Annotated in this window: 47 protein-coding genes (2 of these 47 only partly in view); 30 read left to right on the top strand and 17 right to left on the bottom strand. The window is 67.7% G+C overall.

What is annotated here, in order from left to right; genetic code table 11:
- From WFL22_RS07470 to WFL22_RS07455, 4 genes are all read left to right on the top strand, one after another.
- Positions 1-789, top strand: partial view of a metal ABC transporter ATP-binding protein gene (locus tag WFL22_RS07470; protein WP_336652524.1) — the 3' portion only. The gene continues 9 nt to the left of window position 1, outside the view; the window shows 789 of its 798 coding nt (coding positions 10-798); the start codon falls outside the window, past its left edge; it ends in the stop codon at positions 787-789.
- Complete coding sequence (locus WFL22_RS07465) at positions 789-1,724, top strand: metal ABC transporter permease (RefSeq protein WP_336652525.1); 936 nt, start codon at positions 789-791, stop codon at positions 1,722-1,724. The genes WFL22_RS07470 and WFL22_RS07465 overlap by 1 nt, the downstream gene beginning before the upstream one ends.
- Positions 1,721-2,551, top strand: a complete 831-nt coding sequence (locus tag WFL22_RS07460) for a metal ABC transporter permease (protein WP_336992109.1) — start codon at positions 1,721-1,723, stop codon at positions 2,549-2,551. Before WFL22_RS07465 ends, WFL22_RS07460 begins: the two co-directional genes overlap by 4 nt.
- A gap of 76 nt (positions 2,552-2,627) precedes the next feature.
- Positions 2,628-3,074, top strand: a complete 447-nt coding sequence (locus WFL22_RS07455; RefSeq protein ID WP_336652527.1) for a Fur family transcriptional regulator — start codon at positions 2,628-2,630, stop codon at positions 3,072-3,074.
- On the opposite strand, the gene WFL22_RS07450 is transcribed toward WFL22_RS07455, so the two are convergent.
- Positions 3,046-6,603 (bottom strand): efflux RND transporter permease subunit, encoded by a 3,558-nt coding sequence (locus WFL22_RS07450; RefSeq protein ID WP_336992108.1) that lies wholly within the window; start codon positions 6,601-6,603, stop codon positions 3,046-3,048. The genes WFL22_RS07455 and WFL22_RS07450 overlap by 29 nt on opposite strands.
- A gap of 329 nt (positions 6,604-6,932) precedes the next feature.
- Positions 6,933-7,712 (bottom strand): SGNH/GDSL hydrolase family protein, encoded by a 780-nt coding sequence (locus WFL22_RS07445; protein WP_336992107.1) that lies wholly within the window; start codon positions 7,710-7,712, stop codon positions 6,933-6,935.
- Positions 7,713-7,871: 159 nt separating this feature from the next.
- On the opposite strand from WFL22_RS07445, the gene WFL22_RS07440 reads away from it, so the two are divergent.
- The 6 genes from WFL22_RS07440 to WFL22_RS07415 all read left to right on the top strand — a co-directional run bounded on the left by WFL22_RS07440 (position 7,872) and on the right by WFL22_RS07415 (position 12,879).
- Positions 7,872-9,152, top strand: coding sequence for a dicarboxylate/amino acid:cation symporter (locus WFL22_RS07440; protein WP_336992105.1), 1,281 nt, complete (start codon positions 7,872-7,874; stop codon positions 9,150-9,152).
- A 217-nt stretch (positions 9,153-9,369) separates the two neighbouring features.
- Positions 9,370-9,606, top strand: a complete 237-nt coding sequence (gene rpmB, locus WFL22_RS07435) for a 50S ribosomal protein L28 (RefSeq protein WP_042544302.1) — start codon at positions 9,370-9,372, stop codon at positions 9,604-9,606.
- Positions 9,606-9,773 carry a 50S ribosomal protein L33 gene (gene rpmG / locus WFL22_RS07430; RefSeq protein WP_017884003.1) on the top strand — a complete coding sequence of 56 codons (168 nt, stop codon included), beginning with the start codon at positions 9,606-9,608 and terminating at the stop codon, positions 9,771-9,773. The genes rpmB and rpmG overlap by 1 nt, the downstream gene beginning before the upstream one ends.
- A gap of 2 nt (positions 9,774-9,775) precedes the next feature.
- Complete coding sequence (rpsN, locus tag WFL22_RS07425) at positions 9,776-10,081, top strand: 30S ribosomal protein S14 (RefSeq protein WP_336652533.1); 306 nt, start codon at positions 9,776-9,778, stop codon at positions 10,079-10,081.
- Positions 10,082-10,364: 283 nt separating this feature from the next.
- Positions 10,365-10,643 (top strand): HU family DNA-binding protein, encoded by a 279-nt coding sequence (locus WFL22_RS07420; protein ID WP_017884001.1) that lies wholly within the window; start codon positions 10,365-10,367, stop codon positions 10,641-10,643.
- Positions 10,644-10,794: 151 nt separating this feature from the next.
- Entirely contained in the window at positions 10,795-12,879 is a 2,085-nt protein-coding gene (locus WFL22_RS07415) for a cytochrome c oxidase assembly protein (RefSeq protein ID WP_336992103.1), read from the top strand.
- A 79-nt stretch (positions 12,880-12,958) separates the two neighbouring features.
- Here WFL22_RS07415 and dcd read toward each other — a convergent pair whose 3' ends face one another.
- Together dcd and WFL22_RS07405 are read right to left on the bottom strand one after the other, a co-directional pair.
- Entirely contained in the window at positions 12,959-13,564 is a 606-nt protein-coding gene (dcd, locus tag WFL22_RS07410) for a dCTP deaminase (RefSeq protein WP_336652535.1), read from the bottom strand.
- A gap of 36 nt (positions 13,565-13,600) precedes the next feature.
- Entirely contained in the window at positions 13,601-14,290 is a 690-nt protein-coding gene (locus WFL22_RS07405; RefSeq protein WP_336652536.1) for a TetR/AcrR family transcriptional regulator, read from the bottom strand.
- A 137-nt stretch (positions 14,291-14,427) separates the two neighbouring features.
- Between WFL22_RS07405 and WFL22_RS07400 the strand changes: the two genes are divergently transcribed.
- From WFL22_RS07400 to WFL22_RS07390, 3 genes are all read left to right on the top strand, one after another.
- On the top strand, positions 14,428-17,199 hold the full coding sequence (locus WFL22_RS07400; RefSeq protein ID WP_336992102.1) for an MMPL family transporter: 2,772 nt from the start codon (positions 14,428-14,430) through the stop codon (positions 17,197-17,199).
- On the top strand, positions 17,196-19,265 hold the full coding sequence (locus WFL22_RS07395) for a YhgE/Pip family protein (RefSeq protein ID WP_336992101.1): 2,070 nt from the start codon (positions 17,196-17,198) through the stop codon (positions 19,263-19,265). The genes WFL22_RS07400 and WFL22_RS07395 overlap by 4 nt, the downstream gene beginning before the upstream one ends.
- A gap of 122 nt (positions 19,266-19,387) precedes the next feature.
- Positions 19,388-20,350 carry a quinone oxidoreductase family protein gene (locus tag WFL22_RS07390; RefSeq protein WP_442918971.1) on the top strand — a complete coding sequence of 321 codons (963 nt, stop codon included), beginning with the start codon at positions 19,388-19,390 and terminating at the stop codon, positions 20,348-20,350.
- Positions 20,351-20,410: 60 nt separating this feature from the next.
- Here the strand turns inward: WFL22_RS07390 and WFL22_RS07385 are convergent, their stop codons facing one another.
- The 4 genes from WFL22_RS07385 to WFL22_RS07370 all read right to left on the bottom strand — a co-directional run bounded on the left by WFL22_RS07385 (position 20,411) and on the right by WFL22_RS07370 (position 25,477).
- Positions 20,411-21,460 (bottom strand): lipoate--protein ligase family protein, encoded by a 1,050-nt coding sequence (locus WFL22_RS07385; protein WP_336992394.1) that lies wholly within the window; start codon positions 21,458-21,460, stop codon positions 20,411-20,413.
- Positions 21,461-21,501: 41 nt separating this feature from the next.
- Positions 21,502-22,371 carry an alpha/beta fold hydrolase gene (locus WFL22_RS07380; RefSeq protein ID WP_336992099.1) on the bottom strand — a complete coding sequence of 290 codons (870 nt, stop codon included), beginning with the start codon at positions 22,369-22,371 and terminating at the stop codon, positions 21,502-21,504.
- 161 nt (positions 22,372-22,532) lie between these two features.
- Complete coding sequence (locus tag WFL22_RS07375) at positions 22,533-24,173, bottom strand: amidohydrolase (protein WP_336992098.1); 1,641 nt, start codon at positions 24,171-24,173, stop codon at positions 22,533-22,535.
- A gap of 65 nt (positions 24,174-24,238) precedes the next feature.
- Positions 24,239-25,477 (bottom strand): MFS transporter, encoded by a 1,239-nt coding sequence (locus tag WFL22_RS07370; protein WP_336652542.1) that lies wholly within the window; start codon positions 25,475-25,477, stop codon positions 24,239-24,241.
- A 111-nt stretch (positions 25,478-25,588) separates the two neighbouring features.
- Between WFL22_RS07370 and WFL22_RS07365 the strand changes: the two genes are divergently transcribed.
- On the top strand, positions 25,589-26,224 hold the full coding sequence (locus tag WFL22_RS07365; RefSeq protein WP_336652543.1) for a TetR/AcrR family transcriptional regulator: 636 nt from the start codon (positions 25,589-25,591) through the stop codon (positions 26,222-26,224).
- 168 nt (positions 26,225-26,392) lie between these two features.
- Here the strand turns inward: WFL22_RS07365 and WFL22_RS07360 are convergent, their stop codons facing one another.
- Positions 26,393-27,157, bottom strand: a complete 765-nt coding sequence (locus WFL22_RS07360) for a response regulator transcription factor (protein ID WP_336652544.1) — start codon at positions 27,155-27,157, stop codon at positions 26,393-26,395.
- On the bottom strand, positions 27,154-28,572 hold the full coding sequence (locus WFL22_RS07355; RefSeq protein WP_336992097.1) for a sensor histidine kinase: 1,419 nt from the start codon (positions 28,570-28,572) through the stop codon (positions 27,154-27,156). The genes WFL22_RS07360 and WFL22_RS07355 overlap by 4 nt, the downstream gene beginning before the upstream one ends.
- Before the next feature lie 131 nt (positions 28,573-28,703).
- On the opposite strand from WFL22_RS07355, the gene WFL22_RS07350 reads away from it, so the two are divergent.
- Both WFL22_RS07350 and WFL22_RS07345 read left to right on the top strand, forming a co-directional pair.
- Positions 28,704-29,609, top strand: a complete 906-nt coding sequence (locus tag WFL22_RS07350) for an ABC transporter ATP-binding protein (protein WP_336992096.1) — start codon at positions 28,704-28,706, stop codon at positions 29,607-29,609.
- Positions 29,606-30,733, top strand: a complete 1,128-nt coding sequence (locus WFL22_RS07345) for an ABC transporter permease (RefSeq protein WP_336992095.1) — start codon at positions 29,606-29,608, stop codon at positions 30,731-30,733. Before WFL22_RS07350 ends, WFL22_RS07345 begins: the two co-directional genes overlap by 4 nt.
- A 145-nt stretch (positions 30,734-30,878) precedes the next feature.
- On the opposite strand, the gene WFL22_RS07340 is transcribed toward WFL22_RS07345, so the two are convergent.
- On the bottom strand, positions 30,879-31,730 hold the full coding sequence (locus WFL22_RS07340) for an aldo/keto reductase (protein ID WP_336992094.1): 852 nt from the start codon (positions 31,728-31,730) through the stop codon (positions 30,879-30,881).
- Positions 31,731-31,909: 179 nt separating this feature from the next.
- Between WFL22_RS07340 and WFL22_RS07335 the strand changes: the two genes are divergently transcribed.
- From WFL22_RS07335 to WFL22_RS07325, 3 genes are all read left to right on the top strand, one after another.
- Entirely contained in the window at positions 31,910-33,430 is a 1,521-nt protein-coding gene (locus tag WFL22_RS07335; RefSeq protein WP_336652549.1) for a DHA2 family efflux MFS transporter permease subunit, read from the top strand.
- A 92-nt stretch (positions 33,431-33,522) separates the two neighbouring features.
- Positions 33,523-33,864 carry a thiamine-binding protein gene (locus tag WFL22_RS07330; protein WP_336992093.1) on the top strand — a complete coding sequence of 114 codons (342 nt, stop codon included), beginning with the start codon at positions 33,523-33,525 and terminating at the stop codon, positions 33,862-33,864.
- A gap of 60 nt (positions 33,865-33,924) precedes the next feature.
- The gene (locus WFL22_RS07325; protein WP_336992091.1) at positions 33,925-34,437 is read left to right on the top strand and encodes a hypothetical protein; all 513 of its coding nucleotides are present in this window, start codon (positions 33,925-33,927) and stop codon (positions 34,435-34,437) included.
- A gap of 121 nt (positions 34,438-34,558) precedes the next feature.
- Here WFL22_RS07325 and WFL22_RS07320 read toward each other — a convergent pair whose 3' ends face one another.
- Positions 34,559-41,110, bottom strand: a complete 6,552-nt coding sequence (locus tag WFL22_RS07320; protein ID WP_336992090.1) for a DUF5979 domain-containing protein — start codon at positions 41,108-41,110, stop codon at positions 34,559-34,561.
- A gap of 305 nt (positions 41,111-41,415) precedes the next feature.
- Here WFL22_RS07320 and WFL22_RS07315 point away from each other — a divergent pair, with 305 nt between their 5' ends.
- The 11 genes from WFL22_RS07315 to WFL22_RS07265 all read left to right on the top strand — a co-directional run bounded on the left by WFL22_RS07315 (position 41,416) and on the right by WFL22_RS07265 (position 53,838).
- Complete coding sequence (locus WFL22_RS07315; protein WP_336992089.1) at positions 41,416-43,380, top strand: sigma-70 family RNA polymerase sigma factor; 1,965 nt, start codon at positions 41,416-41,418, stop codon at positions 43,378-43,380.
- Positions 43,381-43,477: 97 nt separating this feature from the next.
- Positions 43,478-45,346, top strand: a complete 1,869-nt coding sequence (locus tag WFL22_RS07310) for an ABC transporter ATP-binding protein (protein ID WP_336992393.1) — start codon at positions 43,478-43,480, stop codon at positions 45,344-45,346.
- A gap of 19 nt (positions 45,347-45,365) precedes the next feature.
- Entirely contained in the window at positions 45,366-46,592 is a 1,227-nt protein-coding gene (locus WFL22_RS07305; RefSeq protein ID WP_336992088.1) for a pyridoxal phosphate-dependent aminotransferase, read from the top strand.
- Positions 46,589-47,047, top strand: coding sequence for a 23S rRNA (pseudouridine(1915)-N(3))-methyltransferase RlmH (gene rlmH, locus WFL22_RS07300; RefSeq protein WP_336992087.1), 459 nt, complete (start codon positions 46,589-46,591; stop codon positions 47,045-47,047). Before WFL22_RS07305 ends, rlmH begins: the two co-directional genes overlap by 4 nt.
- A gap of 118 nt (positions 47,048-47,165) precedes the next feature.
- Positions 47,166-47,543, top strand: a complete 378-nt coding sequence (locus WFL22_RS07295) for a hypothetical protein (RefSeq protein ID WP_336652555.1) — start codon at positions 47,166-47,168, stop codon at positions 47,541-47,543.
- Positions 47,544-47,839: 296 nt separating this feature from the next.
- Positions 47,840-48,073 carry a glutaredoxin-like protein NrdH gene (nrdH, locus tag WFL22_RS07290; protein WP_024356182.1) on the top strand — a complete coding sequence of 78 codons (234 nt, stop codon included), beginning with the start codon at positions 47,840-47,842 and terminating at the stop codon, positions 48,071-48,073.
- 171 nt (positions 48,074-48,244) lie between these two features.
- Positions 48,245-48,667, top strand: coding sequence for a class Ib ribonucleoside-diphosphate reductase assembly flavoprotein NrdI (gene nrdI, locus WFL22_RS07285; protein WP_336652556.1), 423 nt, complete (start codon positions 48,245-48,247; stop codon positions 48,665-48,667).
- Positions 48,667-50,808 (top strand): class 1b ribonucleoside-diphosphate reductase subunit alpha, encoded by a 2,142-nt coding sequence (gene nrdE, locus WFL22_RS07280; RefSeq protein ID WP_336992391.1) that lies wholly within the window; start codon positions 48,667-48,669, stop codon positions 50,806-50,808. The genes nrdI and nrdE overlap by 1 nt, the downstream gene beginning before the upstream one ends.
- Before the next feature lie 127 nt (positions 50,809-50,935).
- On the top strand, positions 50,936-51,904 hold the full coding sequence (gene nrdF / locus WFL22_RS07275) for a class 1b ribonucleoside-diphosphate reductase subunit beta (protein ID WP_336652558.1): 969 nt from the start codon (positions 50,936-50,938) through the stop codon (positions 51,902-51,904).
- Positions 51,905-52,586: 682 nt separating this feature from the next.
- A complete protein-coding gene (locus WFL22_RS07270) occupies positions 52,587-53,579 on the top strand; it encodes a tyrosine-type recombinase/integrase (RefSeq protein ID WP_017883934.1) in 993 nt (330 codons plus the stop codon).
- 52 nt (positions 53,580-53,631) lie between these two features.
- Positions 53,632-53,838, top strand: a complete 207-nt coding sequence (locus WFL22_RS07265; protein WP_051066173.1) for a helix-turn-helix domain-containing protein — start codon at positions 53,632-53,634, stop codon at positions 53,836-53,838.
- An 82-nt stretch (positions 53,839-53,920) separates the two neighbouring features.
- Here the strand turns inward: WFL22_RS07265 and WFL22_RS07260 are convergent, their stop codons facing one another.
- The 5 genes from WFL22_RS07260 to WFL22_RS07240 all read right to left on the bottom strand — a co-directional run.
- Positions 53,921-54,514, bottom strand: a complete 594-nt coding sequence (locus tag WFL22_RS07260) for a hypothetical protein (protein WP_024356177.1) — start codon at positions 54,512-54,514, stop codon at positions 53,921-53,923.
- A gap of 20 nt (positions 54,515-54,534) precedes the next feature.
- Positions 54,535-54,978, bottom strand: a complete 444-nt coding sequence (locus tag WFL22_RS07255) for a single-stranded DNA-binding protein (protein WP_024356176.1) — start codon at positions 54,976-54,978, stop codon at positions 54,535-54,537.
- 39 nt (positions 54,979-55,017) lie between these two features.
- The gene (locus WFL22_RS07250) at positions 55,018-56,850 is read right to left on the bottom strand and encodes a TraM recognition domain-containing protein (RefSeq protein ID WP_017883930.1); all 1,833 of its coding nucleotides are present in this window, start codon (positions 56,848-56,850) and stop codon (positions 55,018-55,020) included.
- Positions 56,847-57,380, bottom strand: a complete 534-nt coding sequence (locus tag WFL22_RS07245; protein WP_017883929.1) for a hypothetical protein — start codon at positions 57,378-57,380, stop codon at positions 56,847-56,849. The genes WFL22_RS07250 and WFL22_RS07245 overlap by 4 nt, the downstream gene beginning before the upstream one ends.
- Positions 57,381-57,499: 119 nt before the next feature.
- Positions 57,500-57,671, bottom strand: the end of a protein-coding gene (locus tag WFL22_RS07240; RefSeq protein ID WP_017883928.1) for a DNA-processing protein DprA. 836 nt of this gene lie beyond the right edge of the window; 172 of the gene's 1,008 nt are visible here — the last part of the coding sequence; its start codon lies beyond the right edge, outside the window; the stop codon is at positions 57,500-57,502.

Here is a 57,671-nt window from a genome sequence, read left to right as displayed (position 1 = left end):
GCACCCTCCGCAGCCGCGCTCGCCCTCGACGGCGCAGCCTTCGGCTACGCCGGTGTGACGCGCGTCGAACGGCTCACCCTCGAAGTGCCGCGAGGTGCCGCCGTCGCACTCATCGGCCCGAACGGCTCCGGCAAATCGACGCTGCTGCGCGGCATCCTGGGGCTGTCGGAGCTCACCGCCGGCAGCGTGAGCGTGCTGGGCGGCACGCCGGATCGGGCGCGGCGCAGCATCGGCACACTGCCGCAGGCAGACACCCGAGATGCCACACTGCCCGTCAGCCTGCGCCAGGTCGTCACCATGGGGCTGTATCGCTCGCGTGGCGCGCTGCAGCCGATCGGCCGCGCAGGTCGCGCCGCCGTCACCGAGGCGCTGGCGCGCGTCGGGCTCGCAGGGCTCGCCGGGCGCCGCTTCGGCGAACTCTCCGGCGGTCAGCAGCAGCGCGGCATCCTGGCGCGGGCGCTCGTGTCCGATCCGGAGCTGCTGCTGCTCGACGAACCCTTCAACGGTCTCGACCGTGAGAACCGCGACACGCTGCTGCGGCTCGTGCGCGAGCTGCGCGACGAAGGGCGCACCGTGATCGTGTCGACGCACGATCTCGAGATCGCGCAGCAGGCGTGCACGCACGTGCTGCTGCTGGCGAGCGGCCACGCCCCCGATGAACCGGGGCATCCGGCCGCCTTCGGCCCGCTCGACGAGGCGCTCACCCTTGACGCCGTGCAGCACGCCTTCCAAGACACCACCGTCGAACTCGACCACCACACCGTCACGACCACGAGAGAGACGGAGTAGTGCTCGTGCGGCTCGCGGGGCTTCTCGCACCTGCCGGATCCGGCCCGCTCACCGAGGCGATCGCCCCACTCATGGCGAGCCCGCTGGCTGCCGTCTCGCCCGTCGAAATCTTCACGCTGCCGTTCATGTGGCGCGCGCTCGTGACCGTCGCGATGCTCGCGGTTGCCGCAGGCGTGGTGGGGCTCTTCATCAGCTTCCGCGAACTCGAGTTCGTGAGCGACGGGCTGGTGCACGCGGTGTTTCCCGGGCTCGTGGTGGGTGCGGCGCTCGGCGGCGTCGCCGGGGTGCTGCCCGGTGCGGTGGTAGCGGCGCTGCTCGCTGCGGTGCTGTTCACTGTGATCGAGCGGCGCGGGATCGGGGCCGACGCGGCGATCGCAGTGGTGCTCACAGGCCTCTTCAGCCTCGGCGTGGTGCTGGTCTCGCGGCAGGAGGGCTACGTCTCGCAGCTGCAAGAACTCCTCTTCGGCCGCCTGCTCACGGTGACGTCTGCGCAGATCTGGCAGATCGCAGTGGTTTCGGCCGCGGCCATCCTCATCGTGCTCCTCACCCGTCGTGCGCAACTCTTCCGCGCCTTCGACCCCGCTGGTTTCGAGGCCGCAGGGTTTCGCACGCTGCGCACCGACCTCGCGCTGGGAGTGGCAGTCGCACTGCTCACCGTGGCCGGGGTGCAGGCGCTCGGCGTGCTCATGGTGGTGGCACTGCTGACAGTGCCAATGGCGGCGGCTCGGCTGGTCTCGCGCGGCTTCGCGCTGCTCATCCCGATCGCGATCCTCGTGCCGCTCGCGGCCGGCTTCGCGGGGCTGTGGCTGTCGTTTGAATGGTCGGTGGGCGCCGGTGCAACGGTGTCGCCGGGAGCGGTGGTGGTGCTGCTGCTCGTGGCCGCCTACCTGCTGGCGGCGCTGCTGCGCACGCTGCGTGATCGGATGCGCGCATGAGCTACTTCGCGCTCGCCGCCATCGAGCTCACCCTGTTGGGCCTCCTCTCCGGTCTCGCCGGCACCCTCATCGTGCTCCGACGCCGCTCCTTCTTCGCGGTCGCACTGAGCCACGCCACCTTCCCTGGCGGCGTCGTCTTCGCGGTGTTGGGGTGGAACCTGCTGCTCGGGCAGGCGCTCTTCGCGCTGCTGCTCGTACTCGTGATGACGCTGCTCTCGCGCATCCCCGGGCAGGGGCGCCAGGTCGCGAGCGGCGTGGTGCTCTCGCTGGGCTTCGCCCTCGGCACACTGCTCGCAAGCCTCAACCCGGGGCTGGGAGTGCCCGTCGAAGCGCTGCTTATCGGGTCGCCGCTCGGCGTGACCATCAGTGACGTCGCCGCAGCGGGGGCGGTGCTGCTGCTCACGGGGGCCGTGCTCGCGATGACACGGCGCCGGATTCTGTTCCACACCTTCGACCCCGTGGGCTTCGCAGCCGCCGGATTCCGGGCCTGGCCCGTGGAGCTCGTGGTGGTCGGCGTGGTCGCCGCGGCAGTGGTGGTGGCGATGCCGGCAGTGGGCGCGATCCTCGGGGTCGCGGTGCTCATCGGACCCGCTGCTGCGGCGCTCGCGCTCACCGACCGCATCCAGTGGGTGCCGCCCATCGCGGCCGGGCTGGGTATTGCTGGCGGCCTGCTCGGGCTCTGGGCATCGCGGCAGTTCGGCATTGCGGCGGGCGGATCCGTGGGCCTCGTGATGACACTCGTATTCCTCGGGGCTGTCGCGATCCGCACCCTGCGTACGCGAACCTTGCCGCAGACCAACCACGCGCCGCGCCCGCGCAAGACCTGAGCGAGCCGCCAGACTCTGAGGAACCGCGCTACGGTGGAGGGCAGACGCGCAAGAAAGCCCCAAGAGAGGAAGCGCCATGCAGCCGAAACGGAACACGTGGCAGCGCGAAGCCGTGCGTGCGGCGCTGGCCGGCGCCCACGGCTTCGTCAGCGCCCAGCAGCTGCATCAGGAGCTGCGCGACAGCGGATCCACCATCGGCCTCGCCACTGTCTACCGCGCCCTCGCAAGCCTCACCGAAACCGGTGAAGCCGACTCGCTGCAGTCACCCGAGGGCGAAAACCTGTTCCGCTCATGCACGATGACCGGACACCACCACCACCTCATCTGCCGCAGCTGCGGCGACACCCGCGAACTCTCCGCCGCCGTGGTCGAAGAATGGACGCGCAAGGTCGGAGCCGAGCACGGCTTCACCGAGATCGAGCACGTCGTCGATCTCTTCGGCCTGTGCGAGCGCTGCCGCGCACGAGCCGAAGAGACCTCCGACGAGGCCGCAGCTACGCCGCCCGCTTCCTCCGCGCAATGATCCGCTGAGCCCGGCGTCGCGCCCGGCGCAGGCTCACCCGCTCCCGCCGCCGCTCAACCAGCGTGTAGAGAATCGGCACGAGCACCAGGGTGAGCAGCGTCGACGACACCAGACCGCCGATCACCACGATGGCGAGCGGGCGTGAAATGAACACGCCGCCACCCGTAAGCCCCAGCGACATCGGCACCAGCGCGAAGATCGTGGCCGCAGCGGTCATCAGAATCGGCCGCAACCGCAGACGAGTGCCGTGCTCGACAGCATCCTCGAGAGACGCACCCGCGGCACGCAAACGGTTCACAAGATCCATCAGCACGATCGCGTTCGTCACCACAATGCCAATCAGCATCAACAGACCGATGAGCGCGGGCAGGCCCAACGGGGTGCCTGTCAGCAGCAGGCCCAGGATCGCGCCCGTCGCCGCGAACGGAATCGAGATCAGCAGCACGAGCGGCCCACGGAAACTGCGGAAAGTGGCCACCATCACCAGCAGCACCAGCATGATGGCGGCGATCATCGCGGCACCCAGTTGCGCGAAGGCCTCATCCTGCTCAGCACTCACGCCACCGAGCTCAAAGCTGACACCGGCGGGCAGCTGCGCAGTGGCGATCGCGCGTTCCACAGCCGCGTTCGCCGCGTCCAACTTGCCACTGCGCGGCGTCACCGTGAGCGTGACCTGGCGCTCGCCGTCGGCGCGCGTGATCGTAGGAGCGGTCAACTCCTCCTCGACGGTCGCAATATCGGCGAGAGCGATCGCGGTGCCGGTGATGCGGGCCGCCGCCTTCTGTTCGGCCTCCGCCTGCTCCTGCTGCGCGAGCTGCTCAGAAGCCTCGGTCTGCGACTGACGCAGCGCCGAGATCTGCTCGTCGATGCCCTCGATGCCGCTCTGAGCGCCGGCGATAGCTCCCTCCAACGCAGCAAGTTGCTCCGCCCGCTGCTGGGCGGCACGCATCGCAGCCTCGTCAGCGGGATCCAGCGGCGGCTCAGGCACCACCGGCAGGCTCTGCAGCTGGGCGAGCTGCGAGTTCAGCTCGCCCAGCTGGGAGACGAGCTGCGCGCGCTGCGCCCCGGCCTCGCGCAGCTGCTTCGCCAGTTCGTCATTGGCGCGGGCGCGCTGCGTCTCAGCCTCGGCCTCGGCCCGCTCCTGCAGCGCGTCGGCGGCGATCTTCTGCGCCTGCGCCGTCTGCTGCGGGGTGACGGGCAGCATCAGCGAGCCGAGCTGCTCCGCCGTGCGCTCTGCACCGGGGGTGCGCAGCACGATGTCGCGTTCACGGCCCTCGAACATCATGCGGCCGACAGTCTTACCCTCAAGCGCGGTGCGCACCGCGTCTGCCACGAGCGCACGATCGAAGCCGAGCAGCGCGGCCCGATCCTCGTTCAGCTTCACCCGCACCACCGGCTGCTCGCCCGTGAGCTCGCTTCGCACAGACTGCACGCTCGCCGACTCGCTGAGCTGATCCTCGAGCAGCTTGCTGGCCTGCCGCAGCGCCGCAGGGTCGTTGCCACGGATCTGCAGCGCAATGCCGCCACCGCCCGCGCCGCTGACAAAGGCGTCCTGGGTGAGCAACTGCACCTCTCCCGCATCAGGCACACGCCCCACGGCACGCTCCACAGCGTCGCCCACGGTCTCCGCGTCGGCGCCGTCTTCAAGCTGCACATCGTAGGAGATCGAAGCGGGCATGCCCGCGGCGCCGCCGCCCACGGGAATCGACGTCATCACGTCGCGCACACCCGGCACCTTCGCGAGCGCACGCTCGACAGGTTCAGCGGCCGCGACAAGCTGCTCGGCGTCGCCCGTCTGCGGCGGGGTCTGCGTGAGCTGCAAGCTCTCATTGCCGGAGGAGCCCAGGAAGTCGCTCTGCAGGAACGGGGTCATCGCGAGCGTTGCGACAAGTACGAGAGTGGAGGCGATGAGCGTGATCGCCGGGTGCCTGCGGGTTGCGGTCAGGGCGGGCATGAGGGATCGCTGCAGCCTGTCGGGTGCGGTGCGGGTCTCGGCAAGCTCGTCATCGTGCTCCGGATCCGCATCCTGCGCCCCTGCCGTGCGCGCACCGCGCCGGTTCATGAACCAGTAAGCGAGCACCGGCACGATCGTGAGGGCGACGAGCAGCGACGCAAGCAGCGCGATCGTCACGGTCACGGCGAAGGGCCGGAAGAGCTGCCCGGCAATGCCCGAGACCAGTGCGATCGGCAGGAAGACCGCGACGGTGGTGAGCGTCGACGCGGTAATGGCGCCCGCGACCTGGCGCACGGAGGCGACCACGCCCGTCACGGTGAGCGGCCCTGAACCACGACGCCTGCTGATGTTCTCGATCACCACGATCGAGTCGTCGACCACGCGACCGATCGCGATGGTGAGCGCGCCGAGGGTGAGAATGTTCAGCGTGTTGCCGCTCCACCACAGCCCGATGAGCGTGATGAGCAGCGACAGTGGGATCGAGACCGCCGCGATCACCGTTGAACGCCACGACCCGAGGAAGGCGAGGATGACGAGCACTGCGAAGAGCAGGCCCAAGCCGCCCTCGACCGAGAGATCGTGAATGGACTGCTCGATGTAGGGAGCCTGATCGAAGATCGTGACGAACTCGGCCTTCAGGCTCGGCGCGACCTTGTCGAGCTCGGCGGTAACGGCGTGCGAAATGTCGACGACATTGGCTCCGTGCGCGGGAAACACCTGCAGGGTGAGCGCCGGCTTCCCGTTGACGCGGGAGATCGATTCGGCCGGCACGGCCTCGGTGGTGACATCGGCGAAATCAGAGAGGTGCACGACGGCGACGGTGTCGTCTGCGCCGGTCGTGGTGAAGGGCAGGGTCGCGATCTCCTCGACAGTGCTGAGGCCGCTGCCCACGGTCACGGAGAGCTCGCCACGATCAGAGGTGGCCTGCCCGGCCGGGAGGGCCGCCCCGCGAGCCTCCAGCGCCGGAGCGATCTGAGCGGCGTCGATCTTCAAACGGTCGACATCGGCGGGGCGCAGCGCGATCAGGATCCGCTGCTCCTGCCGCCCCGCAAGCTCCACCTTCTGCACACCGTTCACGCCCTGCAGGGCGGGCACGACCGAGCGTGCGAGCTCGTCGGCGAACGCGGCGGAATCGCCTGTGGTGCCGGCGCTCAGCACCATCGCGGGCATGTCGTCGGCGCCGCCCGAGAACACCTGCACCTCGCTGCCAGTCGGGAACGTCGACTTCAGCGAGTCTGCTGCGGCACGGATGGTGCGCAGCGTCTCCTCCTCGCCCTCTTCGAAGGGCCATTCGACGGTGATGTCTGCGGTGCCGCTCGCGGTCGTCGAGGTGACGCGGGTCACGCCGGGCACTGCGCGCAGCGCCTGCTCAGTGGGTGCGGTGACCGTGCGTGCCATCTCCTCGGGGGCGAGCCCGGGTGACTGCACCGACACGAACGCGGCAGGCACCTGCATGGAGGGCATCAGCTCTTGTTTGAGTGAGCCCATCGAAATGAGGCCGAGAACCGCAACGGCGACGGTGGCGAGCCCCACGATCAAGCGGTTCTTCAGGCTGGTGCGAGTGAGAAAGGACATGTGCTCTTTCGATGTGAGCGGGCCCGGGCAGGGGAGGCTGCCATCGCCGGGCCTGCTGCGGGCGGATCGCCGCGGCTGCTGCGCGCACGGCTCGGTCGATGGTTCCATCCTGTCGTTCCGCACGGGTGGCCGCATCGTCCCCGGGTACTATCTCGGCTCATCCCGAAGGATGATTCTGGGAAGCCAGAAAGATGGCGCGGCGGCTGCTGAGAGGTGGCGCTGAGACGGTGGGGTGGATCGGCTGCTGCTGATCCGCCGCCGCTGATGGCTTGCTTCTGATGAGCGGATGCGGATCGCGATGCGTCGAGCGCGATGCCGCGACCACGGCATCAGCTGCGCGGCGTCACCCAGGTCCACTCGGCGTACTTGGCTGTGCGGCCGTCACCGCTTGATCTGCCGGTGAGCCGGCGCCGCACCCACGGCACGACATGCTCGCGCGTGTAGCGCAGCTGCTCGCGACGGGAGGGAGCCGCAACCGGTGCCGCATCGAGCACCCAGTCGATCGGTGCAGGGCGGTCGAGCGCGCGCAGCACATTCGCCGCAACGCGGTGATGGCCGATGGGTGCGAGATGCAGGCGGTCGGGTGACCAGTACTGCCGCTGCGCCAGTTCAGGGTCGCTCCAGTTGTCGGCGAAGCGGATGCCCAGTCGCGCAGCAATGACCTCGGCCTCGCGCACGAGCGCGTCGCCCTTCGCGCGCACACGCGCCCCGCCCGGCAGGCCGGCGGTGGGGTTCGCACCGGCGAGCAGCAACGGTTCAGCACCCGCATCGATGATGCGCTGCAGCGCCCGCTCGGTCTCACCCATGATCCAGGCAATGTCAGTACCCGGGCGCAGCATGTCGTTGCCGCCGCCGTTGAAGGTGACGAGGGTGGGGTCCAGGGCGAGCGCCGGTGCCAGTTGCTCGGCGATGATCGGGCCGAGGAGACGGCCTCGGATCGCGAGGTTCGCGTACTGGATCGGCTGGCCAGCCGCGTCGGCGAGACCCTGCGCCACAAGATCGGCCCAGCCGCGCACCGAACCGTCAGGCTGTTCGTCGCCAACGCCCTCGGTAAAGCTGTCGCCGATCGCTACGTAGCGGATCGCTGCCCGCTGCTGCTGCTCGTCCACCGCTCCAGCCTACGCCCGCAGGGCCGCGCTCAGCTGCTGCCGGCCCGGCACCGTCGTTCCGTCTGCGTACACTGTCTGCAGCGCTCCGAGCCGGGGCGCGCCCTCGCCGGAGCCGTCGAGCGCCGCGCGATCCGCCCGTCACCGGCCCAGAAGGATCCCATGAAACTGTTCCGTTCCATCCCGCTGCTCGGCTGGATCGTCATCGCGATCGTGCTCGGCATTCTGCTCGGACCTGTCATGCCGGCCTGGCTCGGTGGCGTGTTCCTCACCTACAACTCGATCTTCTCTGGCTTCCTCGGCTTCGCGGTGCCGCTCATCATCCTCGGCCTCGTGACGCCCGCGATCGCCGAACTCGGCACGGGCGCAGGCAAATGGCTCGGCATCACGGCAGCCATCGCCTACGGTTCGACAGTCATTGCGGGCCTGCTCGCCTATGGTGTGAGCCGATGGCTGTTCACGGCGTCGATGGCAGGCGGCGGCCTGCGCGAGCTGGGTGACGAGGGCGGATCGGGCTTCGCCCCCTACTTCAGCGTCACCGCGGCACCCGACGGGGCTGCGACCGAGATCGTGCTGTCCCCGGTGATCGACGTGATGAGCGCGCTTGTGCTCGCCTTCGTCGTCGGCATCGGGCTCACGGCGTTCCGCAGCCGGGTCATCTTCCGCGGCGCGGTGGAGTTTCGCACGATCATCGAGTCGCTGATCCGCCGCATCATCGTGCCCGCCCTGCCCCTGTTCATCTTCGGTATCTTCCTCGACCTCTCCGCGAGTGGGGCGGCGCTGCAGGTCGTCGGCAAGTTCCTGCTCGTGGTGATCGTCTCCTTCGCGCTGACGCTGGTCGTGCTGCTGCTGCAGTACTCGGTGGCGGGTGCCATGTCAGGCAGCAACCCGCTGCGCGCGCTCTGGAACATGCGCGACGCCTACTTCACAGCGCTCGGCACCTCCTCATCGGCTGCCACGATCCCGGTGACGCTGGCCTCGACTAAGAGGAACGGCGTCTCCGACTCGGTCGCCGGCTTCGTGGTGCCGCTCTGCGCCACGATCCACCTGTCGGGTTCGATGGTGAAGATCACCTGCTTCTCGATCGCGGTGCTGCTGCTCACCGGCGGCGATGTGTCGTTCGGGGCATACTTCCCATTCATTCTCATGCTCGGCGTGATGATGATTGCCGCTCCCGGCGTGCCCGGCGGCGCCATCGCCGCAGCGGCGGGCTTGCTCGTGCAGATGCTCGGCTTCGGCGAGGCGGAGGTCGGGCTGATGTTTGCGGCCTACATCGCCCTCGATAGCTTCGGCACCGCCACCAATGTGACCGGTGACGGGGCCATCGCGATGATCGTGAACAAGTTGACCCGCGGGCGCCTCGGTGAGCAGGCCCAGCAGGGCGCTGATGAAGAGGTCGAGCTGATCGACGGTGCCGTGGATCAGCGCCACTCGCTGGGCTGATCCGCGTCTCGGGGAGGGTGCACCCGGCATGCGACACGCCCGGGGTTGCGTGGGAGGCGATGCTGGTCTAAGCTCGATCTTTGGCTGTGCGCCGTCCCAGTGCGCAGACCGCGGGAACCGCTCGGTTCGAGACCGGAATGATTCATCAAGCCGGGGTTCCTGCAGACAAGAAATCTTGGGTGAGGCCGTCCGGCCTCACGGTATGAGAGGAAACACCATGGCAGCAGTGTGCCAGGTGACAGGCGCCGTTCCCGGCTTCGGTCACAACATCTCGCACTCGCACCGTCGCACCAAGCGTCGGTTCGATCCGAACATCCAGAAGAAGACCTACTACGTGCCGTCGCTCGGCCGCAAGGTGACCCTCACCCTGTCGGTCAAGGGCATCAAGGTCATCGATGCCCGTGGCATCGAGTCCGTCGTTGCTGATCTGCAGAAGCGTGGGGTGAAGTTCTAATGGCGAAGGACAAGGACGTACGTCCGATCATCAAGCTCCGCTCGACCGCGGGCACCGGGTTCACCTACGTGACGAAGAAGAACCGTCGCAACACCCCCGATCGCCTCGTGCTCAAGAAGTACGATCCGGTCATCCGCAAGCACGTCGAGTTCCGAGAGGAGCGTTAATCATGGCGAAGAAGAGCATGATTGCGAAGAACAAGCAGCGCCAGGCGATCGTCGACCGCTACGCGGAGAAGCGCGCTGAGCTGAAGAAGGCCCTCGTCGACCCCAACGGGACCGACGAGAGCCGCGAGGCCGCTCGCGTGGGCCTGCAGAAGCTCCCCCGCAACGCTTCGCCGGTGCGCGTGCGCAGCCGCGACGTCATCGACGGCCGCCCCCGTGGCGTCCTGTCGAAGTTCGGCGTTTCGCGTGTTCGCTTCCGCGACATGGCGCACCGTGGCGAGCTGCCCGGCATCACCAAGTCGTCCTGGTAACAGGCCACAGACGGTACGACCGCTGAACGCGGCCGCCACCGGCTGACGAACGGGCGCGGATCCTCAGGGATCCGCGCCCGTTTCGCGTATGTGAGGTGCGCAGCCTGGGATTCCGCCCCCTTTTTCAGGGTTTCTGCGGTGAAAACGGCGCAAGATCCGCAGGATTCCGCCGAATTAGGGTAGATTCGTACGCGATCAACCGATCGGCCTCACCCACCGGGCGGGGCCACCTGAACCAGATCAGGGGCGGACGCCTCGCGTCGATGCCCTGGAAGGACACAACATGGCACTCAACAAGACTGAGCTCGTTGCCAAGATCGCCGCAGAGACCGGCCAGAGCCAGGCCGCCGTTTCGAGCGTGATCGACGGCCTCTTCGCCGCCGTCTCCGAGACCGTCGCCGGTGGCGACAAGGTGTCGATCCCGGGCTGGATCTCCTTCGAGACCGCGACCACCGCTGCCCGCACCGGCCGCAACCCCCGCACCGGCGAGACCATCGAGATCCCCGCTGGCAAGCGCGTCAAGGTGTCGGTCGGCTCGAAGCTCAAGGCTGCCGTGAAGTAACTTCTTCACCTCAGAAGACCCCGGCCGACGCTCGTCGTCGCCGGGGTCTTCTGCGTTTCCGGGCGAAGAGCAGGGGCATGCCCAGGAGAGAGTGCAGGGCGGCCCGGGCCTTCCGAAGGAGACATCAGGCTTGCCGCGTTAGGCTGGTTCGGTGCCCCGATATCTGCGCGTGCTCGCTCCTGCCCTTTTGCTCGCGGCGACCCTCGTGGCGTTGTTCATCGGGCTCGGGATCGGTGGAGCCGCCGACGAGCGTACGCTCGCAGACCCGGGCACGCTCGTGCGATTCGGTGTTCCGCTCTCGCGCACCCTCGTGAACGTATCGATGGCTGGCCTCATCGGCTCTGTCGTGATGGCGGTCTGGGCGCTTGCGGGCACCGCCGTCCCCGGCCACGGCTCGAAAGCGCGCACGAGTGATGCCCGCAGCAGCGACGGACGCCGCGCATCGGAGCCGCCGGCGGAGACGCGAGCGGCGATGGACCTCGCCGCCGCCTCGGCCGCGGTGCTCACCGTGGCGAGCGCTGCGACGATCCTCTTCACCTACGTCGACGTTTCGGGCCAGCCGTTCTCACCGGATCCGCAGTTCGGGGCGGGGCTCGCGATGTTCGTGACCGAGATCGAACTCGGGCAGCTGTGGATGATCGAACTGCTGCTGGCTGCGGTCACCACCGTGCTCGCATTCGCGATCCGCGGCCGCCGGCTGACCCTGCTCGTGCTCGTCGCCGCCCTGCTCACTACGCTGCCGCTGGCTCAGCAGGGGCATGCTGCGGGTGCCTCCGGGCACGGCCTGGCCGTGAACTCGCTGCTCGTGCACCTGCTCGGGGCCGCGGTGTGGCTGGGCGGCCTGCTCACCCTGATCTTCGTGGCCCGGGTTGTCGACAAGCAGCGGCTCGCGGTGCTCACCGCCCGCTATTCAACGCTGGCGCTGTTCGCGTTCGTTGGCGTGGTGGCATCGGGTGTCGTGAGTGCCTGGCTGCGCATCGGGTCGTTCGACGCGCTGTTCGGCACCGGCTACGGGCAGCTGGTGCTGCTCAAGACCGCGGCGCTCGTGATGCTGGGCGTGTTCGGTGCGGTGCAGCGCACGCGCTTGATTCCGCGCATCGGGAGCGGGGGCACGCGCATCTTCGTGTGGTTTGTGCTGGCCGAGCTTGCTGTGATGGGTGTGGCGAGCGGCGTTGCCGGCGCGCTCGGCCGCACGGCGACGCCCGTTGCGCTGGAGCCCGCACGTGACCAGGGCGGCCGGATCAGTCCAGCTGAATGGCTGACCGGCGATCCGCTGCCTCCCGAACTCACCTTCGAGAGCTATCTCACCGTGTGGAAATTCGACCTCGCCTGGGTGCTGGTGTGCGTGTTCGGGGCGGCGCTGTATCTTGCCGGCGTGATCCGTCTCGCTCGCCGCGGTGACCGCTGGCCGGTGGGCCGCACGATCTCGTGGCTGCTCGGGATGCTGCTGCTGTTCTACACGACGAACGGAGCGCTCAACGCCTACGAGCAGTACCTGTTCAGCGTGCACATGCTGGGCCACATGATGCTCACCATGCTGATTCCGCTGATGCTCGTGCTCGGTGCGCCCGTCACCCTCGCGTTGCGCGCTGTGGAGCGGCGCACCGATGGTTCTTGGGGTGGGCGCGAGTGGATTCTGTGGGCCGTAGCAACCCCCTACTCGAAGATCATCACGCACCCCGCCGTGGCAGCGGTGGTCTTCTCGGGGTCGCTGTGGGTGTTCTACTTCACTCCGATTGCGCGTTGGGCGGCACAGGAGCACCTGGGGCACCAGTGGATGATCATCCACTTCCTCATCGCGGGTTACCTGTTCAGCCTGTCGATGGTGGGCGTCGACCCCGTACCCTACCGCTTCCCGTACCCGCTGCGCCTCGTGACGCTGTTCGCAACGATGGCGTCGCACGCCTTCTTCGGTGTGACCCTGATGACCGGCGACGGGCTGCTGCTCGCCGACTGGTACGGCGCGATGGGCCGCACCTGGGGGGCGACACCGCTCGAAGATCAGTCGACGGGTGGCGGGATCGCGTGGGGCATCGGTGAGCTGCCGACGCTCGCGCTCGCGCTCGTGGTGGCAGTGCAGTGGTCTCGCAGCGATGCGAAGGAGCAGAAGCGCAAGGATCGCGCCGAGGAGCGCTCGGGTGACGCAGAACTGCAGGCGTACAACGCGATGCTCGCCGCGCAGGCTGAACGCGATGAGCGGGTGCGGGCCTCGGGGCGCACGACTCCGGGAGTGTGACGGCGGATCGCGCGGGGTGTGAGCGGCCCCGCGCGATGCTGCGCTCGGCTGGGAGCCTGCGTGCTGCGACCGGAGTCGGTTACGCCCCCGGTGCGCCCTCGTCGGTGACGGTGACGTCGGCGCGGTGGAAATTGAGGTGCGAGCGCGAGGCTGTGGGGCCGCGCTGGCCGAGGTAGCGCGAGAAGGTGGCTCCCGCTCCGTAGGGCCTGTCGGCGGGCGAGGAGAGCTTGAAGAAGCAGAGCTGGCCGATCTTCATGCCGGGCCAGAGGCGGATCGGCAGGGTCGCGACGTTGGAGAGTTCGAGGGTGACGTGCCCTTCGAAGCCGGGGTCGATGAAGCCAGCGGTGGAGTGCGTGAGCAGGCCGAGGCGGCCGAGTGAGCTTTTGCCTTCGAGGCGGGCTGCGACGTCGTCGGGCAGGGAGACTTTCTCGAAGGTGGAGCCGAGCACGAATTCGCCGGGATGCAGAATGAAGCCCTCTGCGGGGTCGACCTCGATGAGGCGGGTCAGCTCGGGCTGCTCGACTGCCGGGTCGATGACCGCGTACTTGTGGTTGTCGAAGAGCCGAAAGTAGCGGTCGAGGCGCACGTCGACGCTCGACGGCTGCACCATCGAGGCCTCGCTGGGCGTGAGGCCGATGCGCCCGGAGGAGAGTTCGGCGTTGATGTCGTGATCGGAGAGCAGCACGCGATCGATTCTATGCGAGGGCGGCTGCGGGGCGGATCAGTTGCCCTGTACCTCTTCGGTGAGCACGAAGAGCAGTTCGGTGATGCGCTCGCCGAGGTCTTCCGCTCCGACGTGGGCACTCCCGCCAGAGATCGCAGCGAGCCGCGCTGACCGATCGTACAGGCCGTCAAAGGCGGCGAGGGCGCGCTCGACTGGAAGCACGAAGCGACGGCCTGCCGCGTCGACCAGTTTCTCGACGACCTCGGCCAGTTCGCCCTTCAGCGAGTCGAGGAATCCCGCGAAGCCTGGTGGCGCGAGTTCGGGGTCGCGCATGGCGAGCAGCATGAACTCGGTTTCGAGCGCGAACCAGGCCGATTCGGCCTCGAGCGGAGAGAGAAACTCCTGCACGTAGCCGGCGACCTCGGCCGGTTGCAGGGGCTCGGCGCAGCTCTGCAGATGGGGGAGGAGGCTTTCAGCGCGTTGGGTGAGCTGTGTCGCGCGTCGTTGGTACTGGTGCTGCAGGGTGGCGAGGAACAGCTCCTCCTTGCTGGAGAAGTTCGAGTAGAACGCGCCTCTGGTGAACCCGGCGCGGCTGCACACTTGCTCGACGGTGGCGCCCTGCAGGCCTTCTTCGGTGAAGACCTCGGCCGCCGCATCGAGCAGCCGGTTGCGGGTCTCCTGGCGACGAGCGCTGAGTGCCGGGTCCACGGCAGCGCCGGGCGCTGTGGGGTCGACGGCGGAGAACATGCCTGTCATTCTCTCACGCGCATCCGAAGCTGGGAACGTTCCGATACATCGGTGTATCGGAACGCATACACTGGTGTATCGAAGCGGTGCGCTCGTGCATCGCATCATCCTGCCCGCGCCGCCACCGAAAGGCACGCATGTCGACGCTGCTCTACGCCCTCGGACGCTGGGCGACCCGCGCCCGCTTCCTCGTGCTCGGTCTGTGGATCGTGCTGCTCGCGCTGCTCGGCACCGGTGCCGCGCTCTTCGGGCAGGGCGCCAACGCGCCCATCACCATTCCCGGCACCGAGTCACAGCAGGCCATCACCGAGCTCAGCCGCACCTTCCCCGAGGTCAGCGGCACGAGCGCCACCATCATCGTGGTCGCAGCCGATGGCCAGCGCGCCGATGACCCCGCCTACGAGCGCATTATCGACGACGCTGCGGCCGAACTCGAACAGGTCGACGGGGTCACCGCCGTGCAAACCCCCTTCAGCGAGCAGGGCGGAGGTCTCGCCGAGGACGGCAGCGCCGCGCTGATCACCGTGCAGATCGAGGGTGAGGTGAGCAGCGTCTCTGACGCCACAGTCGCGGGCATTGAGCGGGTCACCGACACCATCCGGGATCACCTCCCGCAGGGCGCCGAAACCTCTTACGGCGGCGAAGCCTTCTCCGCCGCCGTGCCCGGCATCAGCCCCACCGAGGCCATCGGCGTGGTGATCGCGTTCGTAGTGCTGATCCTCACCCTTGGTTCGCTCATCGCCGCCGGCATGCCCCTCCTCATCGCGATTCTCGGCGTTGCCGTCTCAATCGCGGGGCTCTTCCTGGTCACGGCGTTCGCCGATCTGACCTCCACCACCCCGATGCTCGCCCTCATGCTGGGCCTCGCCGTTGGCATCGACTACACGCTGTTCATCGTGAGCCGCCACCAGGAGCAGCTGCGGGCAGGCACCGCTGTCGACGAGTCGATTGCGCGGGCAACCGCCACCAGCGGATCGGCGGTCGTGTTCGCCGGCCTCACCGTCATCATCGCGCTCGTGGGCCTGGCCGTGGCGGGGATTCCCTTCCTCACCGCGCTCGGCGTCGCCGCGGCTGCGGCGGTCGCCGTCGCCGTGCTCATCTCGGTGACGCTCACTCCTGCGATCATGGCGATGGCCGGGATGCGCATCCTGCCCAAGCGGCAGCGGATCGCGCTCGCCGCAGCATCCGACACCGCTGACGCCGCTGCGGTGCACTTCGCTGCGGCCCCCGCATCCTCCCGTGCCGACCGCTTCTTCGCGGGCTGGGTGCGCGTCGTCACCCGCCGTCCGTTGCTCACCATCGCGGCCGTGCTCGTCGCGCTCGGCATCGCCGCCGTACCAGCGCTCGACCTGCGGCTCGCGCTGCCCAACGCCACCTCGCTGCCCGCCGACGATCCGGCCCGCGTCACCTACGAACTGACCGGCGAGCACTTCGGTGAGGGCCACAACGGGCCGCTGTTGCTCACTGGCTCGATCATCACGAGCACGGATCCCCTCGGTCTCATGGCTGACCTCGCCGATGAAGTGCGTGCCGTGCCCGGTGTGGCCGATGTGCCGCTCTCGACGCCCAACCGGGGCGCTGACACCGGCATCATCCAGGTGGTGCCCGAGGAGGGGCCGCACGCTGAGAGCACCACCGAGCTGGTGCACACGCTGCGCGAGCATCACGATGAGTGGCAGCAGAAGTACGGGGTGAGTCTCGCGGTCACCGGCTTCACCGCCGTTGGCATCGACGTCTCCGAAATGCTCATGCATGCGCTGCTGCCCTTCGGGGTGCTCGTCGTGGGCCTGTCGCTGATCCTGCTCGCGATGGTGTTCCGCTCTGTCTGGGTGCCCATCAAGGCGACACTGGGCTATCTGCTGTCGGTGGGTGCTGCGTTCGGTGCGGTCGTTGCGGTGTTCCAGTGGGGCTGGTTCGCCGATCCGCTGCACGTCAGCTCGACCGGGCCCGTGCTGAGCTTCATGCCGATCATTCTGATGGGCGTGCTCTTCGGTCTCGCCATGGACTATGAGGTGTTCCTCGTATCGCGCATCCGAGAGGAGTACGTGCACGGTGCAAGCGCTCGTGACGCGATCCAGCGTGGTTTTGTCGGCAGCGCGAAGGTGGTCACCGCCGCCGCGCTCATCATGTTTGCGGTGTTCGCGGCCTTCGTGCCCGAGGGCGACCCGTCGATCAAGGTGATCGCCCTGGGTCTCGCCGTCGGTGTGTTCGTCGACGCCTTCATTGTGCGGATGACGCTCGTGCCCGCCGTGATGGCCCTGCTCGGTGACCGGGCCTGGTGGATGCCCCGCTGGCTGTCGCGCGTGCTGCCGGCATTCGACGTCGAAGGTGAAGGTCTCGCACGCGAGATCGAGCACCGCGACTGGCCGTCCGAGATGCCGAACGCCGTCGTCGCGGTACAGCGGCTCGCGCTGCACGGTGGTCTGCGGCTGTCCGAGCTGCGCATCGCGCCCGGCGAGACTCTGCTGCTCGACCCGCGCGATCCGCTCTCCCTGCCGCTCGCAGAAGTGCTCACCGGCCGCGCCCCGATCGTCACCGGCACGGTGAAGGTCGACGGTCTGCTGCTGCCTGAACGCGCCGCGTCGCTGCGCGCACGCACCGCGTGGGCCACCCCGGAATCGCTGCGCGAAGCACTGCAGGATCACCCCGCTATCGTGATGCTCGATCTGCGGGCGGCAGCCGAACGGCCCCTGCCGCTCGCGCTCGTTGAGAGCGCGCATTCGGCGCTCGCCGCAGCGGGGATCGAGGCGGTGCGCGGATCGCGCCCGGCACCCACGGTGATCGTGCTCGGATCGCGCGAACTCGCCGAGCGTCTGCTGCTTGAAGACACCGTGTTTGTGCAACCGCCATCGGCTGCCGGTGATCCGCACGGTCCCGAATCGCACACCCTGGAAGGAGCTGGCCGATGACCGCCACCCTCACCCCGCTGCGGGGTCGCAAGCCTGTGCACTGGACCACCCTGCTCGGGCTCGTGCTGGTGCCGCTCACCGTTGCGGCCGTGCTGCTGTGGGGGCTCTGGAACCCCACGGAGCGACTCGACACGGTCACCGCCGCCGTGGTCAACCAGGACAAGCCTGTCGAGGTCGACGGGCAGACCGTGCCGCTCGGCCGTGTGCTGGCAGGTGAGCTGATCGGGTCAGAGGGCGGATCGGGATCTGCCTCCGGCTCCGACGCCGAGCGCACCAACTTCACCTGGGTGCTCACCGACGCAGACGACGCCCAGCAGGGGCTCGACGAGGGTCGCTACGCCACCGTCGTCACGATCCCCGAGAACTTCTCGGCCGCAGCCACCTCGCTGTCTGATGGGCCCGACCAGGCCGAGCAGGCCCACATCGACATCGCCGAGAGCGACCGCGGCAGACTCGTCGACACCGCACTCAGCGGCATCGTCACTCAGACCGCCACCAGTGTGCTGAACCAGCAGCTCGGCGAGCAGTTCGTGGGCAGCGTGTTCGTGGGGATGAGCGAACTGCACCGCGGCATCGGGAAAGCCGCAGAGGGTGCCACCCAGCTCGCCGACGGTGGCGCGCAGCTCGCCGAAGGGGCAGGATCGCTCGCGACCGGCACCCAGCAGCTGTCGGACGGCACGCAGCAGCTCGCCGGCGGTGCCGGGGAGCTGGCGAACGGCGCGGGGGAGCTGGCTTCGGGTGTGGGCCAGTACGTCGGAGGGGCGTCGCAGCTCGCCGAAGCCTACCGGCCGCTGGGGCAGGGTGCCGCCGGCGCCGCGACCCAGCTGAAGACCACCGTCGGTGCGCTCACACAGCTGCAGGCAGAGAGCGCCGCCCCCCAGAGCGAGGTCGCGGAAGGGCTCGGCACTGTTGGCGCGGCGATGCACCCGCAGACGGGGCTCCCCGGCGATATCGCAACGCTGGTGGGCGGCTGCTACACCTCGGGCGCGAGCCCCGAGTTCTGCGCGACGCTGCAGACAACGCTCGTGAATCGGGTGACCCAGATCGGCGGCGGTCTGCAGAGCGTGCAGTCGGGGATGAATGGTCTTGCGGCGGCCCAGGGACGTTTTGAAGCGACGCTGGGTGCCGGCGGGAGCGGGGGCGGCGACGCGTCTGCGCAGCTCGACGCCCTCATCGCCGGTCTCGGTGAGTTCGGTGCCGGCCTCGACCGCTTCGCCGGGCAGGGTGCGCAGCTCGCCGCGGGCGCGTCCGGTCTCGCGGGCGGCGCCTCCCAACTCGCAACCGGCACCTCCGAGCTCGCGGCGGGCACCCCCGCCCTTGCGGAGGGTGCCTCGCAGCTGGCTTCCGGCGCGGAGCAGTCGGCATCCGGCGCGCGCGACCTTGCGGGTGGGCTCGGCGAGGCCGTCAGCGGCATCCCGAACTACACCGAGGCGCAGCGCGACAAGCTCGCCGAGACGGCGATTGCGCCTGTGGAGGCGCGCGGCGGCAGCGACGAGCTGTTCAACGCCTCCGGTGTGCCGCTCTTCGCGGGGATCGCGCTGTGGGCTGGTGCGCTCGCCATGTTTCTGGTACTTGCGCCGCTGTGGCGCCGCACCCGCGAGGCCGCTCGCGGCATCGGGCGGATCACGCTGCGCAGCGCGGTGCCGGCGGTGGCGCTGGGTGCTGTGCAGGGTGCGATCGCGGGCGTCGTGCTGCCGATGGCGCTCGGCTACGACCTGGGGCGCGCTTCGGCGTTCTTCGGGCTGGCGCTGCTCGCGGGCATTGCGTTCGCCCTCGTGGTGCAGGGGCTTTCGGCGCTGCTCGGGGGGCTCGGACGCTTCATCGCCTTCGTGCTGCTGGTGGTGGCTTTCGCTGTGGGCATCGTCTCGACCGTGCCGGGCCCCCTCGCCGCGGTGGGCGATGCGAGCCCGATCGGGGCGGCGCTCGGTGGATTCCAGGCGATTGCAACGGGCGCCAGCGATGCGGCGGGCGCGGCTGTCGCGCTGACACTGTGGGCGCTCGGCGGTCTCGCGCTGACGGCGTTCGCGGTGGCTCGGGTGCGAAAGGCGGCCCGGGCCGAGGGGTAGCCCAGGGCCGACGGTCTCGGGGCGGATCGGGATTGCTCCGTCCCGGGATCGGCTCTGGCCCTGCCCCGGCCCCGACGCCCCTGGTTCCGCTCGGGCCGGCGGCGTAGGGTCGAGGTATGACTATGCGAGCGATCGTTGCGGAGCGGGCCGGCGACCCGGAGGTGCTCGAACTGCGTGAGTTGCCCGAGCCTGCGCCGGGACCAGGCGAGTTGCTCGTGCGCACCGCCGCCACCGGCGTCAACTTCATTGAGACGTATCAGCGCTCCGGCGCCTACCGGGTGGGCTTCCCGTTCACACCCGGTGCTGAGGCGAGCGGCCGGGTGATCGCCGTGGGCGCGGGCGTTGCGGGCTTTGCCGTGGGTGACTTGATCACCACAGCTGAGGCGCGCGCAACGTACGCCGAACAGTTCGTGGTGGGCGCTGATCGTGCGGTGCGTGTGCCCGAGGGCATCGCTGCCGACACCGCCGCGGCGCTGCCCCTGCAGGGCCTCACCGCCCACTACCTGTCGGTCTCTGCTGCGCAGCCGCAGCCCGGCGACACCGTGCTCGTGCACGCCGGTGCCGGCGGTGTGGGCCTGCTGCTCACGCAACTGCTCGTGCGGCGCGGTGTGCGCGTGCTGACCACGGCTTCCACACCCGAGAAACGCGCGCTGAGCCGCGGCGCTGGTGCCGACGAGGTGATCGACTACGGCGGTTTCGCCGAGCGGGTGCGTGAGCTCACCGGCGGCGAAGGGGTTGCCGTCGTCTACGACGGGGTGGGCAAGCAGACCTTCGACGACTCCTTGCGGTCGCTGCGGGTGCGCGGTGAACTGGTGTTGTTCGGGGCGGCGAGCGGCCCGGTGCCGCCGTTCGACTTGCAGCGGTTGAACGCGGGCGGATCCCTCTCGGTCACCCGCCCCTCGATGGGACACTTTCTGCGCACCCCAGAGGAGCGCGAGGCTCGCTATCGCGACCTCTTCGACGCGATCGCCGACGGCAGCCTCGACGTGCGCATCGGAGCGCGCTTCCCGCTCGCGGAAGCCGCAGACGCCCACACTGCCCTCAAATCCCGCGCTACAACGGGCAAAGTGATCCTCGAACCCTGACGCCCGCGCGCCCGGTGCGGGCGACGTCGGCCGGATACGGTGCGGGCGATGCCACCGAGCTCAGGGCACGCGCCTGATCCACGCCTCCGTCAGAAACTTCTGCTCGACCAGCCGCTCCGCAGCATCCCACTCGCCCTCAGTGACTTCGCTTGCGGTGCCGCCGTGGCGCTGCTTGAACACCTCGACCATCTTCTCGATGATCTCCTCACGGCTGAGGCCGGTCTGGCTGCGTAGCGGATCCACCCGCTTTTGCGCGCTTGTCGTGCCCTTGTCGGAGAGCTTCTCGCGCCCGATCCGCAGCACCTGGGTCATCACCTCAGGATCCATGTCGTAGGCCATCGTGACGTGGTGCAGCACCGCACCAGATCCGAGCCGCTTCTGGGCCGCGCCGCCGATCTTTCCCTGCGGGCTCGTGATGTCGTTGAGCGGCTTGTAGTGCGCGTCGATGCCGAGCGCCTGCAGCGCCTCCAGCACCCACTCGTCGAGGTAGGCGTATGAGTCGGCGAAGCTCATGCCGCGCACCAGCTCGCCGGGCACGTACAGGGCGTAAGTGATGCACGCCTCGGGTGCCATGTACATCGCACCGCCGCCGGAGATGCGGCGTACGATCTGCGCGCCGTGAGCCGCGGCCTGCTCCTCATCGACCTCGTTCTTCACCGACTGGAAACTGCCGATGAACACGGCGGGTGCGTTCCACTCCCAGATGCGCAGCGTGGGGCCGCGCAACCCCTCGCCCACGGCCGCTGTGAGCACCTCGTCGAGGGCCGCATTGAGCACGGGCGAGATGGGTGGCTCGTGCAGAATCTGCCAGTCGTAGTCGCGCCAGTGGGCGGCGCCGGTGATCACGCGGCGGATCGCCACCCCCACAGAGCCGGGCGTGAAACCGAGCAGGTGCACCTCGGAGGGGAGTGCGCCGCGGATCGCCTCTGCGAACTCCTCGATCGTGCTCGATGGGTTCATGCCCTCGACGGCGCTGTTGATACAGCCGAGCGCGTCGTCGGGTTCGAGGAAGAAATCTCCCGAGAGCGTGAAGCCGCTGATGCGCCCTCCGACCACGTCGAAGTCGACGACCACCAGCTTGCCGCCGGGAACCTTGTACTCACCGTGCATGCTCATGCACTCAGCGTACGCCTCCCGGCGCAAACACCGCACTACTCAGCAGCGACGCGATCCACCATCCAGGTGATGAGATCCGCGAACACCTCGTCGCGATTGGTCTCGTTAAGGGTTTCGTGCCTCGCGTCGGGGTAAATCTTCACGGTGACGTCGCGCACTCCGCGCTTGCGGTAGGCGTCGGCGAGCTGTCGCAGACCGTCACCCCTGGTGAGCGGATCTTCGCTGCCCGACACGATCAGGATCGGCAGCTCGCTCGGAATGCCCGGCCCCGGCTTGCCGAACAGTCGCAGCGAGTCGGCCACACCGAAAAGCCGCGCAATGTCGGCGCTGAAGCAGAGCTCGTCGGCGATGAAGGCCTGCGTAGTTGCGGCGTCGCGGCTCAACCACTCGAAGCCGTTGGCGCCCTCGGTCTTCCATTTCGCGTTGAGGTCGCCGCTCTCCATGTGTTTGAAGGTGCGGAACGCCGAGCCGGAGAGCACCAGAGCGTCCCAGGCCCGTGGGTGCTCGTTCACGATGCGCTGCGCCATGAGCGATCCCCACGAGTGAGCGAACATCACGAGCGGAAGCCCAGGGTGCCGCTCACGGGCAATGCCGGTGAGCTGCAGGATCGCGGCCTCGGCCGCCCGCAGGCCGCCCGGGCCGAGTCGCCCGAGCTTCGACAGCTCGCCCCCGTGCTGCCGGCGCCCGGTCTCGCCGTGCCCGCGATGATCGTCGGCGTAGACGGTGAAGCCCGCCTTGGTGAGGGCGCGGGCAAAGGCGTCATAGCGCTTGGCATGCTCGCCCACGCCGTGCGCGATCTGCACGACCCCGATGGGCTCATCAGCAGTCCACTCGTAGGCCGCGATTTCGATGCCGTGCGCGTCGGTATAGCTGAACTCGGTGTAGCCCGGTGCTTCAGTCGTCATGCACTCATTCTGGCGGGCGGGCCTGGGCGGCGCCAGGGCGGAATGGGTGCTGCGGGGCGGCAGCAAGAGATATGGGATCTGCCGTCGCTATGTCGATCCAGGGCGGATCGGGCATAGGAACGGCAGATCCCATATCGAAGGAAGGGGCTGCCCGCCTGGGGTTACACCGTGCCGTGCATGACCTCGCCGTCGACGAGCGTGAGGGCCGCCTCAGTATCGAGCAGCGTTTCAGGTGCGTCGGTCAGCGCGTTTGCAGACCACACCACCACGGTCGCCCGATAGCCGGCAGCGATACGGCCGACCTCGCCCTCACGACGCGTCGCGGTCGCCGTGCCCAGCGTGAGTGCTTCAAGGGCCTCTGCCGGGGTGAACACGCGCTGCGGCTGGTACGCGTCGCGGCTGCGATCCAGCGCCGACTTCGCGGTGAGCGCGATGAACAGGTTGTTCGGCGCCTCGTGGGGCGCGGTGGGTGCGTCGGTGCCGAGTGCGAGCAGCACGCCCGCATCACGGAACTTGTGCCACGGGAAGCCCGTGTGTGCGCGCTCATCACCGAGCACCGCCTGCCAGTTGTCGAGCACGGCGGGATCGCAGTGCACCGGCTGCATCGACGCGGTCACGCCCAGGGCGGCCATGCGGGCGATCGTGTCGTCGGCCACCGACTCAAGGTGCTCGACACGGGGGCGGCGATCCGCACGCGGACCATTCACGCGCACGCACTCCTGCACCATGTCGAGCGCGATCGTGCTCGCCTCGTCGCCGATCGCGTGCAGCGCGAGCTGCAGCCCCGCAGCATCAGCCGCGACAGCGGTGGGCAGCGCGAACTCGCGCTCCCAGATGGGGCCGGGCAGATCGCCGTTCGCGTAGGGTGCGCGCATCGTGGCGGTGCAGGCGTCGATCACGCCGTCGAGGATGAACTTCACGCCCGCGATCCGCAACCACTCATCGCCATATTGCGCAGCGACCTCATCACGCAGCCGTGCAACCTCATCGATCTGGGCGAGATCTGTGTCGAGGTTGCCCGTCGCGGTCAGCATCCAGTGAGCGTTCACCGGGAACGGCAGGCGACCGTCACGATCGAGCAGGCGACGGTAGGTCGCGAGATCGGCGTGCCCGAACGACATCTCGGTGGCGCCGGTCACGCCGGTCTCGAGGTACGCGGCGAACGCTGCCGCAAGGAAACGATCGCGATCCGCATCGGTGGTGACCTCGTCGAGATACCCCCACGCGAACTGCACCGCAGCCGTCTCGATCAGGAAGCCCGTCGCGTCCCCATTCTCATCACGCACAATCTCGCCACCCACAGGGTCAGGGGTGTCACGGGTGATGCCCATCGCTTCAAGAGCCGCCGTGTTGGCCCACACCGAGTGCAGATCGTTCGCGTCGAGAATCACGGGCACATCAGACACCGCGGCGTCGAGCATTGCGGCCGTGGGGCGCTCGCCCTCCTCGAAGATGTCGAACAGCCAGCTCGTGCCCAGCACGCGCGGCGCATCGGGGTTGGCCGCACGGGCGGCAGCGAGGCGCTCCTGCACCTCGGCGACGGTTTTCGCGTCGCGCAACTGCACCTTCGTCAGTGATTCGCCCAGCATCAGCATGTGCGAGTGACCCTCGATGACGCCGGGAGTGACCAGAGCACCGCCCAGATCGATCTCCTCCGCGTCGCCTGCGGCCAGACGCACCGCATCGAGGTCGCCCGCCGCGAGGATCCGCCCCTCGCGCACCGCGAAGCTCTCGCGGGGAGCAACGGACGCATCGCCGGTGAAGACCGAAGCATTGCGGTAGATCGTGGTGGTGGCAGTCAAGGGAGCTCGCTTTCGTGGGGTGGGAGGGGTGATGCTGTCGATCGTAGCCGCTGGGTACTGTGGGCTCAGGCCTCGGCAGGCACGGTGGGTGCGGGAGATTCGGCTGCGGCGGATCGTGCGAGTGCGCGCTCCGCGCCGACCGACACCCGCGCGATGATGACGGTCGGGATGATCACGGCAAAGCTGATGAGGCCGGTGACGAGGGTGAACACGGGAACCCCGAACCACTCGATGAACGCCCCACCGATGAGCGGCGCGAAACTCGAACCGACGAGATACGCGCCCAGCAGGGGCCCGGACCAGCGGCCTCGGGCGTCGAGTCCTGCTGCAGTTGCGATGTAGAGCGTGAACGCAAAAGCGTAGACCGTGTTGACGGCGATGATCAGCGCGGCGAGCAGAGCGGGGTCGGCGGCGAAGCCGATCCAGATCTTGAGGGCGCCGCCGACGGCGAGTGCGACGGCGAGCGGCACGGCCCGGCCGATGCGGTTGCCGAGTACGGTGACGATCAGCATGCCGATGATGCCACCAGCCGCGGCAAGGCTCAGCGCGAAGCCGAGCGGCTGCTCGCCGAGGCCGACCGCCGCACCGAGCGCGGGCGCCATCGTCCAAATCGCGTCTTCGCTCGTTCCCCAGAGCGGGAACACCAGCAGGATTGCGATGCCGGCGATGGTGATGCGCCGCGGTTCGGCGATCTGCAGACTGGTGGTTACGTCGGCCGGTTCGGCGTGTTCGGGGGAGTCGGGCAGCCAGGCAGCGAGGGCGAGACCGACGAGGGAGATGAGGGCGAGGGCGCCGAAGACGCTGCCCTGCGTGATGCCGAGCACCGGGATCACGGCCAGCACGATTGTAATGAGCACGCGGTTGACGAGGCCGCTGGTGGCCGCCACCCGGTTGGGGTTCCTGAGTGCCGCGATCGCGGCGCCCGAGGTGGAGATCGCGGCACCGACTCCGGCGCCGCCGACGATGAGGCCCGTCACGGTCACTGCGGGCGCGGGCACGAGTGCTGCGGCGGTGAAGGCGACTACTGCGAGGGCGAGACCGGCCATGGCCAAGGGGCGGCGGGCGCGGCCCGAGGCGAGCCGGGCGGTGGCGAGGCCGACGACCGCGGAGGCCAGCAGCGCCCAGGTGAGCACGTTGCCGCTCTCGATGATGTCGAATCCGAGCGCGCCGAGTGCGGTCATGATGAAGGGTGCGAGGTTCGCCATCATCAGGCTGGCGAGCGCGATGAGGAAGGTCGCGCTGCCGTTGCGCAGCGTCAACGGAAAGCGGGGGTCGGCGATGGGGGTGGCGGTGTGCGTATTCACGGGATCTCTTCTCCGGCGGCTCTGGCGGGAAAACCGAAATCATTTCGGTTAATGTGAATATCGTGGCTCCTGTGGGAGGATCTGTCAAGCAGGAACGCGAAAGGAGGCTCCGTGGCGAGACCCCGTACCGCGCGACTGAGCCGTGAGATCATCGGCCGCGCCGCCATCGAGATGGTCGAAGACGGCCAGGAACTGCAGCTTGTGCCGCTCGCGCGCCGCCTCGGCGTGAGCGTCTCCTCCCTCTACCACCACGTCGCCGGGCGCGAGGGTGTGATTCAGGCCATGCGCCAGGTGCTCGTCGCGCAGTACATCAGGCCGCTCCCCGATGCGAGCGATTGGCGCCGCAAGATCCGCCAGGAGATCGAGCTCACTTGGCGCATGTACGCCGACCATCCGCGGGTGCTGCAGCTCATGCTCACCGTGGTCATCGACGAGCCGGATGTGCTCAGCGTCTACCGCGTGCTCACTGAGGCGCTTATCGAAGCAGGGCTGCCCGATCAGGAGATTCTCACCACCATCGAGGTCATCGACGCGTTCACCTTCGGAGTGACGCTCGACGCGCTCTCACCTGACGAGATCCTCGATCCGGAGCGCGCGGGTGGCACCCTGGGAATGCTGATCCGGGAGCACCCTTCGGGCAGTGAGCGCAACCGGCGGGTGTTCGAGCGCGGTCTCGACCTCCTCATTGCGGGCATTGAGGCGCGGGTGCGTGAGACCCGCGATCGAGAGTCACCCACGCGGCACTGATCGGACTCACCGGGTTCAATCGCGAGCGGTGCTGCGGCGCTGCGGTGCCTTGCGGCGCTGCGGCGCCTTGCGGCAGCTGGCTGCGGATCACCGGGGGTGGATCGCGCGAAACCGTCTCCGTGGGTGACGTAGATGGGCGAATCGCGTGGGCTGGCTCTTGGAGGTTGATTAGGCGGAGCGATTGCCTCCTACTGCGACGCCCTGGGTGTGCGCCCACACGACCGCTTGGATGCGGTCGCGCACGCCCAGCTTCTGCAGCACGTTTGAGACGTGCGTCTTGATGGTCGCCTCGCCGAGGAAGAGCGCGCTCGCGATCTCGGCATTCGATCGACCCTCGGCCATGAGCGCCAGCACCTCGCGCTCGCGCTCGGTGAGACCGGCCCGGTCGAGCGCGGCAGCTGCATCGGGTTCGCCCGCGGTGTCGGGCGTCGCCCCGGGGCCAGGGGCACCCGCGCGGGTGGTGAGCGGCCCGGCGGCGCCCGGTGCGGACACGGACGGGGCGGGTGCGCCACCCGAGATGCGCTCGATCACGGCTCGTGTCACATCTGCGCCGAGCAGTGCCTGGCCGGCCGCAAGCGTGCGCACGGCGTCGATCAGCTGCTCCGCGCGCGAGGTCTTGAGCAGAAAGCCGCTGACGCCCGCCGCGAGCGCGTCGAAGAGGTAGGCGTCGTGCCCGAAGGTGGTGAGGATCAGCACGGGCGGACCGTCTGCGCTGGGGCTGCCGAGGATGCGCCGTGCGGCCTCGATGCCATTCATCTGGGGCATTTCGACGTCCATGCAGATCACATCGGGGGAGAGGGCGGCCGCGAGCTCGACGGCCTCGACGCCGTTCGCGGCCTCGCCGATAACCTCGATGTCGGCTTCGCTTTCAAGGATGATGCGGAAGCCCGAGCGCACCAGTGCCTGGTCGTCTACGAGTAGTACGCGGATCACAGGCGCACTCCCAATCCTTCTGCAAGCGGCACGGTGCCGGTGCCGGCTCCTGTGCCTGCTCTTGCTCCTGCCTCTGCTCCTCCTGCGCCGAGATCTGCCACCGGCCGCGTTGCGGGCTCGGCGCTCCCGATGAAGCTCTCACCGACGCTCGGCACTGTCGCCCGCACCAGGAAGCCACCGGCCGGCGATCCGGTGCCCGGTTCGCGCCGACCCGCCTGCACTGTGCCGCCGACGGCCCCGATCCGCTCTCGCATGCCTCGTAGGCCAAGACCCGAGCCCTCGGCTGACGCACCGACTCGCTGACGCACCCCGTCGTCGCTCACCTCGACCTCGACCGCCTGCTGCTCGAAGCGCAGCCGCACCTCCGCCGAGGCACCGCGGCCCGCGTGCTTGCGCACATTGGTGAGGGCTTCCTGCACCACGCGGTAGAGGGCCACATCGACGAGCATCGGCAGGGGTCGCGGCTCGCCCGCCACGATGAGCGTGGTGGGCACGCCTGCACTCTGCGACTCCGCGACGAGCGTGGCGAGCTGCGCGATGCCGACGGTGCTCGACGCCCCCTCAGTCTCGGGGGTGCGCAGCGTGTGCACGAGCCGCCGCAGCTCTTCGACGGCGGTGTGGGCGCTCTGCTCGACCACTTCGAGTGCGGCAGCGGCGCGGGCGGGCTCTCGGTGGAGGCTGCGCCGTGCGGCGGCAGCCTGGATGCCCATGACCGAGACGTGGTGCGCGACCACATCGTGCAGCTCGCGAGCGATGCCGAGCCTGTCGAGGGCCACTGCCTGGGCGGCGCTGGTCTGCCGCTCGAGCGCGAGTTCGCGCCCCTGCGTTTCGAGGAGCGCCTGGGTGCGGGCCGCTCGCCACGAGCGCTCGCCGAAGTAGAAGGCCCCGCCGAAGTACATGAAGTTGGTGATGAGCTGGATCACCGCAAAGGTCGCATAGGCCGAGAACAGGCCGGATCGTGACAAACCGGGGAAGGAGTCGGTGTCTGAGGACGAGATGATGAGCGAGAGCACCAGCCATGCCATGAGCGCACCGCCGATCACGATCCGCGTCCAGACGGAGAGCACACGCCGAGGCTCCCAGGCCCCCACCGTGTACAGCGCGATGAAGAGGCAGATGTTGACGATGAGGATCTCGGGCACGGCGAACTGACCGCAAACGAAGAAGCCGATCGACACCGCTGCGGCGACGGGCACCGGGTAGCGCCGCCGCACCGCGAGCGGCAGGGTGGTGAGCCCCAGGCCCAGCGCCCACACCCACGGCTCGGCGGGCTCGGCGATGAGGCCCGTGCGTTGATAGAGCAGCGAGGTGGTGAGCGCCGCGACCGCGAGCAGGAGCGCGAGCCCGATATCACCGCGCAAGCTCGCCCGGCTCGGCTGGGGTCGCACCCACTCGGCTGCGCTGTGTGCTGTCATGTTTCCAGGTTAGGGCGAGCCTCTGACATTCGCTTCCTCCCTCTGGCGGAGGCGGTTCCTCCCCGCGGGGGAGGTGCGATGTCAGAGGCTGCCCGTAGCGTGGAGACAGCTAGGGAAAGGAACGAGACGAGATGATCGAAATCGCAGGCGTCTCCCGCAGTTTCGGAGAACGCAGAGTGCTCAGCGAGGTGAGCTTCGGCGTCGAGGGCGGCCGCATGACAGGCTTCGTCGGCGGCAACGGCGCTGGCAAGACCACCACTATGCGCATCATCCTCGGGGTGCTCGCGGCCGACAGTGGCACGGTGACCCTCGCGGGTAGCCCGCTCACCGCTGCGGATCGGGCACGCTTCGGCTACATGCCGGAGGAGCGGGGCCTGTACCCCAAGATGAAGGTGCTCGAGCAGCTCGTCTACCTGGGTCGGCTGCACGGGATGAGCGCCGCCGCTGCGAAGGCATCGGCGAGCGGCCTAGTCGAGCGGCTCGGCCTCGGTGAGCGCGCGGGCGACACCCTCGAGAGCCTCTCGCTCGGCAACCAGCAGCGCGCGCAGATCGCTGCGGCGCTCGTGCACGAGCCGATCGCGCTGGTGCTCGACGAGCCCTTCTCCGGTCTCGATCCAATCGCCGTTGAGGTGGTGCTCGGCGTGCTGCGCGACTACGCAGCGCAGGGCGCGCCCGTGCTGTTCTCGTCGCACCAGCTCGATATCGTCGAACGCCTCTGCGATGACGTCGTCGTGATCGGCAACGGGCGCATTCTTGCCTCTGGATCCCGCGAAGATCTGCGCGCCCAGCACTCGGGGCGCGAGTTCGAGATCGAGCTCACCGGCGCCACCGCCGATGCGGGCTGGGTGCGTGAGCAGCCCGGCATCTCGGTCACCCACCTCGATGGCGGCTTCGCCCGCTTCCAAGCCGATACCGACGCTGCCGCGCAGGCCGTGCTCGTGCGTGCCGTCGCACTCGACTCGGCAGAGTCTGCAGTGCGCCGCTTCGGCCCTGTCACCCCGACGCTCGCCCAGATCTTCAAGGAGGTCGTGCAATGACCACGCAGATTCAGACCCGTGCCGCATCCCGCCCGGTCGGAGGTGCGCAGGGCGCCTGGCTCGTCGCCGAGCGCGAGATCACCACTAAGCTCCGCAGCAAGGCCTTCCTGGTGTCGAGCGGTGTGTTGCTGCTACTCGTGCTCGCCGGTGTGCTGTTCAGTGGCTTCATGACGAACACGGGTGGGCTCGGCGGCCCGACGAAGGTCGCCGCGGTTGGCGAGGCGTCGACGGCGCTGCAGCCGTTCGCGGGGCACGGCTTCGAGGTGATGCAGGCGTCAGATCGCGCTGCCGCCGAGCAGCTCGTGCTCGATGGTGAGGTAGACGCGGCGGTCGTGCCCGGCGGTGACACCGCTGTCAATCTCACGGTGCTCGCAAAAGACAGTCCCCCGACCGACGTGCTGAGCGCGCTCTCGGCGACACCCTCCGTCGAGCTGCTGGCGCCCACAACCGACAACCCGGCGCTCGCCTATGTCATCGCGATCGCCTTCGGCGTGGTGTTCATGATGAGCGCGATCACCTTTGGCACCACGATCGCGCAGAGTGTTGTCGAAGAGAAGCAGACCCGCATCGTCGAGATCCTGCTCGCCACGGTCTCGGCACGAACCCTGCTCGCGGGCAAGATTCTTGGCAACAGCATCCTCGCGCTCGCTCAGGTTGTGGCGATCGTGGCGGTCGCCTCGGTGGGCATGCTGGCGACGGGGCAGGATCTGCTGCTCGGCGAACTCGGCACCTCGCTCATCTGGTTCGGCATCCTGTTCGCCTTCGGTTTCGTGCTGCTCGCCACGATGTACGCCGCACTGGCAACGCTCGTGTCGCGGCAGGAAGACGTGGCCTCGGCGGTGAGCCCGGTGATGTGGCTCGTGATGCTGCCCTACTTCGCCATCATCTTCTTCAACGACAATCCGCAGGCGCTCGCCATCATGAGCTACGTGCCGTTCTCGGCCCCCATCGGCATGCCGATGCGGCTGTACCTCGGCACTGCCGAGTGGTGGGAGCCGCTGCTGTCGATGGGCGTGCTGCTCGTCTCGATCGCGATTGTGCTCTGGATCGGCGCGCGTATCTACAGCAACTCGATCCTGCGCACGGGTGCCAAGGTCAAGCTCAGCGAGGCCATCAAGGGGTAGTCCCCGCCGTACACGACGGGCCTGGCGGCGATCCGTATGGGATCTGCCGAAGATATGGTCGATTCGACTGTGAATCCCATATCTTCGGCAGATCCCATATTGTTGGGGCGTGGGCTGGGGCTGGTCAGGGGCTGGGCCTCCGGGCTCAGTTCACCTCGTCGGGATGGGAGCCGCTGCGGAAGCCGCGATCCAGCCCGGCAATGGCGACCATCGCCTGGTCGTCGAGTTCGAAGCCGAACACATCGCCGTTCCCGGTGATGCGGGAGGCGCTGCTGGCCTTCGGAATCACGACGTTGCCGCTCTGCAGATGCCAGCGGATCGCGATTTGCGCGACCGACACACCCCGCTCCCGCGCGAGCTCCGCGAGCACCGGGTCGTCGAGCAGTCGCCCGCGCGCGAGCTGTGACCACGCCTCCGTGGTGATTCCGTGCTCGGCGTGGAACTCGCGAAGCTCCCGCTGTTGCAGCCAGGGGTGCAGTTCGACCTGGTTGACAGCGGGCACGGTCTCGGTTTCGTCAAGCAGTCGCTGCAGGTGAGGGATCTGGAAGTTGCTCACGCCGATCGCCCGCACCCGCCCCTCTGAGCGCAGCCGCTCCAGCGCACGATACGTCTCGACGAACAGCCCCCGTGCGGCGCACGGCCAGTGGATGAGGAAGAGGTCGAGCTGATCGAGCCCCAGATCTGCAAGCGTGCGGTCGAAGGCGCGTAGGGTGCGGTCGTACCCCTGCTCCGTGTTCCACACCTTGCCGGTCACGAAGAGGTCTTCGCGCGAGAGGCCGCTGTCGAGTGCGCTGCGGATTCCTCTTCCCACGCCGGTCTCGTTGCCGTAGAAGGCGGCACCGTCGAGGTGGCGGTATCCGGCGGCCAGGGCGAGGGACACCAGCCGTTCGGCGTCGTCTGCCGGCACCTTGTAGAGGCCGTAGCCAAGCTGCGGCATCTCAACGCCTGGGGCGATGGGGATTCGCGGGGCGGGGAGGGGCGCAGCTGCAGCGGTCATGCTTCGACGCTACCGAACACCGCGCGCGCCGCCCAGCCCTGAATCGATCCCCGCCGCCACGATTAAGGCCTGTGCGAGCCTTGGCTGACGGCAGCGATCCGCCCGGGAGAGTGCCCGACAAGGCCCGCGATCCGCCCCTCCCGCCTGTCGATGTCAGAGGCCGGGAGTAGGCTTGCCGCGTGAACAGCGCCCCTTCCTCCAACCGCTCCGAGATCAGGCCGTGGCCGGCCCTGTGGTCTCTGGTGCTCGGCTTCTTCATGATCCTCGTCGACACCACGATCGTGTCGGTGGCCAACCCGTCGATCATGCGCGGCCTCGACACGACGATGGTGGCAACGCTGTGGGCCACGAGCGCCTATCTGCTCGCTTATGCTGTGCCGCTGCTCATTACGGGCCGTCTCGGCGACCGCTTCGGCCCGCGCCGCATCTACCTCGTTGGGTTGACGGTCTTCACGCTGTCATCGCTTGCGTGCGGCCTGGCCGGCGGCATCGAAACGCTCGTCGCGGCCCGCGTCTTCCAGGGCCTCGGTGCGGCGCTCATGACGCCGCAGACCATGGCCGTGATCACGCGCATCTTCCCGCCGCGCGAGCGGGGCTCGGCGATGGCTGTCTGGGGTGTCACGGCGGGCGTCGCGACACTGGTGGGGCCCATCCTCGGCGGGTTTCTCGTCGATGCCTGGGGTTGGCAGTGGATCTTCTTCATCAACGTGCCCGTCGGTGTGATCGCATTCGTGCTCGCGCTGCGCTTCGTCCCGGTGCTGCCCACTCACGCGCACCGCTTCGACTGGCTCGGGGTGCTGCTGAGCGCGGTCGGAATGTTCCTGCTGGTGTTCGGTATTCAGGAGGGTGAGAGCTTCGACTGGGGCACCATTTGGGGGCCGATCACCGTGTGGAGTCTCATCATCGCGGGCGTCGTGGTGCTCGCGCTGTTCGTGTTCTGGCAGCGGGTACAGCGGGGCGAACCCCTGATCCCGTTGCAGATTTTCCGCGACCGCAACTTCTCGGTGGGCTCGGCGGTGATCGTGACCGTCGGGTTCTCAGTCACCGGTATGGCGCTGCCACTCATGTTCTACCTGCAGTTGGTGCGCGGGCTCACACCCACGCAGTCGGCGCTCATGATGGTGCCGATGGCGGTGCTGTCGATTCTGCTGGCCCGCCCCATCGGCCTGCTCATCGACAGGCGCGATCCGCGCCGTCTGCCCGTGCTCGGTCTGCTGCTCGTCGCCGCCGGATTGGCCAGCTACGCATTGATGGCTCGCCCAGACATATCGCTGTGGCTGCTGCTGATTCCGAGCGCGGTGCTCGGTCTCGGCAACGCCTTCATGTGGGGCCCGCTCGCGTCGATCACCACCTTCAGCCTCGCGCAAGATCTCGCAGGGGCCGGCTCAGGCGTGTACAACACGAGCCGGCAGGTCGGTGCGGTGCTGGGCTCCGCTGCGATGGCGGCGTTCATGGGATCGCGGATCGCGGCCCATTTCGGCCCCGCAGCGGCTGACGCAGCTGGTGGGTTCGGCGGGGCGACCGGCGGATCGGGAGCTCTGCCCGCCGCCCTGCAGGGCGACTTCTCGGCGGCAATGGCGGAGTCGATTCTCATGCCGATGGGCGTGATGATCCTTGGTGCGCTCGTCGCGCTGCTCTTCGCGAGGCGCCCGAAGAGCGCCCGGGAGGCCGCCCAGGAGGCCGCAGCCGCCGCGAAGTGACACAGCAGCCCTGAGCGGCACCTCGATCGAGGCGCTTCTGGATCCGCCCCCGGTCAACCCGGCCCCACATCACCCCGAAAGGAATACCGCGCATGATCGTCGCATTCTCCGTCGCCCCGAGCGGCGGCCCGCAGCGAGGCGACTCCGTCTCCGACGCCGTTGCCGAAGCCGTGAAGGTGGTGCGCGCCTCGGGGCTGCCGCACCGCACCAGCAGCATGTTCACCGAGATCGAGGGGGAGTGGGACGAGGTCTTCGACGTCGTCAAGCGCGCCACCGAGGCTGTGCTGCCCTTCGGATCGCGGGTGTCGCTCGTGGTGAAGGCCGATATTCGCCCCGGCTACGAAGGCGAACTCGACGCGAAGCTCACCCGCCTCGAGCGCGCCATCGTTAGCGCCGATGGCGCATCGGGTGATATCACATCTACCTATCGCTAGTGTCGGGAAACCGGGATAGTTTCTAACTGAGTAGGCCAGTTCGAACAAAGGGAATCTAGATTGAGTACTAATGACGCTGATCAGATTGTCGCAGAGCGCTGGGAGCAGCCACCGCCAGGGGTAAGGCTGTATGCGTCTTCTCATGAGTTCATCGCTGAGGACGCGTCCCGGCACAACTCGTCATTTGGTGTAGAAGGCGACCTAGGCGGTTGGGAAGTCGGCTATTTCCGTTTGAGCCAGCCGGAGTACGGTCTGCAGGCATTCTCTGAGTGGAAAGTGAGTGTACATAGCCGCGAAGTCTATGCGGTGTTGAGGCGGTGGCCGAACCAGAACACATACACGTTTGATGGTCCGGTCTGGTTGATCGACACAGTGCCTGAGCTGCTCGACGCCTCTGTGTATGGACGGCCGCTGTTCTATCTCACTGGCCAGGTTGAGCGGCATCATGACGAGACTGACTCGTTGTTGCTCGCAACCGAATGGATCCGTGCCGGGCTAGGAATGATTCGCGAGATGAACGTGTTCGAGTTGCGCGATCGTGTCACGGCTCTGATTAGTACCGGCAACGTCTAGATCCCAGGCAACCCGATCGGCGGTATGTCGGGGCTGCCTGAGTTTATGCTTCCCACCCACAAACGCCGCAGCGGCGGCCGCCCGGTGAGGGCGACCGCCGCTGCGGCGTTTCCGAAGTGGCTCAGGCGTTCGAGCTGCGTCGGCGCCGGGCAACGCCCAGGCCCACACCGCCTGCCGCGATCAGCGCGACCACAGCGGCGGCGAGCCCCCACAGTTCGGCACCCGTGGTGGAGAGCACCCCGCCCGGTGCCGGCGGGGTCGGGGGCACGCCGTCGAAGGTGTTCGCGACCAGCGCGGTGGTGCCGCCGGCAGCCACCACGATGCCGTCGCGGCTCGCGCCCGCAGTCTCCTCACCAGCCACGGTGATCGAAGTCGACTTCGCCCCGCCGGTGCCAGTCTCGGTGAGTGCGCAGCGCGCCCCCTCCGGCAGCCCGGTCTCGGCGTGCCGCTCGCCAGCGCTGAGGGTGAAGCGCTTCGTGATCGGATCGCTCAGCCCGCGAGCCTCGCAGACCAGTTCGAAGGCGTAGCGCTCCGAGCGGTGCTCTGCCGCAACCGGGTGCTCGTCAGCGCTGAGCACCGACTTCTCCACCACGATGCCGCCCAGGGTGTAGGTGTTCGTGAAGCGCAGCTGCGTCGCACCATCCTCCTGCTCCCTGATGCGCACCTCAGCGCTCTGGCCGTCGCTCGCAGGGGAGACCCCCGGCTGCGTCTCGATCGAGCGGCCGGTCTCGCCGTGCTCGCCGACAGCCCCGGCCTCGGTCGCCGTGCAATCGGCGCCGATGGGCATGCCCGGCACGGTCACCGAGCCGTTCTTCGGCACCATCACCGTCGACATTTCGCCCAGGTCGAGCGAGACGCGGGCGGGATCGGCCACGCCGCTCGGCACGGTGCAGGAGAGTTCGACGGGATACTCGGCCGGCGCATTCTCGACGCCGGCACCGACCACCTGCTTCGAGATGACGAGCGGTGCCGTCTTCACGGTGACACCGGCACGCTGCGGAGTCGCGGGCAGGTTGACCCGGTTTCCAGAGGTATCCCAGGCGATTACACCGTTCTGGTTCCACGCGAACTGCGGGGTTGCGAACTGCTCGAGCGTGGGGTGAAGGCCCTGCGCTGCCGGGTCAATCACGCGGTTCACGGTGTCGAACTCGATGACGACGTCGCCGCCTGGTGCGAGCGGTGTCGCGGTCATATCGACATTCACACGAATACCGGCGATATCGGCGATGTCCCCGGTGAACGCGGCGACGGGGGTCCACACATTCGCCGGGTTCGTCGCGGTGTCGGAGCAGGTGGGATCCGCCACCCACAGCGATCCGCCAGGCACGTCACCGACACAGGCAGCGGGATTCACGGTCACCTCGACCGTGGGTGTCGCCCCCGCGGGCAAACCGCTGAATCGGAAGACATCGGCGAGGTTCTCGCCGACGAGCACGGGCCGGAACGTCGACCCCCGCTCCGCGCCGCCCGCAAGCATCTTGTCGCCGATCGTCGGCATCATGTCGACGATCGTCATCCGTGCGAGCGGGTTCGTGCCCGTGTTGAAGTGCTGCAATTTCCAGGTGTCGCGCGCTCCGACCGCTGAATACGATGCGCAGGGGTTGCGCGTGTAGTCGGAGCCGATGGGCCGGTACACCGTGGGCAGGCACTCCTCGCCGGTGCGCACATTGAGTGCTCCGTTCACGAGATTCTCGCCGAGGGTGTCGACGTACTCGCCGCGCACCGTCTTCGCTGAGCCGACCACGGTGCCCGCACGCGGCTGCACGAAGTTCGTGTTCGAGCAGCGGTACGCCTCGACAGGGGCAGGCGGCTGCTGCCCGAAGTCGTTTGGCTGCTGGCACACCGCGAGCGGCACGCCGGTCTCGACGGTGACGGTGTTCGTCGCCTGAGTGCCCGTAGGAACCGGCAGCAGGGCGAGTCCGAGCCCAATGGTCATCGTCTCACCGGGCGCCATGCGAGAGCCTTCCGGCCAGGTGAACACCAGCGACCTGCCGTCGGGCGAGCGCGTCACCGAAACATCCGAAGGGTCGGTGCTGAGGCCGCCCGTGCCGGTGCTCGTGAAGGTGGGCTGTTCGCCATCCCATTCGAGTGTGGTGGGGAGCGTATCGGTGACGTTCACGAGGGGCAGGTAGCCCGTGCCCGTGTTCGTGAAGATGAGCTGCCAGGGCATGCTCACGAGCGGTTCGACCTGGTGGGTGCCCGCGTCGTTCGGGGCGCGTTTGCTGACCCTGAGCGTGTGCGTGCCCGGGCCGAAGGTCACCTCGGCGTCGGCGTCGGCGTCGGCGCGGCCGTAGGCGCGGTTGTCTGCGACCACGCTCGCCGTGTTCTGCTCGCTGTCGCCAGTCCAATCGACTGCGGCGTCAGCGCGCAAGCGCACGGTGAAGCCGAGCGCGGCGGAGCCCCACGAAGAGTTCCACGACGTTGCGCCCTGCGGGAAGAGCCCGTTCCCTGCCGCGCGCGAGAAGTCGACGGCCACGCCGGTGATCTTCGCCGGGTCGCCGGTGAAGCCGTCGAACGCCGTCCATGCTCCGTCGACCTGCACCTGCAGTGCTGAGGTGTCGGCGTCCTGGGGGGCGGTGACGGTGCCAAACGACACGAACTCGAAGCGCTGCCAGAACGAGGCGGAGTCGTCTTCGATGCGCAGCGTGTTCAGCGGAGCGGTCGAACCGTTCGAGTTCGCGGTGAGCGCCACCTGCACGGGGTCGGTGGGCGAGGCCTCGATGATCGTGGTGTCGCTCGAGGAGCCGTGCTGCACGGCGACGGTCTTCTGCAGTGCGACCTGCACGGCCGCCTTCTGCAGATCGACGGCCGCCTGGGCGGTGTCGCTCGGCTGCGTCTCGGGTGCGATGACGGCATCCCAGCCGCGGGCTACCGCGAGGTTCGGCACGCTCACCACGGAGTCGATGTCGCCGCCCTCGACAGGCAGCCCGGTGAGTCGTGACTCTTCGCGCAACTGCACGTCGAGCTTCATCACGAGCGCACTACCGACGGCGATGCGGTTGCCGTTCGTATCGGGGTCGGTGCCCGAGAACGTCGTGGCGATGCCGATCACGTCAGGCAGCAGCGCCGTGAAGGCGGGGTCACCGTTGAGCACCTGCTGCAGCGTGAACGTGGTGCGTGTGCCGGCGGGGGTGCCGTCGTAGAGCCACAGCTCGACCTCGCTGTCAGCGGTGTCGATGAAGGCGGGCAGCGTGCCGAAGCTCACCCCGGTGAGGTTGAAGACATCGAAGTGGTTGCCCGCACCGCGCACCTCGGCACCGTAGTCGCGGTCGGCGAACTGGCTTTCGTCGATTTCGACTACGGTGCCTGGCCGCAGCGTGTCAGTGATGCGGATCTTCGCGAGCTGCATGGCGTCCCGCGTGCCCTGCGGCGCTGTCGAAGCGTTCGAACCGGTAAGGGTGTAGCGGGCGCGCGGGTAGTCGGCCGCGGCGAGCTCGCCCTCGTTCGGAACGGTCATCTTGATGCTGGCTGCCGGTGAGCCGGTGGGGGCACCGGTGACGGCGTCGAGGGGCTGCACCTGCTTCACGAGGTCGACGTTCGTGGTGCCGTCGAGCACCTGGATGGTGTCTGCGGCGGTTGCCGTATCCGAGGTCGAATCGCTGCGGATCCCGGTGGCGGCGAAGACGTTCTCGACGCAGCCATCGGCGGCGCCCACGCAGTTGAACGTCGTGTTGTGCTCCTTCACCCACTTCACCGATCCGTCGTCGGTGCGGGCGCGCTCGCGCAGCTGCCAGTCGAGGCGGAAGGTGCGGATGTCGGCCGAGGCCGCAACGCCGGTGCCGGCCTTCGGGGCGGTGAGGTCGCCTGCCTGGGCTGCGGCCTCGCGCGCTGCCGTGTTCTCGGTGAGCACGAGGCGCACGCCGAGCGTGCTCAGCTGCTGCTGGGGGGTGAGGGTGTACCCGGTGAAACCGTTGGCGTTCATCCAGCTGCCGCCGGGGATCGGGGTCACACTCACCCAGTCGCTGCCGTTATAGAGCTGCACGTCGGTGACGAGATCCCAGGCGAGCCGCGGGTCGACGGTTGCGTTTGCGGCGGATCCACTGGTGCGGATCGGGCGGATATGCGTGAGGTTGAAGGCCTCGAAGACGGTGCCTGCGCCGCTTGCGGTGGGCGCTGCCGGATCCTGCAGCACTACCGTGGCGTAGCCGGGCTCGGTTGTGGCCCAGCGCTGCGTGGTGGAGGTGCGTGCCCCGGACTGCGAGGTGAGCAGGTCGTCGGCCCAGGCCTTCGACGCCCACATTCCGGTTCCGGGCTCCGGCCCGTTGTCCTGCGTGCCGCGCACGCCCACGTTCTCGGCGTCGTTGGCCCTGCCGGTGACGACACGGCTGTCGAGTTCGCCGGTGCCTGTCGCTGAGGCGACGTTCTCGTAGCGCTTGGCGGTGAGGAAGTCGGTTGCTGTGGGTGTAGCGGCGTCACTGCGCAGGCTGGTGCGGGCGGTGAATGACAGGTTGGGCTTCACGTAGGTTTTCTGTGAGAGACCCTGTTCGTTGGTGTACACGAAGCGCACACCGGTGACGCCGGCGGGCAGCGGGAAGGCGTCTTGCTCTGCCGGGTTGGTGACGAGCGGGGTCGTCGCCCAGTTGCCGGCGGCATCACGGATGTAGATGTCGAGATTGGCCTGGGTCGCGGGTTCGGTCATGTTGACCGGCCTGCTGATCGGGGGGAGGATCTGCGTCGCGTCGAAGGCGTCCCAGAAGGTGCCTGCGCCGCCCCAAGCATCTTCGACGGTGATCGTTGTCGGTTTGGTGCGTCCACCGCCGGTGGTGGCTGTGGTGTCGAGCTGCACCACGACGTTCTGGCCGGGGAGCACGGTGCCGGGGCCGACGCGCTTGTCGATGACGACGTCGATGCGGGGGGCGACGAGCGCGAGCGTCGCACGGGCGGTGGTGGTGGCGTCGGGCATGCCTGCATTGGTGCCGGTGACCGCGATGACGTTCGGCAGCGGCTGGGTGCGGGTGCCGGGTGCGACGAAGGTCTCAGCGGAGTTCGTCTTGATGCGGTAGCGCAGCTCTGCGGCGGTGTTCGGCGCGATCTTGCCTGCGTAGCTGATCGAGAAGCCTGTGATTGTCGCGCCGGCTGGCGGTGCAGGGAGCGGATCGCCCCGTGTCAGGGCGACGGTCGTGGGTCCGCCGGCGTGGAGCCAGGTGAACTCGGCAGTGTCGGCCCCGGCCGGCCAGATCGCGTCGAGGTTGCTGTTGTCGAAACCGTCGAAGGTGAGATCTGATCCGAGGAAGAGCGGATCGGAGCCCGTGCCGGGCTCGGCGATCGTGAGCGTGTCGAGGCTGGTGCTCTGGGGTGCGCTGGGGTTGATGGCGCGCAGCACGACGCCTACGGATTCGCCTGCGGTGATGTCTGCGAGGGCGGGGGTTTCGGTGCCGCTGGGAAGCGCGTAGAACCGCTTCTGAGCGTTGACCGCGATCGCTTCGGGGGCCACCTCGAAACCTGCTTCGGCTGGCTTCGACACCGGTGCCTGATCAGGTGCTTCCACGGTGGCGAGCACCTGATTGCTTGCCGTCCAGCCCGTTGCCACGCTGGCGCCGGTGCTGCGGTTCGTGGCGCGCTGCGTCACGGAGAATGCCTGCGAGACCGACGCGCCGGGAGCAATGCTCGCTTCTGCCGCGGTGTAGGCGGTGCGCACGCCGGCGATCTCAGTGTTGGGGATTGCGGGCGTCCACGTCACCCAGTTCCAGGATCCGCCGGTGAACCGGTACACCTCGACAGTGGTGCTGTCGGCCCCAGCGGGTCGGGCACTTGTGGGGTCTGTGGGTGAGGTGAACCCGGCGAAGTCGACGAAGTTGAAGGGGTTGCCCGCGGGCAGTGCGCTCGCGCCGTCGGGGGCGAGCGCCGGGTCGGCGGGGTCTTGCAGTTTGATCGCGGTGGCGGGGATGTTCGAGGCCTGGGTTGCGCCGATGGTGACCGTCGAGGCGGCACCCGGTTCGTAGCTCTGCGCTGGCGGGCTCCAGCTCTTCGCCGGTGCGACGTCGATCGAAACGGGGTTGTCGACTTCGATGATCGCGCTCGACGACACCTCGAGTGCTTTCGCACCTGATTTGGCGGTGAAGGTTGCGGTGTTGGTGAGGTCGGAGCGGAGCACCGGATCATTCGGGGCGAGCCCCTCAGGAATGGTGATCGTGTATTCGAGCACGCCCTGCGCGCCCGTCGGCAGGCCCGTGCCCGCCGTGTTGCCCGCGCCTGCCTGCACCGGCAACGCCACCCCGACAGTGATCCGCAGCTGTGCGGGATCGCTCGGGAGGGTGCCGCTCAGAGGCTGCGTGGGGGAGTCGCCCGTGGCGATTCCGGGGAGATCGAGGGTGACACCGGTGCGCTGATTGTTGAAGCTGGCATTGAGGTCACTGATCCGCCAACCCGCGAATGCGGCGGGCAGTGCGTCCACAACAACCGCAGGGCCGTCCGCGTCTTCATCGTTCGCAAGGAACTCGACACGGTACGTCACAGAATCGCCAGGGCGGAGGTCGCGTACCTCCTTTTCCCCGTTCACCGTCTTACTGATGAGAATCGAAGCGCCCTCCGCGGCAGCCGCCGGCAGCACCTGCCCGCCAGCCGCGAGTGCGCCGCCGAACAGCAGCGCAGACAGCGCTCCCGCGAGCACGCGCGTTACGCGCCGCCCCTTCGGCTGATCCTGATTCTTTCGCCTGAGCGCTGAGAATCGCATACCTTGTGTCCCCCTTCGGTACGGTTCGAGCGCACCCCTGCGCTCGAAGCCCGGCTCCTGCGCTTGGGAATACTTCTGGGGGAAGCAGCGCAGAAGCCGGGCACACAGAAGACGGCAGAATCTCCGAATCGTGACGCGCGTTTGCAGAAATTTTTCTCACAGTGCCCGAATTGGAGTTCCCAGGGGTTCCACCGATAATCGGATGGAGGGGGCCTTGCGCACCGATTTCGGGGCACGAGGGGCTTATCTGGGTTTGTGTCGCAGGGAATCGGCGCGGATCCGCAACCAAGTGGGGGCTTGTGGTGATGAGCGATGATTGGCGACGGCACTCGGATTCCGAGCTGCTTGAGCTGAGCCGCGATGGCGGTGACGACGCCTTCGCCGAGCTGTGGAGGCGGCATCGCCGCGCCGGTTACGCAGCGGCTCGCAACATCGCCCCCTCGCTCGATGCCGATGATCTCGTCTCCGGCGCCTACCTGAAGATTTTCGAGCTTGTGCGTGACGGGCGCGGGCCCAGCGGCGCGTTCCGCCCCTATCTCTACAGGGTGCTGTCTTCGCTCGCCGTAGACGCCTACCGTTCGCCGGAGCACGCCGTCGCTGATCTTGAAACCTCGCCTGACGTCATTGAGGAGGCTCCTGGCGCAGACGCTGCGTTCGACCGCGAATCGGCGGCCCGGGCCTTCGCATCGCTGCCAGAGCGTTGGCGGGCAGTGCTCTGGTACACCGTCGTTGAAGGGCTCCCGCCGCGAGAAGCGGCACCGCTGCTGGGCATTTCGCCGAATGGCGTTTCGGCGCTCGCCCTGCGGGCCCGGGAGGGGCTGCAGTCGGCGTGGGTCGAGGAGCACGCCGACATGCAGCTCGCCGATCTTGCCTGCCGGACCACGCGCCGCCGCCTGCAGAACTTTCAGCGCGGCAAACTGCCGGCCAGGCAGAGCAGAGAGGTCGAAGCACATCTCGACAATTGCGAGGCGTGCGCCGCCGTCGCCGCCGAGTTCACGATGCTCAACCGCCAGCTCGCCCTCGTGCTTTCGCTGGTGGTGCTCGGAGGCGGATCCGCGGCCGCATTCGCGGCGACGCTCGGGGCGGGATCGGGCGTTTCTGCCACCGCGGCCGCTGCAGTTGCGGCGGCTGGTGGCGGTGCCGGGTCGGGGGGTGCCGGCGGTGCCGGTGGCTCTTCCGGGGGCGGGCTCGGCGGGGTGACGATCGCCGTCGTCGCAGTTGCCGCTTCGGTTGCGCTCGCCGCGGCAGCGGTCGGCGGGGTGGCGCTCGTGAACTCCTTCGGTGGAGGAACGGATCCGTCGGCTCCCGTGGAAGCTGCGCCAGTGGATGATGCTGCTGGAGGGGCTGGAGACCTGCTCACCCGGGCTGATGCCGCCGAGCCGGATGCGCGCAGCGCTGATGCAGTGTCACCGCCTGTGGTCACGAAGCGCGCCTCCGCGGAGGATGCGCCGGGATCGGGGGCGCCCGCCGAGGTGCCGCAGACTGTGGCACCGGGCACGTCGGAGACGGTACCTGGGGAGCCCGATCCGGGTACAACGGGCCCGACGGGCCCACAAGTGGAGCCCGCCACCCTCTTTCCGGGGGAGCCGTGCTTCACCCCCAATGTCGATGCTGGGCAGTTTTCGATCTCCGGGCGCGCAAGCGCGACGGGTTCGGTCGAGCTGCGCCTTCCTGCCGAACTGGGCGGCAGCACGGTTACCGCCGTGACCGGCGGCGACCGGAACTGGGCTTCGGAAGCGATGTCAGGGCTCGACGTGCTCGTCGCGAGCACGACGGCAGTCGAGGCTCGCCTCGTCACGGGGTCTGCTGCCGGGCTGTGGGTGAGCGTACCACTGCCGCAGTGCGGCCAAACCGGGCCGAATGTGGTCTCCGGGATCAGCGTGACGGGGCTCTGCCTGGCGGTGCCAGGCAGTCAGCTCGGAACCGTGCGACTCGACGGCGAACTCTCCGAGTACGGTGTGGTGTTCGCGCGGCACCGGCTGTTGGGAATCACCACCCCGATCACCGATCCGCTGCTCGAAGGAGCGCCGGACCTGCGCTACCCGTGGCTCACTTGGCACGGGATTCTTGCGCGCGCAGCGGCGTGGAGCCCGCACAGCTGGTCGGCGACATTCCCGCTGGTGGTCGCACCCGCTTCGGTTGACGAATACAACGCGGGCCTCTTCGGCACCCTTGAACTCAGGGTGCAGACCCCTCCAATCTGGAGCATCGATGCGGGAACCACCTCGCCGTGGATGCCGATCGACACGCTGCAGGCCTGCACTCCGTAGCGGCGGCCGCCGATGCGGGGCGGGTGCGCAGTTCTCCGCCTGCAGCGGACGCACCGCGTGAATGTCGGCCGCTGCAGGTAGTCTCCGAACCATGAGCATGGGCGGTGGCATAGGAGGCGGGCGCGGATCGCGCGTATCCGCGGGCGACGCGGCGCGCCAGCGCGAGATCAACGAAGCGGCCCCCCAGATCCCGCATCTCGGTCAGCGCATCGCGGCGCTCTTCTCCCCGTACCGCTGGCAGCTCGCGGTGATCATCGTGCTGGTGCTGATCGCCGCCGGGCTCGGCATCCTGCCACCGCTTCTCACGCAGCGCATATTTGACGACGGGCTGTTCCCGCCGGGCGGGATGCCCAACCTCGAACTGCTGCCGTGGCTCGTGGCGGGCATGATCGCGGCCTTCGTGCTGTCATCGGCAATCGGCATCGTGCAAACCCTCTTCACCGCGCGCGTCGGCAATCGGGTAATGGGCGATCTGCGCGTGCGACTGTTCGCGCATCTGCAGTCGATGGAGCTCGGCTTCTTCACCCGCACCAAGACCGGCGTGATCCAGTCGCGCCTGCAGAATGACGTGGGCGGTGTCGCCAATGTGCTCACCAATACGGTCTCGAACATCATCGGCAACACGGTCACCGTGATCGCAGCTGCGGTCGCGATGCTGCTGCTCAGTTGGCAGCTCACCATCATCGCAGTGGTGCTCATGCCGATCCTCGTGATCGCGCAGCGTCGGGTGGGTCAGGTTCGCGCCCGTATCGCGGGCCGCACCCAAGAATCGCTCTCCGAAATGACGGCAATCACCCAGGAAGCCCTCTCGGTCTCGGGGGTGCTGCTCGCCAAGACTTATTCCCGGCAGCGAGCAGAGACCGAGCGTTACGCCGCAGAGAACCGCAGACAGATCGAACTGCAGGTGCGGCAGACGATGAGCGGCCAGGTCTTCTTCGCCCTCGTGCAGGTGTTTCTGTCGGCCGTGCCCGCCATCGTCTATCTGGTGTCGGGGTGGATCATTGCGCGCGGGCAGGGTGAGGGTTTCGACCCTGGGATCACGGCCGGCACGATTGTCGCGTTCACCACGGTGCAGTCGCGCCTGCTCTTCCCGCTCATGGCGCTCATGCGCATTGCGCTCGACCTCCAGACCTCGAAGGCGCTCTTCGCCCGTATCTTCGAGTACCTCGACCTCGAGCCCGCGATCACCGACGCCCCCGACGCCCGCGAGCCGTCGGATGCCCCCGGCCAGGCCGGCCGCGTCGATTTCGACGGGGTCTCCTTCCGCTACCCGGACGCCGGGGCGCAGCAACGGCCCACGCTCGACGGGGTCACGTTTCACGTGGAACCGGGCGAGTTCGTCGCCTTCGTGGGTGCTTCTGGCTCGGGCAAGACCACCATCGGCTCACTGATTCCGCGCCTCTATGACGCCAGTGCCGGCACTGTGCGCTACGCGGGCGACGACGTGCGCGAGCTGCGCCACGAAGCGCTTGTCGACCGCATCGGCGTGGTCACGCAAGAGCCTTACCTCTTCCACGCCTCGGTCGCCGCGAACCTGCGCTACGCCAAGCCCGATGCATCGCAGCAGGAACTGGAAGCGGCGGCACGGCTCGCCAATATCCACGACACCATTTCAGGCTTCGCCGACGGCTACGACACCATCGTGGGGGAGCGCGGCTACCGCCTCTCAGGGGGTGAAAAGCAGCGCATCGCCATCGCTCGGGTGCTGCTCAAGAACCCTCGGGTGCTCCTGCTCGACGAGGCAACCAGCGCACTCGACACCGTGAACGAGCGCGCCGTGCAGCGCGCGCTCGACGACGCACGCAGCGGGCGCACCACCATCGCAATCGCCCACCGACTCTCCACCGTCGTCGACGCCGACCGCATCTACGTTGTCGGCGAAGGCCGCATCCTCGAACAGGGCACGCACCACGAGCTCCTGCTGCGCGGCGGCGCCTACGCCGAGCTCTACGCCCAGCAGAGCTGAGCGGGAGTAGGATTTTCGCGTGCGCCCCATTACCCAGTCGAGCAAGTTGGCGGGGGTGCGCTACGACGTGCGCGGCCCGATCCTGCAGGAGGCCGAGCGGCTCGAGCGCGAGGGGCACAAGATCCTCAAGCTCAACATCGGCAACCCGGCCCCCTTCGGCTTCGAGGCACCGCCCGAGATCGTTGAGGAGCTGCGGCGCATCCTGCCCACAGCCCAGGGGTACAGCGACTCCCGCGGCATCCTGACCGCCCGCGAGGCGGTAGCCCGCTTCTACGCCGAGGAGGGCGTCGCCGGAGTCGGCCCCGACGACGTGTTCATCGGCAACGGTGTCAGCGAGATGATCTCGCTCGTGCTGCAGGCCCTCGTCGACGACGGCGACGAGATTCTCGTGCCCGCCCCCGACTACCCGCTGTGGACGGCGCAGGTGACCCTTGCCGGCGGTCTTGCCGTGCACTACCCCTGCGATGAGTCGAACGGGTGGATGCCCGAGCTTGAAGCGATCGAGCGCCTCATCACCCCGCGCACCACGGGCATCGTGCTCATCAACCCGAACAACCCCACCGGCGCTGTCTATTCACCCGAGCTGGTGCGTGGTTTCGCGGCGCTCGCCGAACGGCACGGCCTGGTGCTGATGGCCGACGAGATCTACGACCGCATTCTCTACGATGGGGCGGTGCATGAGCACGCGGCGTTGCACGCGCGCGACACCCTCTGCCTCACGTTCAGCGGGCTGTCGAAGGCGCAGCGCATCGCAGGGTATCGTTCGGGTTGGGTGGTCGCCTCGGGCGATCGCGCGGTCGCGCGCGACTTCCTTGAGGGTCTCACCCTGCTCGCGAATATGCGCATGTGCGCGAGTGTGCCGGCGCAGCATGCGATCCCGATTGCGCTCGCGGCCGGGTCGAACGGCTCGGGGATCGTCGAGCTTTGCGCGCCCGGGGGCAGGCTTCGGGAGCAGCGGGATGTTGCGCACCGGCTGCTGACGGAGATTCGCGGCGTGAGTTGTGAGCGGCCGGGCGGCGCGCTATATCTCTTTCCGCGGCTCGATCCCGAGGTGTATCCGATCGACGATGATCAGCGCTTCGTGATCGAGTTGCTGCGCGCGACGCGAGTGCTCGTCACGAACGGGCGAGGCTTCAATCTGCCCACGCCCGACCATCTGCGTTTTGTGACGTTGCCGTCGGTGCCGGTGTTGACCGAGGCGATCGGCCGCATTGCCGACTATCTCGAGACGGTGCGGTCGCGATGACGGTGCGGGTGCTCGCGGTGGGCAAGAAGCACGAGGCGTGGGTCACGGAGGGCATCGACCGCTACGAGAAGCGCCTGCGCAAGCCCTTCGATGTGAGTTGGCAGTTGTTGCCCCATTCTGCGCGTGAGGGGGATGCGGCGCGGGCTGAGGAGTCGGAGCGCATTCTCGCGAAGGTGGATCGCGATGCGTTTCTGGTGCTGCTCGATGAGCGCGGGCGCAATGTCGATTCGCCTGCGCTTGCCGCGACGCTGCAGGGTGCGTTTGCGGCGGGTCGTTCGGTGACTGTGGTGATCGGCGGTGCGTATGGGGTGGCGGATCGCGTGCGTGAGCGCGCCGATTTCGTGTGGAGCCTGTCGAAGCTCGTCTTTCCGCATCAGCTCGTGCGTTTGATTCTCGCCGAGCAGATCTATCGCGCGCAGGAGATCGCGGCCGGCCGGCCGTACCACCACGTGTGAGCTGGCCCGCTCGGCTCAGACCGATGCGGTGCGTTGCAGCCTGGGGAGGGAGTGTGAGCGAGGCGCGCCAGCGCACCCGCATCCCATCAATGTCAGTGGTGCCGCCTAGCGTGAGGACATGACCCCCTTTCGCTTGAGCACCCGGCTGCAGCCGCCCCCTCGGGGCCGCCTGTCGCTGGCCCGGCCTATGGTGCCGGCGGCGGGTTCTGAGGCGGGCGCCGTCGAGGTGCCGTGGCGGGTGGTTGCGCGTTCGGCGAGCGGCGTGATCGAGGTGGAGCATTGCGGTGACGGGCCGCTGCACTCGGTGCGCTTCGCTCTCGCGGGCGAGGGCATGTTGGGGCTGTCGCTGCCCCGCACGGTGTATCCAGAGGAGCGGCTGCGGGTGGTGGTGCGCAGCGCGAGCGGGTCGGCGGTTGCCGAGTCGGCAGACGCGATGCTGGTGCTGCGCTGGTTTCAGCCCGATGGGAGGGAGCTGCTGTGGCCGATCGCGCTCTGAATCGAGGCCCGCCGGGGTGGGTGTGCGGCGGCTTGTGCGGCTCTGTGCGGGGGTGTCATGCGACACGCCGGGGCGGGAGTGTGTGGGAAAAAACTTCCCTGCCTCCCGGCTTGTGGATAACCACCCGAAAGGGGCGGAACTCCGCCGAAAGTTCTCCCCAGATGCGCTCGGCTCCGGTGGAAATAAAGTGGAAAACTACAGCGTTGTAACTACTGCATCTTGTGGTTCACGCGGGTGTGGTTCACTATATGTAGTGCCCCGGACGGGGCGTATGACTTTTGGAAAAGGGGCGTGAAATGGCCATCACGGTGTACACCAAGCCGTCGTGCGTGCAGTGCACGGCGACCTACCGGGCGCTCGACAGCAAGGGAATCGAGTACGACGTGCTCGACCTCTCGCAGGACGAAGCCGCGCTGGAAACGGTGAAGGAGCTCGGCTACCTGCAGGCTCCCGTTGTGGTGACCGACGACGAGCACTGGTCGGGTTTCCGCCCCGACAAGATTTCGGAGCTCGCCGGCCGCCTCGCGTAAGCGATCTGAGCCGATTCGGCAGCGGGTGGGGGAATGCTCGTGGCCAGCTCGGACGCACTGACATCATTTCGAACCGCTGCGGCGGGCAGGGCCAGAAGGCCCCGCCCGCGGCAGCGGTTCAGCAGCGAGGGGGTCTCACGGCCCTCGGGGGTTCGCGCGGAGGTGACGAGCATGACCGACCTGGTGTACTTCTCCAGCGTCTCGGGCAACACGCACCGTTTCGTGCAAAAGCTCGGGCGTCCCGCCCTGCGCATCCCCCTCCACTCGCGCGACGAGCCGCTTCTGGTCACCGAACCCTATGTGCTGCTCGTGCCCACCTATGGCGGCGGTCCCGAAACGCGGGCCGTTCCCAAACAGGTGATCCGCTTTCTGAATGACGAGCGCAATCGCAAGCTGCTGCGCGGTGTGATGGCGGCTGGCAACACCAATTTCGGTGAGGCCTACGGGATCGCGGGCGACATCATCGCCCGGAAGTGCCACGTGCCCTTCCTTTATCGATTCGAACTCTTTGGAACCCCGGACGACGTCACAGCCGTCCACGAAGGATTGGAACAGTTTTGGGCTCTGCAGGAACCACAGCCGGAGGCACCGTGATGGAAGCCGGTCACGAGTCTTCGAAGATCAGCGAGATGGATTACCACTCGCTCAACGCGATGCTCAACCTCTACGACGCCGACGGCAAGATCCAGTTCGACAAGGATCGTGAAGCTGCGCGCCAGTACTTCCTGCAGCACGTGAACCAGAACACGGTGTTCTTCCACTCCTTCGAGGAGCGGATGCGCTACCTCCTCGACAACGACTACTACGAGCGCGAGCTCATCGAGCAGTACTCGCTCGATTTCATCGAGGCGCTGCGCGACGAGGCCTACGGCATGAAGTTCCGCTTCCCCACCTTCCTCGGGGCGTTCAAGTTCTTCACCTCGTACGCGCTGAAAACCTTCGACGGCAAGCGCTACCTGGAGCGCTTCGAGGATCGCGTCGTGATGGTCGCCCTCGGCCTCGCCCGCGGCAACGAGGAGCTGGCCCGCGGCATCGTGCGCGAGATCATCTCCGGCCGTTTCCAGCCCGCAACCCCCACCTTCCTCAACCTCGGCAAGGCGCAGCGCGGCGAGCTCGTCTCCTGCTTCCTGCTCCGCATCGAGGACAACATGGAGTCGATCTCTCGCGGCATCAACTCCTCGCTGCAGCTTTCCAAGCGCGGCGGCGGTGTCGCGCTCCTCCTCTCGAACATTCGCGAGGCCGGCGCCCCGATCAAGAAGATCGAGAACCAGTCCTCCGGCATCATCCCCGTCATGAAGCTCCTCGAAGACAGCTTCAGCTACGCGAACCAGCTTGGTGCACGTCAGGGCGCAGGCGCGGTGTACCTCTCGGCGCACCACCCCGACATCATGAAGTTCCTCGACACGAAGCGCGAGAACGCCGACGAGAAGATCCGCATTAAGACCCTCTCCCTTGGTGTCGTCATCCCCGACATCACCTTCGAACTCGCGAAGAAGAACGAAGACATGTATCTCTTCTCGCCCTACGACGTCGAGAAGGTCTACGGGGTGCCCTTCGGTGACATCTCCGTCTCCGAGAAGTACCACGAGATGGTCGACGACGCGCGCATCAAGAAGACAAAGATCAGCGCCCGCCACTTCTTCCAGACCATTGCCGAGCTGCAGTTCGAGTCGGGCTACCCCTACATCGTGTTCGAAGACACCGTGAATCGGGCAAACCCGATCAAGGGTCGCATCAACATGTCGAACCTCTGTTCCGAGATCCTCCAGGTCAACACCCCGACCACCTACAACGAAGACCTCAGCTACGACCACATCGGCAAAGACATCAGCTGCAACCTCGGCTCGATGAACATCGCCAAGATGATGGACGGCGAGAACTTCGGCGAGAGCGTCGAGCTTGCGATCCGCGCGCTCTCCGCGGTGAGCGACATGAGCCACATCGCCTCGGTGCGATCCATCGAAGATGGCAACGACAAGTCGCACGCCATCGGTCTCGGCCAGATGAACCTCCACGGCTACCTTGCGCGCGAGCACGTGCACTACGGCAGCCAAGAAGGTATCGACTTCACGAACATCTACTTCTACACGATCCTGTTCCATGCGCTGCGCGCCTCGAACACGATCGCGATCGAGCGCGGCACCACCTTCGAGGGCTTCGCCGAATCGAAGTACGCCTCCGGTGAGTTCTTCGACAAGTACACCGATAATGTGTGGGAGCCCGCGACCGAGCGCGTGCGTGCCCTCTTCGCAGATGCAGGCGTGACGATCCCCACGCAGGACGACTGGCGAGAGCTCAAGGCGAGCGTGCAGCAGCACGGCATCTACAACCAGAACCTGCAGGCGGTGCCCCCCACAGGCTCCATCTCCTACATCAACAACTCCACCTCGTCGATCCACCCGATCGCATCGAAGATCGAGATCCGCAAAGAAGGCAAGCTGGGTCGCGTGTACTACCCGGCCCCGTACCTCACGAACGAGAATCTCGAATACTACGAGGATGCCTACGAGATCGGGCCCGAGAAGATCATCGACACCTACGCTGCGGCCACGCAGCACGTCGATCAGGGTCTGTCGCTGACGCTGTTCTTCAAGGACACCGCGTCGACGCGCGACATCAACAAGGCCCAGATCTACGCATGGCGCAAGGGCATCAAGACGATCTACTACATCCGCCTGCGTCAGCTCGCGCTCGAGGGCACCGAACTCGAGCAGTGCGTCAGCTGCATGCTCTGATGCACGGAGGCCCGCGCTCGTCGCGGGCCTCCGCTATCCTGCGGGTGGTGCGCGCCGCGGGATCCGCACCCTTGGATCGAAGCGATCCTGCAGCTCTCGGCAGGATAACTGAGCAGAAAGAACACCGATGAACTTCAAGCTGGGCCACGCAGTGCAGGCGATCAACTGGAACCGCATCGAGGATGAGAAGGACCTTGAGGTCTGGAACCGTCTCGTCAACAACTTCTGGCTTCCCGAGAAGGTGCCGCTCTCGAACGATGTGCAGTCGTGGGCCACGCTCACCCCTGCGGAGCAGCTGCTCACCATGCGCGTCTTCACCGGGCTGACGCTGCTCGACACGATCCAGGGCACTGTGGGCGCGGTGTCGCTCATCCCCGACGCGATCACCCCGCACGAAGAAGCCGTGTACACCAACATCGCGTTCATGGAGTCGGTGCACGCGAAGAGCTACTCGTCGATTTTCTCCACGCTCTGCTCCACGCAGGAGATCGACGACGCCTTCCGGTGGTCGGTCGAAAACCAGTACCTGCAGAAGAAGGCGCAGATCATCGTCGACTACTACGAAGGCGACGACCCGCTCAAGCGCAAGATCGCTTCGACCCTGCTCGAATCGTTCCTCTTCTACTCCGGCTTCTACCTGCCGATCTACTGGTCGTCGAAGGCGAAGCTCACGAACACCGCCGACCTCATCCGCCTCATCATCCGCGATGAGGCCGTGCACGGCTACTACATCGGCTACAAGTTCCAGAAGGGGCTAGAAGCCGAAAGCGAAGAGCGCCGCCAGGAGCTCAAGGATTACACCTTCGCGCTGCTCTACGACCTCTACGAGAACGAGGTGCTCTACACGCAGGACCTCTACGACGGGGTCGGCCTCACCGAAGACGTCAAGAAGTTCCTGCACTACAACGCGAACAAGGCGCTCATGAACCTCGGCTTCGAGCCGATGTTCCCCAAGGAGATGACCGACGTCAACCCCGCGATCCTGTCGTCGCTCTCTCCCAACGCCGACGAGAACCACGACTTCTTCTCGGGCTCCGGTTCCAGCTACGTCATCGGCAAGGCCGTCGCCACCGAAGACGAGGACTGGGACTTCTGAGTCGTTGATGTAGCCCCAGGCCCGTGAGGGCTGATGAGAGGCCCGGAACTGCAGGATTCTGCAGTTCCGGGCCTCTTTTCATGCCACCTCCTGATGAACAGAGGAGGACGGAAATGCACATCAGTATCCAGTCGGAGTGGCACGGAGGTGGCACGGGCGCACCTGCCAGACCAGAGCGGGGTGGGTTCCCGGACGGAAAGCAGGTTCGAGAGGTCACCGAGGCCGTGCCACAACGTGCCAGCGAGGACGTTTCAGGCTCGCTCGGAACCGCAGAATCATGCGGATCTGGGCTGATCCAGGTGCCTAGTGGCACGAAGTGGCACGACCGTCCGCAACAGTCCGTTTGCGGCCACGGGAGGGCATGATGAGCGTCACGGAGCAGAAGAGGCCAACTACAAAGCGTGAGACCTGGGGAAGCCTGCGAAAGCTCCCTTCGGGGCGATGGCAGGCTCGCTATCCGGCGCCTGACGGGGAGATTTACACTGCGCGAACCGACGACGACAAACCGCTGACGTTCCTTACCAAGACGGATGCTCGCACCTGGCTCGCAGGCGCTCACACGAAGATTGCTCGCGGCGACTGGCAGCCTCCGTCCGCAGTGGCTGCACCTCGTCGCGCGGAAGCAGCTGCGGATCAGGCGCGCGCGGTCGGGTTCTCGGAGTACTCGGAGCGTTGGCTTGCAATGATCCGCACGGAGCCGAACCGCAGCGGTAAGAAGCGTGCCGTCGGCACCGTCCGCTCTTACCAGAGCAAAGTCACGGGCTATCTGGTGCCAGAGTTCGAGAACACTCCAATCCGTGACATCGACGAGGCCCGGATTCGCGTCATGACAGAACGCCTCGACAAGATCCCATCGCCGTTGAATCCGAGGTCGAAGTTCAACGGCGTCACGCGTCCGGTCTTGATCGTATTGATGATGATCTTGCGACAGGCGGCACGGGACGGCATCACTCCTGCGGCTCCGAACGTCTCGATTCCACGTCAAGAGCCGGTGCGACACGATGCCGACCACGATGCCAGCGAGGACGTGATCGCACCCGAACAGGTTGAAGCTTTGTATGCGGCGGCACCCCCTGAGTGGTCGATCATGGTGCTGCTGGCCGCGTGGTGCCAGTTGCGGCGAGGCGAGTGCCTCGGACTCCAACGCCGAGACGTTGAATGGTACCCAGACGGGAGCGCCACGCTGCACGTACGTCGACAGCTGAACGCGAACACCGGGGACTACACAGATCTGAAGAGCGACGCAGGCAAGCGATCGCTCAGCGTCCCAGATCTGATGGTTGATCGCCTGCGCGAGCACCTTCTGTCGCGCGTCGCGCCGGAGGCCAAAGCGCCCTTGGTGCCGGCAAGCCCTCGCGGAAGCATGCCCCTTTCCAACACTCGCTGGGGGTTCATCTGGGGTGACGTCCGTGACAACGTCGCTGGGCTGCCCCCAAGGTTTCGCTTCCACGATCTGCGCCACACCGGTCTGACGCTGTTCGCTCAAGAGGGTGCCACGTTGGCTGAGCTGATGCGTCGGGGCGGGCACTCGGATATGAGGATCGTGTTGCGATACCAGCACGCCACGATGACGAGAGATCGAGAACTCGCCTGTCGAATGAGTCGCCGTGTCGAGGCTGCCATCACCTCCGCACTGCCTGAGAACGGTAGTAGCGGTGCGGCCCGGGATTCGTGAAGGGCACCTATGGGATGAACCCATGTGACGACAGAGAAGGAGAGGTGTTGACATGGTTCGTCAATCTCGAACAAAAGTGCCCGTCGAGAACCTGGTCCCGTTGGCAGAGGCCGCGGTGAGATTCGGGGTGTCCGTGAAGACGCTACGCCGGCGGATCTCGGACGGCACGGTTACTGGGTACCGTGTGGGACGCCTGATCCGAGTCGACATGAAGGAGCTGGAAGAACGATTGCTGGTCGAGATTCCATCGACGCGATAGAAGTGAAAAGGGAGGAACGGTCCTGGCGGACGTTCCTCCCTTTCGTGTTGGCCGGGAGTCCAACCACGGGTGCCGGCCGGGATCATTGAGACTTCGAACCCTTTGCGGCCGCGACCGCGGCGGCGATCGTTTCCTCTTCGATCTGGGCGCGACGGGCGGCGTCGGCAGAGACGAACGTGATGAAGTCAGCGTCCCGATCCGGGATTACCTCATCCTCAATCGGTGCCTGCGCAACCTCACCAGGCCAGGTGGTCTGCCGAGTTGGCCGGTCGCGATCCAGGCGGGTGCCGCAGGTGGCCACCCATTCGCGGAGCCGTTCGCGGGCGAGCGCGAAATCGGTGTGCCACGCGATCGGCCCCGACCCGTCCTGTTCGGGGTCGTAGCTGCACAGCCAATGCGTGTGCAGCGCAGAGAGCTCCCAGACGAGTTCGGGATGCCGATGCCAGAACGGCGGCACTACCGACGCGGGCAGCCCATAGGTCTCGCGGAGCTGGTTCACCCACTGGTTCAGATCGAGCCATTCTTGTTCGGCTTCGTGCGAGCGCAGGAGATGCCAGTTGATCGGCTTCGGGGTGATCGGCAGAGAGACAGTGCTGAGCGGGTCAGTGCCGTCGTCCTCCTCCTCGAGTTCTTCGGGGTCGAAGCCTTCCTCGTCGGCGGGCGCGTCGATGTTCATGGCGGGGTCCCCTTCCCGGTTCACATGGCCCTGGCGAACACCGGCGACGTGCTCCGCTCAGTGCCTCGGGCAGCGGTGCTGGTGCGTTCGACGGTTCGGCTGGCGCGCTGGCTGCGATCCATCGTGAAGGTGGTGCGGGCGGCGTCGGGGCCGATCTTCGAGACGATGAACTGCTCGATCTCGGTCGGCACACCGTCTCGCTCGATGGTTCGGCGATTCACGCGCCCCTCGGCGACGAAGTTGTCGTGCTTCTGCAGCGTCGACAGTGCGCGCACGGCGCTCTCCCCGAACGCGACGAGGTCATGGAACGAGGGTTCGAGCTCCGTGAATGTGCCGTCCTCCTCACGCCGGTAGCGGGGCTTGCCCACGCGGGCGAACATGCGCGGCACCCCGCTCTTCGTGGACGAGGGATGCGGGGTGGTTGCGATGAACCCTGACAACGAGGTCTTGGTCGGGATCGACACGATTTCGCCTCCTGCTTCACGGCCGCGCCCATCACGGCTCTACGAAACAGGTGCACCTTCTCTGCCTGACGGATCGTCCGCGCCCGGCTGGGTGTTGGCCTGCCGGTAATGGAGTTTTGCTTCGACCGCGCGGCGGTCGGCTACGAGTTGTTTCCCGTCGGCGCGCTGGTTCCAGGAGCGCAGGCGTGCCACGATCGGCGGTGCCGCGCGCAGCAGCACGAGGCCGGTGCCGAACGGGAGTCGGCGGATCGCGTCGGGCGGCATGATCGGTACGCGGCGGATCGAGCGTTGCGCGGAGCGGGTGCCGTGGTCGCCGACGGTGGTGGAGTCGGTGATCTCATCGCGTTCCCCAATCAGGGTTGAGAGGTCTTGGAGGTCGCGGCTGTTGGAGGCTCCGCCGAGGACGATCTTCACGATCGCGGCATCCCAGATCGCGGAGGCCGCGTGCTCCGACCACTGCTCCCGCGCCTGCGCAAGCGACTGCAAGACCGGCATGGTCGTGATCCCTGTGCCGCCGCCTTCGGCCATGAGCGTCGGCAACGACGGCAACGGGCTGAGGTTCGCGACCTCGTCCAAGCAGAGCAGCAGGGGCGGATCGAGTCGTGCGCCTGCGGAGCGTGCGGCGAGGCGGCGGGCTGCCTCGACTACGTCTTCGATGAGCGCTGCGACCAGCGGGGCGCTGTTGTTCGCCCCGGCCGCGGTCGCCAGCAGGTACAGGGTGCCCTTCTTCGCGAGGAAGTCTTCGGGGTTGAATACCTCGTCGGGGCCGGGGGTGACGGCATCGAGCACGCGGGGGTCGGCGAGGGCGGCGAGGGCGAGGGAGACGCCCTGCCAGATCGAATCCCTGGTACGCGGGTCCGCGTCGATCATCGCCTGCAACGCCTCCGCCCACCCGCCCGCGGCTTGCGGGTGGGTGGCGAGGATCGATACGGCGTCGCCGGCGGCTGCGGGGTCGAGCGTCCACCGGAACAGGTCGGCGGGCTGCCGCTGGTCGAGGGCGGCGGCGTGGAGCAGACATTGGAGCGCAACACGGGTTTTCGCTTCCCAGAAGTCTCCGCCCTCGACCCCGCCTTTCCCGAGCCCGGTGGCGGAGGCGAGCCCTGCGGCGCGAATCATCGCGGTGAGGGGATCGGTGCAGCCTCTGACGGGCGACCAGCGGAGCCCGGCGGGGATGCCGTCGGCGAGGTGCTGCGGATCGAACACCGCCACCGGCCCCACCTTCTCCCTGGCCCGGATCGTGGCGGTCACGTTGTCCGGACGAGTGGACGTGGTGACGACCGCGCCGGGGGCGGTGAGGATCGAGTTGATGACGATGTGCACGCCCTTCCCGGAGCGGGGCGGCCCGATCAGCAGGATCGAGTCTTCGACCGACGCCCACACCTCGACCCCGCGCGACACCCCGAGCCGGTACCCGACCTCTGAAGGCTCAGGGTTCTCGAGCGACGGGCGCAGGTTCCCCGCCCGAGCCAGGAGCGCGCGCGGAGATCCCGCTTTCGCGACTTCGGCGCGGGTGGCGATCCCGGCGATCCGGTACGGGTCCATCGCCTGCCGGCGGCCGTGCTGCCGGATCGCCGTCCACCCCCGCCAGGCCGCAGCCCCGGCGGTGAAGATCATGGTGCCGGCGATGACCCAGTACACGACCGGGTTCAGGCCCGGCGCGCCGAGTGCGGCGCCAGGGGCGCCGGGGTGCAGGAGCACCCCGGCCCCGGCGCCGAACCCGGTATCGGGTTGCGGGGTGCCGGTGAGGAACGCGGTGACACTGCCCGCAGCCCGGAGGATCACCGCGATGACGGCGAGGGTGGCGAGCCCTACGAGGGCGGCGTTGGTGAGTTCGTCGCCGAGGCTCCCCGTCGGGCGGATCGGGGAGGTCACTGCGGTGCCCCGATGCAGACGGTGGCAGAGATCCGGCCGAGGAGAATCACTTCATTGGTGGGCGCGTGGTCGAGGTAGCGGGAATCGATCAGGGCGCGGGCGATGCCGTCGGGCCCTGTCTCGGTGTGCGCGATGACGATCGCGACCGCGACATCCTCGCCCGGCACCATCCCCGACCCCGCGAACTGCACCAGACGCGGCACCACCGGCACCGGCACCGCGGCCACGGGCGGAACCTGTTGCACCGGCTGCGCCTCTGGTTGTGGGGTGCGGCGCGGGCGCGGGGTGTAGAAGTCGGTCATCGTGCGGCCGTCGGTTTCGATGACGTCGACGCGGATCGTGCAGTCGGTCTGCTCGCGGATCGCGTCCACGATCGCCGGGAACGATCCCCGCCGCCACGGCGGGGAGAACTCCGGCGGCAGAAACGGCGCCCCGTCGACCGTGACGGCCAGGGTGCCGTCCTCGGCGACGACGATGCGCACCATCACCACGGACGGATCAGCAGGGTTCGAGCGATCACGCTTCGACATACAGGGTCTCCTTCATAAGACGGGCAGGCAGAGATCGGCCCGAGGCAAGGGGTGCCATCGGGCCGGAAGACACACACCCAGGACGGCGCGACGTGGATGGCAGTGATGAGCGCCGGGGTTCAGAGCGCTGGCCGGCCCGCGCCGCGGCCTGGGTCTGGGGCGGTGCGGCGGGCGGCCGACTGATATGCCGGCGGGAGCTGGTACGCCGCTGGCGTCGGGTCGAGCATCGCTTCGACATCTCCGACGCTCGTGGTGACTTCTGCGAGGCCTTCGGCGAGGAGCCGGTGGCAG

This window comes from Leucobacter sp. VD1, from assembly GCF_037150695.1.
In the GTDB taxonomy this organism is placed as follows: domain Bacteria; phylum Actinomycetota; class Actinomycetes; order Actinomycetales; family Microbacteriaceae; genus Leucobacter.
Note: the sequence above shows the minus strand (reverse complement) of the source record. Positions and strands in the feature narration are given on the sequence as shown.

Coding starts and splice junctions, on each gene's coding strand:
- WFL22_RS07460 (WP_336992109.1), top strand. CDS start 1,721: ATGAGCTACTTCGCGCTCGCCGCCATCGAGCTCACCCTGTTGGGCCTC.
- WFL22_RS07455 (WP_336652527.1), top strand. CDS start 2,628: ATGCAGCCGAAACGGAACACGTGGCAGCGCGAAGCCGTGCGTGCGGCG.
- WFL22_RS07450 (WP_336992108.1), bottom strand. CDS start 6,603: ATGTCCTTTCTCACTCGCACCAGCCTGAAGAACCGCTTGATCGTGGGG.
- WFL22_RS07440 (WP_336992105.1), top strand. CDS start 7,872: ATGAAACTGTTCCGTTCCATCCCGCTGCTCGGCTGGATCGTCATCGCG.
- rpmB (WP_042544302.1), top strand. CDS start 9,370: ATGGCAGCAGTGTGCCAGGTGACAGGCGCCGTTCCCGGCTTCGGTCAC.
- rpmG (WP_017884003.1), top strand. CDS start 9,606: ATGGCGAAGGACAAGGACGTACGTCCGATCATCAAGCTCCGCTCGACC.
- rpsN (WP_336652533.1), top strand. CDS start 9,776: ATGGCGAAGAAGAGCATGATTGCGAAGAACAAGCAGCGCCAGGCGATC.
- WFL22_RS07420 (WP_017884001.1), top strand. CDS start 10,365: ATGGCACTCAACAAGACTGAGCTCGTTGCCAAGATCGCCGCAGAGACC.
- WFL22_RS07405 (WP_336652536.1), bottom strand. CDS start 14,290: ATGTTCTCCGCCGTCGACCCCACAGCGCCCGGCGCTGCCGTGGACCCG.
- WFL22_RS07400 (WP_336992102.1), top strand. CDS start 14,428: ATGTCGACGCTGCTCTACGCCCTCGGACGCTGGGCGACCCGCGCCCGC.
- WFL22_RS07395 (WP_336992101.1), top strand. CDS start 17,196: ATGACCGCCACCCTCACCCCGCTGCGGGGTCGCAAGCCTGTGCACTGG.
- WFL22_RS07390 (WP_442918971.1), top strand. CDS start 19,388: ATGCGAGCGATCGTTGCGGAGCGGGCCGGCGACCCGGAGGTGCTCGAA.
- WFL22_RS07385 (WP_336992394.1), bottom strand. CDS start 21,460: ATGCACGGTGAGTACAAGGTTCCCGGCGGCAAGCTGGTGGTCGTCGAC.
- WFL22_RS07380 (WP_336992099.1), bottom strand. CDS start 22,371: ATGACGACTGAAGCACCGGGCTACACCGAGTTCAGCTATACCGACGCG.
- WFL22_RS07355 (WP_336992097.1), bottom strand. CDS start 28,572: ATGACAGCACACAGCGCAGCCGAGTGGGTGCGACCCCAGCCGAGCCGG.
- WFL22_RS07350 (WP_336992096.1), top strand. CDS start 28,704: ATGATCGAAATCGCAGGCGTCTCCCGCAGTTTCGGAGAACGCAGAGTG.
- WFL22_RS07345 (WP_336992095.1), top strand. CDS start 29,606: ATGACCACGCAGATTCAGACCCGTGCCGCATCCCGCCCGGTCGGAGGT.
- WFL22_RS07340 (WP_336992094.1), bottom strand. CDS start 31,730: ATGACCGCTGCAGCTGCGCCCCTCCCCGCCCCGCGAATCCCCATCGCC.
- WFL22_RS07330 (WP_336992093.1), top strand. CDS start 33,523: ATGATCGTCGCATTCTCCGTCGCCCCGAGCGGCGGCCCGCAGCGAGGC.
- WFL22_RS07320 (WP_336992090.1), bottom strand. CDS start 41,110: ATGCGATTCTCAGCGCTCAGGCGAAAGAATCAGGATCAGCCGAAGGGG.
- WFL22_RS07315 (WP_336992089.1), top strand. CDS start 41,416: ATGAGCGATGATTGGCGACGGCACTCGGATTCCGAGCTGCTTGAGCTG.
- WFL22_RS07310 (WP_336992393.1), top strand. CDS start 43,478: ATGGGCGGTGGCATAGGAGGCGGGCGCGGATCGCGCGTATCCGCGGGC.
- rlmH (WP_336992087.1), top strand. CDS start 46,589: ATGACGGTGCGGGTGCTCGCGGTGGGCAAGAAGCACGAGGCGTGGGTC.
- WFL22_RS07295 (WP_336652555.1), top strand. CDS start 47,166: ATGACCCCCTTTCGCTTGAGCACCCGGCTGCAGCCGCCCCCTCGGGGC.
- nrdH (WP_024356182.1), top strand. CDS start 47,840: ATGGCCATCACGGTGTACACCAAGCCGTCGTGCGTGCAGTGCACGGCG.
- nrdI (WP_336652556.1), top strand. CDS start 48,245: ATGACCGACCTGGTGTACTTCTCCAGCGTCTCGGGCAACACGCACCGT.
- nrdE (WP_336992391.1), top strand. CDS start 48,667: ATGGAAGCCGGTCACGAGTCTTCGAAGATCAGCGAGATGGATTACCAC.
- nrdF (WP_336652558.1), top strand. CDS start 50,936: ATGAACTTCAAGCTGGGCCACGCAGTGCAGGCGATCAACTGGAACCGC.
- WFL22_RS07270 (WP_017883934.1), top strand. CDS start 52,587: ATGATCCGCACGGAGCCGAACCGCAGCGGTAAGAAGCGTGCCGTCGGC.
- WFL22_RS07265 (WP_051066173.1), top strand. CDS start 53,632: ATGGTTCGTCAATCTCGAACAAAAGTGCCCGTCGAGAACCTGGTCCCG.
- WFL22_RS07260 (WP_024356177.1), bottom strand. CDS start 54,514: ATGAACATCGACGCGCCCGCCGACGAGGAAGGCTTCGACCCCGAAGAA.
- WFL22_RS07245 (WP_017883929.1), bottom strand. CDS start 57,380: ATGTCGAAGCGTGATCGCTCGAACCCTGCTGATCCGTCCGTGGTGATG.